Origin of the sequence: Amphibacillus sediminis NBRC 103570 (assembly GCF_001552275.1) — a bacterium.
In the GTDB taxonomy this organism is placed as follows: Bacteria; Bacillota; Bacilli; order Bacillales; family Amphibacillaceae; genus Amphibacillus_B; species Amphibacillus_B sediminis.
In genome coordinates, this window is the sequence record NZ_BCQW01000021.1 from 1 (window position 1) to 50,698 (window position 50,698).

Here is a 50,698-nt window from a genome sequence, read left to right on the forward strand (position 1 = left end):
TTTTTTGGATACATAATCGCGTACAGTACGATCTGACCCCGTAAAACTATGAAAATCCCTTAATTGTTCATACATTTTTTTAGCTGTTCTATGATACTTCTTTTTCTTCTTTAAATCCTCTTTAATCCACTTATCTATGATTGGTTTAACCGAGTCCATCACTCGTGCTTTCCGTTTTTGCTTTTTCTTTCTTTTGAATTCTTCCTGATTTGCGTACTTACTAACTGTGCGTGGGTCAACTTCCATTCTTCTTGCCACATCCGCATAGGTTTCACCTTTTTGATTTACCTCATGTCTGATATAATCAATTTGTGCCACTGCTAACATCTCCTAATATCCTCCTGTCGAACGTTGTTGGTCCAACGAGGAGTTTAAAGTTATTTGGGGGAGTTGGCAAGTGGCGCATTTAATTTATGTATGGTCCTACGGACCATACATAAATTAAATGCCAATCCCTACATTATTAGTTTGCCATAAACAGCTGGAAAGAATGGAAGAAAATCAAAGCGAGAAAGAGGAATCTTAATTCGTCTGGGTATTAATCCAGAACAAGCGTGGGAATGGGCGAACACAAGGAAAAGCTACTGGCGAACATCACATAGCCCGATATGAAGTCGAGCACTTGATAATAAATATTGGGCAAGTCTGGGGCTCAAGAGTCTATTGGGTAGATATCAAACGGTTAGTTTTTTAGGGAGTGGCATAATAAATAATTTCAACTACCATTTTTCCCTACCGATAAAGTTATGGGATTTGAGAGACCCCAGCCGCCGTTGAAGATATTGATATTAAGCCCTCAGATTATAAAGCTTCTATTCTTCCACTGAGAGATAGCAACCCCTATCCGTGTATCAGCGCACTTGGCCTCTTTGATTGACTCGAATCTTAAAATGAAGGCTTTACGTGGGATTAGTATCGAGATAAATGAATAACCCGATCACAGTGATTCATCACATAAGGATCGTGTGAAACAATCACGATTGTTTTCCCTGATTGATTCAATTGTATCAATATGTCTAAAACGCTATTCCTATTAGCCTCATCTAGTGATCCTGTAGGTTCATCGGCCAATATTAGATCACAATCTTTGGCTAAAAGGCGTGCAATAGCAAGTCTCTGTTGCTCACCGCCAGACAGCTGAAAAATCTTATCTTCTAACGTAACATCGAGTTGAAGTTCTTTTAGTAATTCAAGCTTTTTCTTTTTTTCTAATCTTCCTTTTTTAACAAATCCAATATCAAGATTATAACTAACAGATTTATCATCAATTAATGCAAAATTTTGAAAGAGAAAACCAATGTTATGTCTGAGTAATCTTTGTGATTGACGAGTGTTAGATTTCACATTTTTTTCTCCACATACATTGACAACCCCAGAATCTGCTTTTTCTAATAAGCCAATAATATGAATAAGAGTAGATTTTCCCGCCCCACTTTGTCCAGAAATACATACTAGTTCTCCTTTATTAATTACTAACGAAAAATCTTTTAAAATAAGTTTGTTATCAAAACTTTTATTTATGTTATGCAATTCGCAATAAGCCAAGGTTAGGCACCTTCCTTCAATATATTAACTACATTTTGTTTTTCAAAATAGTTGATCATGGCGATCATAATACCAAATTCGATAACTATTTTTAATATGAAGATATGATAAAAATCTGTCTGAATTATACTGAGGCAAAGTATATATTCAATAATGTTTAAAAGTAACGATAGTATTAGTAGCTTATGGTATTTGTTTAAAAAGGATTGGCCAAATGTCTTTCTAACGAAAAATTCATATCGGTGACGTTGAAATAATAAATAGACATATTGAATTAATGTAATCATAAGTAATACGGTTAGAGCTAACAAGATCGTAATAGTCAAATAAACTTCCTGCTTTAAGACATTTATTTCGTTCAAAATTAAATCATTAATTCGAATAAGGTGGGGGAAGTTGTCATCTAAACCATATTCTCTCAATATAGGTAACAGTTTTTCATACGTTAATTCGGGATCTGTTTCGATTAGCTTAATAAATAGCGTCTGATTACTTGTAGATGTATAGAATGTATCTGGGACTAATGCATTGCTCTCTGTCATTACCTGGATGATCGGATCAATGATGATATTATAATGATTAGGCATCACATTTGTATTTAATGAGAATACTTCTTGACCAGGCTTCATATAAACAAATATAACTTCAGTACTTTTTTGTTTATCATTTTGTTCATAGAGCTCTTGATGTAATTTATAAAACCCTTCACGAGCTGAGCTAAAATAGTCATCATTTAGCTCCTCTTTCTCTCTATACTGTTCAGGGATAAGGTAGACAGTTTCTTCCACATCTTCACTAATCTCAATTTGTTTCCCCTCCGAATCATATAATGGATAAGTTTTTAGATAATTCGGATTAACTGTGATTGACTTAATATAATCATTGCCTACATTAACCTCGATGCTTTCCGTTGTATAAAGGTCTGAATTAATATAGATGGCCTCAAATGTTTGATTAAGTTTCGGATACATTGAGTATGTTGGTATATCTAAGGGATACTCACCAGCCCGGATTAATTCAGTATCATCTCCTGATTTGACAGGATGAAAAACTCCAAGGTTAGAGGATTTTGCCCAATTGTTTAACGCTTCTTGTTTTTGTTGAATGTGTGTAAGGTCTGAAATTAAACTAATAACACAGACGATAATAATTGTTGACACAATCAATTTAAACAAGATGATTAAGAAAGCTATTGCACCAATTGGTTTTTTACCATTGATACAATAAGTCATTTTTATCCTACTTGTGTATACTTGGCAAATCAAAGTCAATAAACACAAAAGTGTAATAAATACAAAAAAATTAGTGAGAAAAATTCTGCAAATAAAATCAAAGTTGTTATCTTTTATAAAAAATAAAAAAGGAATTATTAAAACCTGACTTAATAAAAAATTTATGCTAAAAAACTTAATAAAAACTTGGTAGCATATATAATTTCGAGTGTGGCCATTTAATTTCATTACTGAAATAGCTTTGGTTTGAGAAATAAGGTCATACAAGAAAGTTAAAAACATAATAACCAGAAAGAAAAGAATAAAGATCAATATATCGAAGTCTGTTTGGCTATTTATTCGTTCCTCTTCTGTATTGTCTTGGTACATATCAGGTGTGAATGCTTCATGACTTGACTCGTTAATATAATTAACATAGTCTTGAATAAACTGATTAAATTGTTCAGGAGAATCTGCTTCAACTCGGTACCTTCCAGAATATCTATAGTTAGAAGTCAAGTGATCTAATATAGAAATTGAGTAATTTCCTCCTCCACCAAAATTAGCAATAACCCCCACCTGATTATTGCTATTTGTATGGTTAGTTGACATGAATTTTTCAGGATCTAACATATCATCGTGCGTTAACATTTCACCTTCACTCAGTCTTATTTGCTGAAATAGACGTGTATTTGTCGTTAACCATATGTATTCTTCTGTATAGGACTCATCCTTTTCATTATCATGGTAAGAAAAGGATCGACTGATATTAACATTATTTTTATTTGCTGCATCCTTTAACCAAACTATGTTTTTGGGGTCAGCGTTTATTATGTCTTCAGGAACTTTAAATCCAAATGTATACGTTTGAGAGGAATTAATCAGAGTTTGATAACTTTCAGTTTGATATGAAAAATAGTTAGCTGCGAATAACACAAAAAACATGATAATCATAAATAATTGAATAAAACGTTTCACATAAAAGCCTCCACTAGATTAGGATTATTAAAATAAATGAAGTAAGTATATTTTTATAAAAGAAGAGTCACTTAGCTCTTAAGTGACTCTAATCGCCATTCAGAGTTATTTGACATCCCAATTACAGTAAGCAACTGAATTGCGCGGGCCAACTGCACTAGATTTAGATGTTGTACGGGCTTTCACCCAACCACTATTATCATAATTCCCATCAATTTCTGAACTGGAACGATGCTCTTTCGTATTGTGATCAAGGTTAGACCAAACTTTCTTTTTTAACGTAACGGTAAGTCGGGTTCCATAATCCCAGCGTCCATTACCTCCATCGACGTCTTTAATCGTATAAGGAGTAATAGATGAAGGTTCTCCTTTTAATACCACTGTACCACCATTTGTTATATCCTCCTGTGCAAAAACAGGTATCGATATAAGTGATATAGCAGTAAAAATAACCATCACAAGTCCAAATTTCTTCATTTTAACAACCTCCCTTCATAAATAATATCATTTGTAATATATTACAAAATAATTGTAATATATGAAAAAATAATTTACAATAGTTTTCCATATATTTTTAAAATTTGTATGATTAAATGTATTAATCTTTCACTCTATCATTCTCTTTTTGCGTGCTAGCCTTTTAGCAAAGTCAGTTATTTTTAAAAATTTGATGGCTGAATTATATTACATTTAAAAGCGTTGCACAAAACGTTCAGAATTATGACTTGTGCAGTCATATAGTCAGATAAGTTAGAATTTAATGAGAGATAACATGGAGGAGAACAAAGGAGAATAAAAATATGAGTGTAGGCTAACATCTATAAAAGATGTTTGAATCTGAAAATGGACATGAGCAATAATTTTCTATTGCCAGAGCACACAGTTGTTAATCTTGATCATTTTAATGAAACAGTGTGGGATCTGACTAAAGAGGACCAAGATCGTATGCATTATGTTAACAAAATACTCTTTATAATACAGTTAGAATTCATGCCCATTGTGGAATGAAGTCACCTTATAATTTTGAGCATGCCTTAACAAGCTAACTCACTCAATGAATACGCAGGGCTCATCTAGCAAGCGAAAAGACCATTCAGAATAGGAATGTGAATGGTAGGTAGGAAACCAGACAGCGTTTATGCCGCGAAAGTCTCTTGATATGGGGGAGCACCTTCTGGTATGATCTTGAGGCGAAAAGCGCCTTTGCTAAAGGTTATTTTTTCCTGATATAAAGGAGTCCAGAGGGTTCAGGGGTCCCGTGTCAAGAAGAACGTGGAGTAGATGCGTGAATGTTATCAGACAACTGTTAAGCAAGAATAGGAATGATCCACTTATCCGAGAGAATAGCTCTCTCACCAGACATTTGGCTCATAATTAAGTAGTATTCAAAACTAGGATTTTTTCTACTTTTAACTTGTCCCGAAATCTTGACAGAGAACCAAGGAGATTGCGTATGATTTGTTGGAAATAATGGAGAAAATCAAAACGAGAAAGAGGAATCTTATCTGGGTATTAATCCAGAAAATAAGCGCGGAATGGGCGAACACAAGGAAAAGCTACTGGCGAACATCACATAGCCCGATATGAAGTCGAATACTTGATAATAAATATTGGGCAAGTCTGGGGCTCAAGAGTCTATTAGGTAGATATCAAACGGTACATTGGACTTAAATGAAACCGCCGTATACCGAACGGTATGTATGCGATGTGAGAGGACGGGAGTTAATCACTCCCTCCCTCCTACTCGATTACTGTCTAGGAAATGATCAATTTTTCGGAAGTGGATAACACGTAGGCAACCAGTTTAGCGACGTCCAGTTTCGAGCGCTAAAAACTAGGCGATTAAGTCATTATCGGTTCGCAAGCTCAACGTGATTCCTTTATCACAGTTGATTTGCTCCAGTTGCTATGTTTTAGCGAGAACTCTACGCTTTTGTTCGTCTGCTACTTTCCAATATTATTTTGGATAATAGGTATCAATAACCAAATTTAAATCCACTTGATTCTAATTTTTGCATGTATCGCAGTGTAACCGGCAAGACTCCTTCTTATAGAAATAAGAGAACACGTCACGTCTAAGTGTGAGATCCAACAGCCAGTTACGGCCCGATTGGTTCAACTAACGTTCAGTGGGGGATGGAGGAAGCTAACTAAGTTCGCGACGTCTTGTGACGTCTGCACGAGCACATTCGATGCGTCGAACCTCCCTGAACGAAATTTCACTTTGTCTATTTAGGATATCGTTATAAACTTTCAGATGATTATGCTATAATAAAAAAAGTGACTACTTAATTGAAATGGGATGGATTCTATGTTTAGAGGGATGTGTGGACATGCTAGGTGAGGGTTTTACACTTTTTAATCTGCTGAAGATAATTGTTGATATAGCCCTTGTTTGGTATGTATTATATAAATTAATTATGTTTATTAGAGGGACAAAAGCCATTCAACTTCTAAAAGGTATTTTTGTTGTTGTTATTATATATTTGATCAGTTATTTTTTAAACTTACAGACTGTTCAAGCGATTATCGAACAAGCTATCGTTTGGGGCCCCCTTGCTCTAATTATTCTGTTCCAGCCTGAACTCCGTCGGGCACTTGAACAAATTGGACGAGGTAGCTTCTTTAGTCGAAACAGAAGATCTAAAGAAGAACTTCTTAATCAAACGATCGAGGCAATTGTAAAATCATGTAATTATATGGCTAAGCGTAGGATAGGAGCGCTTATTACGATTGAGCGTGAAACAAACATGGGTGACTTTATTGAAACGGGGATACCTATACATGGTCAACTAACTAATCAATTGTTAACGAATATTTTTGTCCCCAACACGCCTTTACATGATGGTGCTGTTATTATTAAAGAAAATGAAATTGTAGCAGCCGCTTGTTACCTTCCATTGTCCGAAAGCCCTTTCATTTCAAAGGAGTTAGGAACACGGCATCGAGCGGCAATGGGAATTAGCGAAGTAAGTGATGCACTTACGATTATTGTTTCTGAAGAAACAGGAAGTATATCTTGTACAAAGAATGCTGAGCTTCATCGTGATATTACTGAAGAGAGATTGACTGAGATTCTAAGAAAAAATTTAGAAGCAAATTTCGGCAAAGCCCCGACATTAAAAAGCTGGAATTGGAGGGGAAAGAAAAGATGAATGACTGGCTGAATAAACCTTGGGTTATCCGTGTCATTTCATTGTTTCTTGCGATAATCGTCTTTATTGTGGTATCACTTGATAATCAAGATACTCGATCCGCAGACGTAGGTGGACTTGACGCTATCTTCAATAGTTCGCAAGAGACACAGGTTATAGAAGATGTACCGGTTAGCATTCAAATAGATGATGAACAATATGTTGTTAGTGGTGTACCACAAACAGTGACGATGACGATACAAGGTACAATCAGTGTTGTTCAATCCACTGTTACTCAGCGCAATTTTGATGTTTTTGTGGATTTAGAAGGATTGGAGCCTGGCACTCATACTGTCCCACTACAATATGAGGGTATTTCTAACCGTTTGTCTGTATCGATTGAACCCGAGGTGATAGAAGTATCCATTGAAGAAAGAGGCACAGGAGATTTTACTGTTGAAGTTGATTATACTAATGTTGAGCAGATGCAACCAGGTTTTGAGATAAGCTCCACTGTCGTATCTCCTTCGACCGTTACGGTTACAAGTTCTAAAAGTGTTATTGACCGTATTGCAATTGTCAAAGCTTTTATTGATGTGGAGGGTATTGGTGAGTCACTAACTATAACTGATGTGCCAGTGCGTGTCTATGATAGTGAGGGCAGTCAGTTAAATGTAAGGGTTGAACCGGAAACTGTAACGGTTGAGCTAAATGTACAAAGTCCTAATAAAACAGTTCCAATTCATGTTGAGACATCAGGTGATTTGCCAGATGATTTTCGTTTAGTTTCAGTGGAACCAGAGATTGATGAGGTTCAGGTTTTTGCAGCTGAGGAAGATTTAGAAGCTATAGATCAGATTCATACAAAACCAATTGATTTATCAGAAATAACCGAAACAACATCGCTAGACATAGAGCTTGATGTCCCTGACACAGCTAGGCTCATTTCTGAGGAGATAGTAACAGTAAACATTGAAGTCGAGGAACGAATAGAAGAGACGATTGAAGATGTGGAGATTAATATTGAGAATCTCCGAAATGGTTTAACGCCATCATTTCTTAATCCTGAAACTGGTGCTTTGGACATTAATGTCATTGGTTTTCAATCAGATTTAGCAAATCTAAATCGGGCTGATTTTCAGCTATTAATTGATCTTGCTGGATTAACTAGTGGTGAATACCGAGTCCCCATTGAAGTTGATGCTCCGAACGGCATAGAAGTTAACTTGGCCTTAGAAGAGGCAACAGTACAGGTAGAATAAAAGTGGAAAGTTGTAAATGGAAAAAGGAGAGGTACATTATGGGTAAATATTTTGGAACAGATGGAGTACGAGGGATTGCAAATGAGCAACTGACTCCGGAGCTAGCCTTTAAGCTAGGTCGCTGTGGTGGACATGTACTGACAAAGGATAAACAAAAACCAAAAATATTAATTGGAAAAGATACACGTATTTCTGGCGATATGTTAGAAGCTGCTTTAATTTCGGGATTATTATCAATTGGGGCAGAAGTGATGCGATTAGGTATTATTTCAACTCCAGGGGTAGCGTATTTAACAAAAGCGATGAGTGCAGAAGCGGGGGTCATGATTTCGGCGTCCCATAATCCTGTTGAGGATAACGGTATTAAATTTTTTGGTCCAGATGGGTTTAAGCTAACTGATGAGCAAGAGTTAGAGATTGAAGCTCTAATTGATGCTGGTGAAGATAAGCTTCCTCGTCCAATTGGTTCAGAGGTTGGTCAAGTTAATGATTATTTTGAAGGCGGACAAAAATATATTCAATACCTAAAACAGTCGGTGGATAATGACTTTGCTGGCTTACATATCGCATTAGATTGCGCAAATGGTGCAACTTCTTCATTAGCCACCCATTTATTTGCTGATCTAGAAGCTGATATTTCGACAATCGGCGTATCACCTGATGGTCTAAACATTAATGATGGGGTAGGTTCAACACATCCTGAGACGTTACAGGCCTTCGTTCAAGAGAAAGATGCTGACATTGGCCTAGCCTTTGATGGCGATGGTGACCGTTTAATTGCTGTGGATGAAAACGGAGAAATTGTTGATGGCGATCAGATTATGTATATTTGTGCGAAATACTTAAATGAACGTGGACTATTACGTCATTCAACCGTTGTATCGACAGTCATGAGTAACCTTGGTTTTTATAAAGCAATCGAAGCACAGGGGATGAAAAGTGATAAAACAGATGTTGGTGATCGATATGTCATGGAAGAAATGAGAAAAGGCGGCTACAATCTTGGTGGTGAACAGTCTGGGCATATCATTTTTCTCGACTACATCACGACAGGTGATGGAATGCTGACAGCATTACAATTAATTAATGTTATGCGAGAAACTGGGAAAAAGCTATCTGAGCTAGCAGCAGAGATGCAGAAATTCCCACAAGTTTTAAAGAATGTCAAAGTACTTGATAAGCATCAAACTTTGGTTGACCCTCGTATTCAAGAAGTCATTGCTAAAGTAGAAGAGCAAATGGGTGAAGACGGGCGTGTCTTAGTTCGACCATCTGGTACTGAGTCATTGGTCCGGGTTATGGTTGAAGCACCAACACTTGAACGTTGTAATGAAGCAGCAGATCAAGTTGTTGAGGTTGTCCAAACACTTTTTGGTTATAAGTAATAATATGGAAAGACTACTGATAAACAGATTGGTGAATCGATCTGTCACAGTAGTCTTTTTGTTTGCGGTTCAGTATACTATGGATGATAGATAATAAATTAAACGCAGAGAGGGAGGCGGATATGATGTATTCGATTAAGCCTATTGCAACTGTTCATAATAGTAGAAAAGAGCTTGTAGATGATCGTTGGGGAGATATTTTATCAACGATTCAGTTAGTTGATGGAATAAGCGATCATGCTTTAGCAGGAATTAATGAATTTTCACATTTGGAAATTTTATTTTATTTTAATAAAGTATCTGATCAGAAAATTCAATACAATTCCAGACATCCGAGGAACAACAAGGAATTTCCTAAAGTTGGTATATTTGCTCAAAGAGGAAAGAACAGACCAAATAAACTTGGAAGTACCATTGTTGAACTTATTGAACATAAACCTAGAAATTTAATTGTAAAAGGTTTAGACGCTATCGATGGAACACCGATTATTGACATTAAACCTGTTATGAAAGAATTTTTACCCTGTAAAAAAGTAAACCAGCCGAATTGGTCTGCAGAACTGATGAAAAACTATTGGCAGTAATGCATTTGGCATATTCTATGACGTTTTGAACCTGCTTTTGATAATGGTCGATAATAGGTTTGCTAGTTCTCTGTTAGTTCAGGCTAAAGTTGTTTGCCTTTCACTGTTCATATAGATTAAGGTTATCTTGTTATATTTTTATCAAATATTTTATTCAAAGTAGGGGATAAGAGAATGAATAATCAGAACGGAAATGCAATGACAGGCTTGTTAAGGCTATGTGAATGGCTTGCAAAACTCGCCTATATTAATCTGTTGTGGCTTCTGTTTACCTTAATTGGTCTTGTCATACTAGGATTGGGGCCAGCAACAGTAAGTGCTTTTATTGTTATACGAAGGATGCTACATGGTCAGCAAAATCAGACGATATGGAACAGTTTTACTAGTGCTTATCGAGAAAACTTTTGGTTGGCGAACGGCTTAATAGCTGTGATTGGATCTGTTTATTTATTTGTCTTGATTGATTTTGGTTTGATCAGAATATTGCCCGACCATCCAGTGCTAGATTATCTTGTATCACCAGTACTTATGATACTAATTTGTGTCTGGACAGCCCTGAGCGGTTATACGCTAGCTTTATTTTCTCAATACAAGCTTCGTTTTTGGTCATATTTTAGTGACAGCTTTTGGTTAATCGCTTTATTTCCTTTTTCATCGATAGGAATGATCTTTGCTCTATTTACTGTTACTTGGCTATTGACTGTTATTCCTGCAATGTTACCATTTTATCTTGTTTCAATCCCTATACTTATGATTCAATGGGTTGCCAAACGCTCCTTTAACCGATTAGAAGGAAAGAAGTTGTTACTTGAAAAAATGGAGTCAAATCATTAGAAGTGGTTGACAATGTATGGTTGACGTAATATATTATAATGGAAAGCGCTTTCGTTAGGAGTATGAGATGACAACGATATATGATATTGCGAAGAGATCCGGTTACTCAATTACAACCGTTTCAAAAGTATTAAACAATTATAAGAATGTAAGTGAAAAAGCCAAAAGAGCCGTATTAGAAGCTGTTGAGGAATTAGGCTATACCCCCAATTCTTCGGCAAGAACGCTTGCTACTAATAAGTCATGGATGATAGGTGTCGTATTTGCTGAGCATTTAGGTGTTGGTATTGCCCATCCTTTTTTCAGTGAGGTGATTGAAGGGTTTAAAAAGCATGTTGAACTCTACAATTATGACTTGTTGTTTGTATCAAGACATATGGGTATGCAAAGAGAAACATACAAGCATTTAAAACATCGAGGTGTCGATGGGGTTATTGTCGTTCAATCCTTTGGTGATGATTTTATTGGACAGGAAGAATCGCCAATTCCAGCCGTTTACATCGATTTACCACTAGAAACACCTGGGTCAGTCTATAGTGATAACCGTCATGGGGCTCAATTAGCTGTGGATTACCTTGTAGAGCTTGGGCATCGTAAAATTGCTCATATTATGGGTGAACAGACTAGCTTCGCTGGAATAGAAAGAGCAAAGGGTTTCAAAAAGGCTATGGCTAATCATGGACTAGATCTACCCGAACATTACCTTGTAAATGGTGGATTTTTCTCATATGAGGGTGGCCGTGAAGCGATGATTCGTTTGTTAGCCCTACAAGATCGTCCAACTGCAGTTGTCGTTGCAGGAGATAACATGGCATTAGGGGCGATGAAAGTGATCAAGGAAGCTGGCTTAAGTGTACCGGGAGACATCTCGCTTATTGGCTTTGATGATATAGCGATTGCCAAACATGTCGACCCGCCATTAACGACGATTAGACAAGACAAGGAACTTATAGGTAGACAAGCTGCTATCATGCTACTTAATCAAATTAACGGTGATGATAGTGGAATGACCAAGGTTGTTCCTGTACAGCTGATTAAGCGAGAATCTTGTCGTCCGATTTAGTCATCAAAAATGACTTTAGGACATAGTATAAAATAAAGATAAAGCGCTTTACTATATAAAAAGATTGGGGAAATAGGATATTAATGTGTTTTTTTACAAAAAATCAAAATGTAAGGGTTATCATTTCGTGTTTATGCTTTCAAGTGACTGTTTTGTAATAGTAAAGCGCTTTACTTATAAAAGTAAATGATTTTCTCAATGATTAAACAAATGGATATTCCGTTGAGGAGGGGAAAGTTGTGAAAAATTTCGTGTCAATTCTAACTTTGATTGGTGTTCTGTTTATCTTAAGTGCATGTTCAGAGGATGAACCGGATCTTATCGTCACATCTTTTACGGATGAACTGCAAGAGCCCATTGAATATTTTGAGCAATTACATGATGTGAAAGTTGATTTGCAAATCATTCCAACAGAAAATTATGTCAATACCTTGCGTCCGGCTTTAGAAAGTGGGAGTGGCGCCCCGGATGTTTTTACAGGTGAAATTGTTTATTTGAAGGATTGGATTGAGCAGGACTACTGGGAAAATTTATCTCAGGAACCGTATAACGTTGATGAGTGGCGTGATGACTATATGGAATATGTTTGGGATTTAGGGATTAATAGTAACGGTGAAGTTAGAGCGGTGTCATGGCAGACGACGCCAGGTGGGATTTATTATCGCAGAAGTATTGCTCAGGAAGTGCTTGGCACTGATGACCCAGAGCAAATTGGTCAAATGTTCTCAACAATGGAAGGGCTAATGGAAGTCGGTGAGAACATGAAGCAACATAATTATCGATTATTTCCTGACGAAGGATCAATCGCCCCCTATACGAACGGAGCTAACCCTCAGCCTTGGGTAAACGAGAATGATGAATTGGTCATGACTGAGGAACGACTTGCTTACTTTGATTACGCTAAAGAGCTTAGAGAAAAGCAATATACAGCTTTGGCGCCGGCGTGGTCGCCAGCTTGGTATGCCTCCTTTACGGGTCCGATTAGCTATAATGTCGGTTGGGATGAGATTGATGAAGATGCGGATCAATCGGATCAAACGGAAGTTTTTGCTGTTTCATTACCGACCTGGGGCTTACATTCTGTCTTAAAAGAAGAAGCACAAGAAACGGCAGGAGATTGGGCCGTAACAAATGGACCGACTCCATACTTTCAAGGTGGTACATGGATCGGGATGTATAAGGATTCGGAAAATAAAGATTTAGCCTTTGAATTTATTAAAATGCTCGTGAATGATCAGGAATTCTTGACAGAATGGGTAATGGAAACAGGCGATGTGCTTTCATATTATCCAGTTATGGAAGAGGTAGCGGCTGATTATGCCGATGAATTCTTAGGTGGTCAAAATCATTATGACTTCTTCATTGAACGTGCAGAGGAAATTGATGCAAGCACGGTAACACGATATGACCAGCAAATCGATGAGCTTTTTGGAACGCAAGTCGGTGCCTATGTTGAAGGAAATCTAACGAAGGAAGAGGCGATTGAGGAGTTTTATAGTCAAGTTGTTAATGCTTATCCAAATATTGTCGTGCCTGAGTAGATTTGCAGATGGAAAAGGGTGCGTGTAAGCAAGCACCCTTTTCCTATTGTCTGTTAGAGAAAGGAGCGAGAATTCGTGAAAAAAGGTAATCATCAGGCCTATCTCTTTATTGCACCATTTGTGATTGTATTTCTTATTTTTAATATTTATCCTATCTTCTTAACGTTTTACTACAGCTTAACCGATTATACGGGGATGGGTGGAATTGAAAATGCCCGCTTTATTGGCGTAGACAATTATATCCGTTTGTTTAGTGATCGTTATTTTTATCAAGCTTTCTTCAATACGATTCGAATATGGGGCTTTAATTTTATTGTCCAAATGTTAATTGCCCTTGGCTTAGCCCTGCTTTTTTCTGATATTCGCCTAAAGTTAAAGGGAGTCGGTTTGTTTCGGGCATTATTTTATTTGCCTAATATTATAACGATTGCTTCTGTAGCATTGCTATTTAGTATTTTGCTTGATTGGAACCACGGTGGACTAAATCAAATGCTGCTAAGCCTTGGCTTTATAGATCGTCCGATTAATTGGCTCAATTCACCGGCCTATGCCCAATCAGCAGTCGCGCTGATAGGAGCATGGATGTGGTTTGGTAATTCATTTATTGTCCTTTTAGCTGGTATCTCAGGTATATCAAAGGACTTTTATGAAGCAGCATTAATTGATGGGGCTAATTGGTGGCAATCGTTTAAATTTATCACCATACCACAGCTAAAACCGATTTTGCTCTATGTACTGATCACCTCCATTATCGGTGGATTGCAAATTTTTGATTTGCCAATGTTATTGACAGATGGTAATGGCTCACCGCAGGGTGCACTAAATACGATGGTGTTGTATTTGTATAATCAAGCCTTTAAATACAATAATTTCGGCTATGGAGCTACAATTGCATATGGTTTGTTCTTTATTACCGTTATATTCTCAGCGATAACTTTTAGGACAATGTACCGTAAGCAAGTTTAAGGGAAGGAGACAAAAGCGATGAATAAAATGAAGCTGGCTCGTTTCATTATTTATACATTTTTAATTCTGCTGGTTGTCATCTGTTTTATTCCATTTTATATGATGATTATCAATGCTACACGGTCAAATTCTGAGATATTAAGAGGTTTTTCGCTTATTCCGGGTGATGCATTAAAGGCGAACTATCAAACGTTGACGAGCTACATGGACGTTTGGGTAGGGTTTCGGAATAGCTTAATGGTAGCTGTATCGGTCACGATCCTTAATGCTTATTTCTCAGCGTTAACCGCATTTGCGTTAGTCGTCTATGATTTCAAATGGAAGAATGTCATTTTTATCACGTTTATTGTGATGATGATGGTTCCGGGACAGTTGGGTCTAATCGGCTTGTACGATCTTAGTGAAACATTAGGTATTTTGGATACTTATTGGCCATTGATTATTCCAGCGATCGCTGCACCATTTACCGTATTTTTCTTTAGACAGTTCTTAATTACCACAATGCCGATCTCGATTTTAGAGGCTGGCCGCATTGATGGTGCCTCAGAGATACACATGTTTCACCGAATTGTCTTACCTATACTACTTCCAGCAATTGCTACGATGGGGATTTTTACGTTTATTGGTTCATGGAATAACTACCTCGTTCCACTCGTTATTATTCGCTCACCAAGACTCTATACTCTTCCAGTGATGATGGGCGCACTTAGTGGTTCTCCAGTAGCGATGAATTTAGGGGCAATGTATTTAGGAATAGCTATTTCGGTCGTTCCGATTATGATTGCATTTCTCTTCCTATCAAAATACATCATTAGTAGTATAACAGCTGGTTCAATTAAAGGATAAATAAATAGAAATGAGGTGAATGGTTTATGAAATTTGAGCGTCACTTTACGTTCGGAACAGCAACGTCCTCATATCAGATTGAAGGAGCGACAAATCAAGATGGGCGAACACCATCGATTTGGGACACGTTTTCTCGGCAGCCAGGTAAAGTTTTGAATGGAGATACAGGTGATCAAGCGTGTGATCACTATAACCGTTATCGTGAGGATGTTCAGCTTATTAAACAGTTAGGGGTGGATAGCTATCGCTTTTCAATTGCTTGGCCCCGCATTTTCCCTGAGCAAGGCAGATATAACGATGCGGGGATGCAATTCTATCGTCATTTAATTAAAGAACTGAGGGAAAATGGAATTCAACCAGTGGTTACCTTGTATCATTGGGATTTACCTCAATGGGCCCACGAACAAGGTGGCTGGCTTAACAGAGAATCTATTACATGGTTTTATCACTACGCTGAGAAGGTTTTTACTGAACTAGACAGTGAGGTTACTAGTTGGATTACCATTAATGAACCGTGGTGTGCTGCTTTTCTCGGTTATCAGCTCGGTGTACATGCACCTGGTCATACGAATGTGGAGGAATCAATCATTGCTGCGCATCATATGCTGGTTGCTCATGGCAAGGCGGTTGATTTACTGAAAAATAAATTAAAGTCAAAGACACCTATTGGTATTACCTTAAATTTAAGTCCTGTCTACACAATTGATTCAAGTTTTAATAATGAAATTGCTCGTCGTAATGCGGATGGGTTTAAAAATAGATGGTTTTTAGATCCTATTTTTAAAGGGTGCTATCCGAATGATATGATTAATCTCTTCTCAAAGTATGTTCATGATTTCTCGTTTATTAAATCGGGAGACCTGGCAACGATTTCGGTGGCGTGTGATTTCTTTGGCATCAATTATTATAATCGCGATCTGGTCGAATTTAGTGCGCAAGATCCATTTATGTATCAAGAAGCTTATTCAGATTACCCGAAAACTGGAATGGGATGGGATATTTCACCGGAGGAATTCAAAATGCTGGTTCGCAGGTTGCGTGATCAGTATACGGATCTGCCTATCGTCATTACTGAAAATGGAGCGGCCTATCCCGATGAAGTGACTGATGATCATCACGTACATGATCTTGAGCGGGTCGACTACCTACGCCAGCATTTACAAGCCATTGCTCAGTTAAATGAAGAAGGAATGAACATATCCGGTTACTACCTTTGGTCGCTATTTGATAATTTCGAGTGGGCATTTGGATATGGTAAACGGTTTGGCATCATTTATGTTGATTTTAATTCACAAGAACGCATTTTAAAGGATAGCGCCAAATTTTATCAAAGGATTATTCAATCAAGGGAAATAGAAGGAGTTTAACATGACAAAAGCAATCAGAGTTATTCAATCTGCAAAGGAGAAGGGTCGCTTTTGGCAGTCTTCAGTCAGTCAATTAAATCGATCAGACTGTAAAACTAACGTTGATATTGAGATCAATACCGATAGAACCTTTCAAACTTGGCTTGGATTTGGGGGAGCAATTACCGAAGCAGCAGCTTATAACCTGAGCAAGCTCTCAGCAGAGCAAAGAACTAAGATATTACAGGCTTATTATCATCCTGACCAGGGGCTTGGCTACACGTATGGGCGTGTACATATCAATAGCTGTGACTTTGCCTTAGGTAATTACGATTACATTGAAAAGGAAGATCAGCACTTAACTAGTTTCTCTATTGATCATGAGGAGCGTTATCTGTTGCCGGTATTAAGGGAGATTAATACGATAACGGGTAAGCCGCTTCATTTACTCGCTTCGCCTTGGAGTCCACCAGGATGGATGAAAACGAATGGTGAGATGAATAATGGCGGTCGTCTAAAGAAAGAGTATTATGCTTTATGGGCTGATTATTTTGTCCATTATATTAAGGCAATGCAAGCAAAGGGAATGACTATTTGGGCAGTCTCCGTCCAAAACGAGCCTGCAGCAAAGCAAGTCTGGGACTCATGCTTATACAGTGGAGAAGAAGAATGTGCTTTTGTTAAATATTTAGGTCCAGCACTTGAAAAAGCTGAGCTCAATCATGTTCGAATTGTGATCTGGGACCATAATCGCGATCTACTTGTAGAGCGAGCGAAAGCAGTATTGGATGATCCTCAAGCTGCTCAATACGTTTGGGGGATTGGTAACCACTGGTACGTTTCAGAGCAATTTGAGAACCTATCAAAAGTACATGAGCTTTTTCCTGATTATCACTTAATTTTTACGGAAGGATGTATCGAGGGTGGCGTCCAGCTAGGGGCATGGCATACTGGAGAACGCTATGCTCGTCATATAATTGGTGACATGAACAACTGGTTGGAAGCTTTTATCGACTGGAATATCGTGCTTGATGTCCAAGGTGGGCCGAATCATGTTGGAAATTACTGTGATGCACCAATAATAGTTGACCCCGCTAGCGATAAGGTTTACTTCAATAGCTCCTATTATGCGATTGGCCATTTTAGCCAATATATCAAGCCCGGAGCAAAGCGGATTCAACTTAACCGAAATGGGGATGAGCTACAGGCTACCGCTTTTAAAAATGATGATGGCTCAGTTGCTAGTGTAATCTTAAATGAGACTAATGCTTCTAAGGAAATAAAGCTAGCTATTGATAACGACTTAGCATCAATAACAATTCCGGCCCATTCCATTACTACAGTTGTTACTGGTTAACTTCATTCAGCAGAAGCCTCCTACTTTTCTACATTCAGAGAAGTACCAACTCTTACTGAATAAAGTGAAACTTCGTTCGGAGGGGTTTTCGAGCTAGGATATGCGAGTGCAGACGTTGTCGCGAACTTAGTCAGCTACTCTCTCCTCCACTGAACGTGAGTTGAACCAATCAGGCCGAATCTGGCTGGTTGGATCTCCCACTTAGTAATGGTATGTTCCCTTATTTTTTTAAGTGGGAGGCTTACAAAAGCCCTTCGATGGGGCGAATAATCGTAGCCCCCAGCCAGTTACACTGCGATAAAGTTAAATTCTCCGGCGGATGCCAGAGATATTATCGAGCTAATCTTGGTGAAATCTATGTGTAGATACGCCAAGGGATATTTGAATAGAGGGTGAATAACATGTATTCATTATTAGATGATCAAAGTTATAAGATCGATCGCTACCAGACTACAAGTCCATTTGCTAGCTTTTTACCAGGTCTAGCAGGTGAGGATGGTATTCCGATGTGGGTATTTTATGTCAATCGAGGGCAGGCTATTGCTAGCTTTGGTGTTCAGGATAAAAACAACGCCATGACTGAATTTTATCCTGCTGATAAGGCGTACCAAATGGTACCAAGCCAAGGATTTCGTACGTTTATCAAAGGCAAGCGTGAAAATGAGACGTTTTATTATGAGGCCTTTAAAGAACAGGGAGATGGTATTCAAGATAGCATGATTATGTCTGATAACTTGCTTGAATTAAAGCATTATCATAATCATAATCAGCTCGGCCTTGATGTCGTCTACTATACGCTACCTCATCAAACAATACCTGCACTCGTCCGCGAACTGACTATCACTAATACGAGTTCAGCTGAACTAGAGCTAGAACTCCTTGATGGGATTGCAACGCTTTTTCCAGCAAGAGTGGAACAAATGGCTTATAAGTCAATTGGCAACACCTTAAAAAGCTGGTTTGATGTTGATTTGATTGATGATACGTTTGGTTATTATTATATGCGTGGGAGCACAGCTGATGAGGCAGCAGTCAATCAAGTTGAAGATGGAAATTTTTTTGCAGCACTACTTCAGACGGATAACAATGAAAGCTTGATTACCCCGATTTATGATCGAGAGTGTGTCTTTGGTCATGACTTGACTCTTCAGCAGGCTGAACACTTCAAGTCTAATCATGTTGAGCAGTTAACCAATGATCGTCAAGTTTCAACCAATAAGGTAGCGTGTGGGTTTGCCCCTGTCTCCTATCATTTTAAAGCAAACGAGACGATCAAGCTTATTTCAGTTATCGGTCAATCACCAAATCGGGAAAAAGCTAAAGCCTTTGTCAATAAAAAGCTAACAGGAGCAAACTTTACCCAATATCAGACGGAGGCACGTCAGTTAGCTAAGGCGTTAACCCAAACTGTAGAAACCAAAACGGCGCATCCTTATTTTGATGCCTATTTAAAACAAAGTTATTTGGATAATGGTCTGCGTGGCGGTTTTCCAGTCATATTTGAGAATAAGAAAAATCGACAGGTGTTTTACTTGTATTCACGTAAGCATGGTGATTTGGAACGAGATTACAACTTTTTCTCGATTAGCCCAACCTTTTATTCACAGGGGAATGGCAATTATCGTGATATGAATCAGAATCGCCGGCTAGATGTCTTGTTTGACCCGCGGATTGAAGATTATAATATTCGGCAATTTGTTAATTTGATTCAGCTTGATGGCTATAATCCCTTGGCCTTAAAATCAGTCACCTATACCCTTGCTGAACTTGATTTTGATTTCTCAAATTATGGTATATCCCAAGCTCTCCATGAACAGCTTAGAGAACAGTTAACAAAAAGGTTCACACCAGGTGACGTCAAGGCATTTCTTGATCGCCATGATCAGGAGCTAACCGTTCCATTTGAACAGTTTTTAACAGATGTATTAACAAGTAGTGATGAAGTATTTGAAGCGGAGCATGGAGAAGGATTCTGGATTGATCACTGGACTTATAACTTGGATTTAATTGATAGTTATTTAGCTGTCTATCCGGATAGAAGAGATCAGCTGTTATTTCGGGATGGCTACCGTTATTTTGATAGTCCAGCCACAGTCAATCCCCAGTATAAAAAATATGTTAAGCAGGATCAGTATATTAGACAATATGATGCGCTGTCGATTGATGAGGAAAAGCTTGCTAAGCAACGACAAGGGAAGGACCAATGGTTACGGACGAATCAAGACAAGGACAAATTATTTATGACTAACTTGTATTCAAAGCTATTCTTGTTAGCGGCGAATAAAATAGCGACAATTGCCCCGTTTGGGCTAGGGATAGAAATGGAGGCAGGTAAGCCAGGATGGAATGATGCACTTAATGGATTGCCAGGTATGTTAGGCTCGAGCACTTCAGAACTATATGAGCTGAAGCGTTTATTACAGCTGATAAAGCTGGAGGGTGAGACTGTGTCTGGCCAGGTTTCGTTACCGATTGAGGCAGGTCAATTTATTGAAGCTTTAGCCGAGCGGCTCACTCAAATCAGTCCTGTTCACCTTAATTTAAAACTTTGGCAGGAATTGACGCAGATCCGCGAGCAGTATCGGGCTACGATTAGACAGGGGATTACAGGGGTTCGGTTTAAGTGTGATCAAAAACAAGCTGATCATTATGTTACAATCTTTAGTCAATTTGCTGACTTAGCTCTATCTGCTGTAGAATCGTTCAAAGAAGGGCTAACACCAACTTATTTTTATTTTGATGCAACCGTTTCTGACGATAACCAAGACATTATCGTACTGAAGCCATATGCCGTGACACCATTCCTTGAAGGTATAGTTAAGCAGCTCAAGTTAACGTCTAATACTGAAACGGCAAAGGCATTATACCGTAGTGTTAAGCAGTCACCATTATATGATAAGAAACTGGGTATGTATAAAACGAGTGGATCCATTGAATCTGATCCAATCGAACTAGGAAGGGCAAAATTCTTTACCCCTGGGTGGCTGGAAAATGAGTCGATTTTTCTTCATATGTCTTATAAATATTTATTAGAGTTGTTAAAAAAGGGATTATATGATGAATTCTATCAAGAGCTCCAAACAGGCTTAGTTGCTTTTACCGAACCAGGGCAATACGGTAGAAGTATTCTAGAAAATGTTTCATTTATTGCAAGTAGTGCAAACCCTGATCCTAACCTCCATGGTAAAGGGTTTGTGGCTCGGCTGAGCGGGTCAACGGTTGAATTTTTGAATATGTGGTTTATTATGTTTGTTGGGCAAAAGCCGTTCAGTTATCGTGAAGAAAAGCAGTTGCTCGTCTTTCAACTAGCTCCAAGTTTGCCAGCCTGGCTGTTCGATCAGGAGGGTTATGTTCACTTTAAGCTTTTTGGTCAGATTGATGTTAGCTATAGCAACAGTAAACGAGCTGATACTTATGGGAAACATGCAGTTAAACCGGTTGAATATAAATGTCAATTAATCAATGGTGAGCAGGTTAATGTCAAAGGTTCAGCAATTAGTGGCAACTTAGCTGAGCAGATTCGTTCCAGACAGGTCAAATCTATTCACGTCAGATTAGATTAATGTAAGGATAAGTAAGAGATCGGCAGGATTATTTCTGTTCGATCTCTTTTTTCATGATAAAGCTTTCTCTTAACAATGGAAACGATCAAAATTTTAGCAATGAAAATGATCTTCAGCTTCGAGTTTTTGCATCAACAGGACAGATAAATGGCTGGCAATAAAGTCCCTAGTTTTGTCTTCGCTGTGAATGGACTTCTTTATTAAATGGTGTAATGTAGGTACAGGTGTAATCCAATGCAAGCACTTCACTGTACTCATAGCAAATGCCATCTTTAAGTAAGCAACGATTTTGAATCTTCATGGCAGGCAGCCCTTTTTTACAGCCCATAAGCTCGGCTTGTTCTTTATTAATTAATACAGGTGTATAAGAGGTAATATAGTGCGAAATCGTATATTTTTGTTTTAGGACGTAGGCCTGAATTGAGTGGGCAATGTCCTTTAGCTCTAAATTAGGGAAAAGCTTATAAGGTAATTTGGATCTCTCGATTTGAACAATTTGATAATTGACAATGCGAATGCGCTGGAACTCCCAAATATCTTCACCATTTTCTAACTCAAAGGTACGTTTGTCTGCCTCAGTAGCTTTTATTCGTTTTAAGTAGATGGGCTTTGAGGAAATGCGCTTATAGGGTGTGGCTGTAATTGAATTATAAATTAACGGATTTTGTTTAGCATTCCGGCGAACAAAGATCCCTGAGCCCTGAACAACCTTAATAATCCCAATATCGCGTAATTTACTGATTGCTTCTTGAATCGTATAGCGTGAGACTTGATAAGCACGAGCCAGTTCTCGTTGGGTGGGTAATTTACCATCAGGATAGTGACGTTGATAGATTTTACTAAGTAAATCTTGAATAATAAATTCTTTCTTATTCAATAGGCTCACTTCTTTCAAAGGATAATATTCTCTCGACTAGGTCATCAATAGAATAGCATTAGGCTGAGTGAAAACTCAACCTAATGCTGGCTTATCTGGCTATTGTGCTATTTTTATTGGCTAATAACTGTTCAATTTCTGGTAGCTCCATCAAACTGATATCACCACGAATGCTATGTTTAAGCACGGCGTGCATCGTAGCGAATTGGACAGTATCGTCTAGTGGCTGATTGGTTAATATGCCATGAAGTATCCCAGATGTATAGGCATCACCGGCCCCAACGCGATCTACTATGGGATAGATATCATGGTGATCAGAGTTATACAGTTGTCCATCAGACCAAAGCTGCCCTTGAAGATGATGATGAGAAGCTGAGATCACTTTACGATTAGTTGCATAGAACACCTTAATATTGGGGTAGGCCTGCTTCATGGCCGAATAATAATCGGTTGAATCATCTTTAATGTCGAAGAATGCTTTTGCGTCTAAAGCTCCAGCTGAACAGTAATCAATAAATGGTAGTACCCTCCGATAGGCTTGTTTCGCCTCTTCTAATGACCATAGGCTACTGCGGTAATTCATATCAAAGCTGATCGCAACTTGATTGGCTTTAGCCAGCTTTAAGATATCAACTACCTTACTTATCCATTTAGGCGATAATGCAAGCGTAATACCGGTTACGTGTAAGAGGTCGGCATTCTCAAATAAGGCAGACAGATCCCAGTCTGGCTCTTCTGTAGCAAAGCTAGAGTGGGCCCTGTCATAGACAACATGCGGTGGTTTAATATGGTTGCCGCTCTCTAAGTAATAAGTACCTAAACGATGCCCTTTTCGCTCGACAAATCGAGTATCGACACGGTGCCGTTCTAAATGCTCCACAGCTAAAGCTCCAATTGGATGATTCGGCACAATGGTGGCGACGGCTGTTTGATAACCCCATTTTGCAAGATTAATTGCCACATTGGCCTCTGCTCCTCCAATTTGAACCTGAAAAGCTTCAGCTTGATTAAAACGTTGTCCGGCCGTTGTTGATAAACGGAGGAGCATTTCGCCAAGTGTGACCACCTTTTTAGCCATTGTATACACCTCGTTTTGCCACTTGATAGGCTTGCTGATAGGATTTGGCTAATTCTGTTACTTGATTAAAATCACCTTGTTCTGCCGGTTTAGTCAAGTTACCACCGATCCCTACTGCAATAGCACCTGCCTTTACCCAGTCAGCAATGTTATTTAAATCAACACCACCTGAAGGCATGACGCTGACATGAGGTAGTGGGCCTTTAACCGCTCTAATAAAATTTGGCCCTAAGAGATTACCAGGGAATAGTTTGACAATATCGACCCCATAGATGAGAGCTTGTTGAATGTCATTGATTGTCTGACATCCAGGCAAATACGGAATCTGATAGAGATTACAAAGCTTAGCCGTTTCCTTATCAAAGCCGGGACTGACAATATATTCAGCTCCTGCTAGAATCGCAAGTCGAGCAGTCGTGCTATCTAGTACTGTTCCAGCTCCAATCACGACCTCTGGGTGATTGGCGTATGCTGATTTTAATTGTTGAATCAACTGTTCTGCTCCAGCTAAAGTAAATGTAATTTCTAGTGCGTTAATCTTTCCGGCAACAATAGCTCGGCAAGCCTTAGCAGCTTGATCAATCGAATCGCCTCTAATTATGGCAATGACGCCAGCGTCCGTTAAGCGATTTAATATGGTTAAACGTTGCATAATCCCTCTCCTTGCTTTTTTTATCAGTTAACTGGCTGGGGCTGCGATTACTCGCCCCATCTAAGGGGTTTTGTAAGGCTCCCACTTAAATAAGTGAACATGTCATTTCTAAGTGGGAGATCCAATAGCCAGTAGCTCGATTGGTTCAACTAACGTTCAGTGGAGGAGAGAGGAAGCTGACTAAGTTGGCGACGTCGTGTCGCAACGTCTGCACGAGTACCTCCTATGCATCGCCCCCCTACTGAACAAAGTTTCACTTTATCTTGCACTACTTGGCTGGCTTACTAAGGAAGGTGGCAGAAATAAAAGCAACAACGATAGCAATAACAATACCAAGGACGGCAAAGATAAAGTATTCACCGATATAAGCTGGTAAGCTAAAAATGCTTGATAAAATATAACCGTATAAACGGACCCCAAATGCACTAATAAAGGCTGATGCTACCGCACTACCAATGGTCGCAGCGATTAGACCACGTTTATACTTTGTTAATACCCCAAATAGTGCCGGTTCAGTAATACCTAAAAACCCAGATAGTGCTGATGAAATAATAACGGAGCGTTCTTGTTGATTTTTTGTCTTACGGTACATGGCTAGGGTAGCACCTGCAATCGCCATGTTGGTCATAAACATCATTGGCATTAACATGTCATAACCTTGATCGGCAAAGTTTTGTAAAGCGATTGGTGTCATGGCATGGTGTAAGCCTGTCAAAATAGAGATTGGTCGAATTAAACCAACAATAATTCCAGCTAAAATTGGTGAAATTTCAAATAATGCTGCGATAACACGAGCTAATCCATTACCTAAGTGAATCCCGATTGGGCCTATGATGACAAAAGCGATTAACCCTGTTACAAATAGCGATATGGTTGGCGTAAATACGGTTCTTAACGCTTTGGGTAGGACTTTATCTACCCAACGATAAATATAGCTTAGTACAAAGACGGTAATAATAATTGGTATAACCGTTCCGGAATAATTAAAAACAGGTATTGGAATAAAGCCAAAGACTCGGAAGGCATCAATTTCCCCAGCAGCAGCTGCGTCTACCATTGTTGGAAATTGCATCGCTGCCGCAATGGCAATCGCTAAATATTGATTGGTTTTAAAAATTCGAGCAGCCGATGCCGCGATAAAGAATGGCAAGAATGTAAACACACCACTTGCTAACATATCTAATACTTGGACTGTTTGGCTATCAGCTGAGATCCAATTTAATGCTTGGAACCCAGCAAGCAAACCTTTAATCATACCTGCCCCAGCGATCGCTGGTACAATTGGACCAAAGACACCTGATACGATATCCATAAACATGGCTGTCATACTTTTCTTTTCGTCAGAAGAGCTTTCTTGATTATCATTAATACCTAATTGCTGCGCTAATGGTTCAAAGTAAGAATTGACATCTGTTCCAATAATGATTTGGTACTGATCATTTTTATTTTGCACCCCCATTACGCTAGACATGGCTTTAATCGCCTCTTCATTGATAAGTGATTCATCTTTTATATCAAAACGTAATCTTGTCATACAATGCCAAGCATTATTAATATTCTGCTTGCCGCCCAAGCTTTCAATTATGGCTTGGGCAACTTGTTCGTGATTGTTTTTCCCCATGTTTACCCACCTTTTTTTATAATGATATAGAAACAAGTGCGCGCGCTTTCAAGTGCAAGTATAGCACATGACCTTCAAATCAAAAACCTATCAAAAACAGCTGCTTTTTTTAGTTTAAACATTGATATATCAAGGTTTTTAGCGATTTAAACATGAAATTGGACTGGTTTTTACTTGCTATTTGAGCAAATATCAATCCAAATTGACATGGCTGTGTCGAGAGTGTTTCAATAGACACTAGAATAAGAACTAGAAAAGAGGAAAAATATGACCCCAACATTAATCTCTGATATAAAATGTTATATTATTCGTCCAGACCGTCATAATTTGGTCATTGTTCAAGTTAATACCGATAAAGGTGTAACAGGTTATGGATGTGCTACATTCCAGCAACGCCCTCTCGCTGTTAAAACGATGGTCGACGAGTACTTAAAGCCATTATTAGTAGGGCGAGATGCTAATCATATCGAAGATCTTTGGCAAATGATGATGGTCAATGGGTATTGGCGTAATGGACCCGTCACGAATAATGCGATCTCTGGTATTGACATGGCACTTTGGGATATTAAAGGTAAGCTAGCGGAGATGCCACTCTATCAGTTATTTGGTGGCAAGGCTCGTGATGCGATTTCGGCTTATACCCATGCGGTTGCCGATGATCTTGACCAACTTTTTGAACAAATCGATCAGATTCGAGCGGAGGGTTATCAGCATATTCGTTGTCAGTTAGGCTTTTATGGTGGAGGGGCCGATGGACTTCATTCCACTGAAAATCCAACACAGGGCTCATATTTCGACCAAAATCAATACATGCAAACAACAGTTGAGATGTTTCGAGCGATTCGAGAAAAGTATGGCTTTAGCTTTGAAATTCTCCATGATGTTCATGAACGCTTCTTCCCAAATCAAGCGTTAAGCTTTGCCAAGCTGGTTGAACCCTATCGTCCTTATTATATTGAGGATATTTTGCCACCTGACCAAAACGAGTGGCTAAAACAGATTCGTTCACAGTCAGCGACACCTTTAGCAACGGGTGAATTATTTAATAATCCGATGGAGTGGAAAGACTTAGTTGTTAATCGGCAGGTTGACTTTATGCGCTGCCACGTATCACAAATTGGTGGTATAACCCCAGCCTTAAAGCTAGCGCATTTTTGCCAAGCAATGGGAATACGAATGGCTTGGCACACGCCATCTGATATTACACCAATTGGCATGGCAGTTAATACACACCTTAATATTCATCTGCATAATGCAGCGATTCAAGAGCATATTGAGGTTAAAGAAAATACAGCCTCGTTATTCAGCAAGATCCCACAGCCGAAAAAAGGCTACATCTATCCAATTGAAGCACCGGGTATTGGGGTTAATTTTGATGAAGCAAAAGCTGAGGATTACCCTGTTGTTTATCGTGCGCACGAGTGGACTCAAAGTCGATTGCCAGATGGATCAATCATGACGCCATAAGTCAGCAATCTCCCATTACTAAATCAAAAAAGATCAGGACGATCTAATCAAGTACTTCAAAGGCTGGGCGCAGGGCTTAACATAGCCATACGCCCAGTTTTTTGATGTCTTTGAAGGGGCTTGTCTCGATTAAACCTAGTGGACTGGAAAAAATAGAGCTGAAGCATGATGCCCTTTCTAGCATCGGATAATATAAGACTGATTTTCTATTTAAGAAGCAATCAGTCACAGATAGAATGATAGATCATATAATAAAGCGTAGGTGCTACCTTTTGCAAAAAAATGATTGCTCGAAATGTCATTTTCGGTTAAAATGGTAGCAGTCCATATGATGAGATATGGAATGATTTTGAAATGGAAAGGTGGATAGTGAATTTTAGCAATTAAAGCGCCTGAACTATTGTCTGAGCGAAATGACAATAGTTGACGAGGAGGAGGAGTATCGAAGTGTTCGGCGGATACCTCCCGGTTGTTTAACCTCCAGCCGTTATATTTTATTCGAAAACGAAGAGGCGACTCTTTGCACAAGAATGAATATAAGAGGTCACAACATTAAAAAAGCGAGAAAGGGGGCAAACGGACGCCCCTCTCTTTCCACTTGGGCAAAAATGGAGCATTTTAGTCAAATGGAAAGAAATTTAACAGACTAGGCTCGTTTTGTTTGCCTCCGCTCTCAGATTCAGGAGGAAACAAGATTATGTGTGGAATTGTTGGTTATATCGGACAAAATGATACAAAGGAAATCCTATTAAATGGTTTAGAAAAGCTCGAATATCGTGGCTATGACTCAGCTGGGATTGCGACTTTAAATGCAGAGGGCTTACATCTTTTTAAAGTAAAAGGGCGTATTGCGGCTTTGCGTGATAAAGTTGATCAATCAGTTCATGCAAATATGGGAATTGGCCATACCCGTTGGGCAACACATGGTGAGCCAAGTGAAGATAATGCGCACCCTCATCAAAGTGCATCAGGGCGGTTTACTCTTGTGCATAACGGGGTGATTGAGAATTACTATGAGCTGCGTGATGCCTATTTAGCGGATGTGAAATTGACGAGTGAAACGGATACAGAAATTGTTGTGCAATTAATTGAGGTGCTTTATCAAGATACAGATGATGTATTAGCGGCCTTTAGTAAAGCTATTAGTCTATTAAAGGGTTCATATGCGATTGCCTTAATTGATGCACAGGATACGGATGTTATTTATGTTGCCAAAAATAAAAGTCCATTATTAGTTGGCTTAGGTGATGGCTTTAATCTTGTTGCCAGTGACGCAATGGCGACATTAAAGGAAACCGACACTTATCTTGAAATTGAAGATAAAGAAATTGTTGTCGTGAAGCGTGACCATGTGCATATTCAAAAGCTTGATGGAACTGTTGTCACCCGACAACCCTATGTTGCTGAAATTGATGCAGCTGATACGGAAAAAGGCACCTATGACTACTTTATGTTAAAGGAAATTGATGAACAACCATTTGTCATGCGCAAAATCATCCAAGAATATCAGGATGAACATGGTCAAATTAAAGTGGATGCAGATATTCGTCATGCGATGCTTGCAGCTGATCGTATTTATATTATTGCTGCAGGTACTAGCTATAATGCTGGACTTGTTGGTAAGCAAATTATTGAAGAGCTTGTCCAGACACCAGTAGAAGTGCATATTGCTAGTGAGTTTTCATATAATATGCCACTTTTATCTGAAAAGCCGTTGTTTATTTTTATTTCACAAAGTGGTGAAACAGCAGATAGTCGAGCTGTGTTAGTTCAAACCAAATTAAAGGATTATCCATCGATTACTATTACCAATGTTCCAGGCTCTACCCTTTCGCGTGAAGCAGATTATACCTTGCACTTACATGCCGGCCCTGAAATTGCCGTTGCATCAACTAAAGCCTATACGGCTCAAATTGCTGTCCTAACAATTTTGGCTGTTGATACAGCAAGAGCCAAAGGTCTTGAGCTTGATTTTGACCCATTGCAGGAGCTCGCCATTGTTGCAAGTGTAATGGAATCGTTAACTGATCAAAAAGAATACTATGCTCAGCTTGCTAAAGAATACTTTACCGATACACGCAATGCCTTCTTTATTGGCCGTAGTGTCGACTATTATGTCGTTCAAGAGGCTTCGCTTAAATTAAAGGAGATCTCTTATATTCAAGCAGAGGGCTTTGCCGGCGGCGAATTAAAGCATGGTACGATTGCGTTAATTGAAGAAGGTACACCAGTGATTGCAATTTCAACTCAAGAAAACGTGAACTACTCGATTCGTGGTAACGTACAAGAGGTAGCGGCTCGTGGTGCCAAAACATGTATCGTTAGTCTTCAAGGTCTTGAGCAAGATAGTGACACAGTTGTGTTACCGCACGTTCATCCATTGTTGACGCCGTTAGTGAGTGTTGTGCCAATGCAGCTCCTTGCTTACTATGCCGCGCTTCACCGTGGTTGTGACGTTGATAAGCCACGTAACTTGGCGAAAAGTGTTACAGTGGAGTAAGAATTGTAGATTTTAAAAGTTGAGTGTAAGTTTAAAATAAAGTCGCGACGTTTGCAAAAAAGATGCGATGTTTAAAACAAAGTCACGATGTTTATAAAAAAGTTGCGAAGTTTCACCCCTTTGGATATGATTGTCTAAAGGGGTGTTTTTGTGGCGAAACGAAAAAGAACATCTAAAGTCGATAAGTGGATTAAAGAAGGTAGAGGAACTGGCAGTGGGGCAGATTATCAGCCTTGGCTAAAAGTTCAAGATGTTTCCTCATTAGGTCGGTCAACGAGATTAAAAGGTACAAAAGCCGGTAGACAACATGAGTTTTTATCGGATTTGGAACGAAATTACTTTTATTTGACTGAATTTTCCGATGTTGTCTTAGATATTCGTGAACAATTTCCTTTATTACCACAAGAAGAGACGATTGTCATTGCGGAAGCGCTTGGAATAAAACACCCAGCTGATCCAAAAACAGGCGATCCAATTGTTATGACAACGGACTTTTTATTAACAGTTGATAAGGGAGAAGGTGTATTTGAAGTCGCTCATACTATCAAAATGAAAGACAAGCTATTAGAAGAACGTGTGTTAGAGAAATTCGAAATTGAACGTGAATACTGGGAGCGTAAAGGCATTAGTTGGGGTATTGTAACAGAGGAAGAAATTGATAAGATCGTGGCTAGAAATATTAGTTATATCCATGATTATTTTGATATTCGGGGCTATGATGTATATCGAGAAATGGCTAACCAACATATAGAGGATTTATCAATGTCTCTTATGAATCGTTTGTTGAATAGTTCACGAAGTATCCGAGAAATCACTAGTGAGTTTGATGCAGATACACACTTGCCTTTTGGAAGTGGTGTCACGTTGTTTTATCATTTGCTTGCTAAAAAAATAATGGTTACAGATATGTACAAGGCAATTGATTTAGAGCAATCAATTGATATTAAGTATATTGATGAAAGTAAATTGGAGAAGGTGAAATACGGATGATTTATATTAATCAGGTATTTCAATATGTAACAGATTCAAAAAGAATTCGGGTAATAGATATGGAAGAACCGCATGTCTATATAGTAAATATTGACACGAGCAGTGCTATGCCACGTAAAGAGCTATACTCTAGTCTAACCACAGATATCAAGCAAGGTGAACTGTTAGCGATTAGTGATCCTTATGCAAAAGTGATTTCCGAAGCTGATTTAACAGAAGTGCAGATTCGTAAGCGCGAAGAAGATTGGGGAAATATACAAAAATACTGTGTCCCCAATATGCCAGATTTGCTCCAAAAACAAGGAAGAGAAAGCAAGATTCGTGAAATCGTTCAAGAGAGCAACTTGGGCAAGACAAAAGTTAAAAAGCTACTAACTCGCTATTGGCAGCGTGGCATGACCAAAAACGCCATGTTACCTGACTACTCTAGTTCAGGTGGTAAAGGGAGAGCAAAAGCTCTAACAAATGCAAAGGTTGGTCGTCCTAGAAGAATAAATATAAATAATGAATATCAAACCGGTATTAACATTACAGAAGAAGTAAAGGTTCAAATTGAACACGTTATCAATAAGTACTACAGGAAAAAGAATAACTACTCTTTAAAAGATGTTTATAATTTTATGCTACGTGACTTCTATTCTGATCGCTATAAGGAAAGCGGTGAGCTGAAATGCCGTCTTTGGGATGCTACCCGAACTCCCTCATATCATCAGTTTTACTATTGGTTTAAAAAGCTTGAAGACCCAAAAAAAGATATTCAGTTTCGTAAAAGTACGAAAGAGTATGAATTGAAGCATCGTCCGATTTTAAGTAATTCTAAATCAGAGACAAACGGTCCTGGAACTAGATTCCAGATTGACGCAACCATTGCAGACATTTATTTAGTTAGCTCGCTTGATGTAAATAAAGTAATTGGGCGACCGGTTATTTATGCAGTATTAGATGTGTATTCACGTATAATCACAGGTCTCTACGTTGGACTAGAAGGTCCATCATGGATTGGTGCAATGATGGCATTAGATAATATGGTTGCAGACAAAGTAGAATTTTGTAAGCAATATGGAATTGATATCACCCCTGAACAATGGCCAACACATCATTTGCCTGAAATTATTATTGCTGACCGAGGTGAGTTTGAAGGTTATTCGGTAGACAACTTAATTAACAATCTTAATATTAAAATTGAGAATACTACGGCTTACCGTGGAGATTTGAAAGGGATTGTTGAAAGGAAATTCCGTACGTTTAACGGGAAGATAAAGCAAAAAGCACCTGGAGCGATTCAAAAGGAATATCGGGAGCGTGGGGATCGAGATTATCGGCTGGATGCTACGTTGAATTTAAAGGAATTTACGGCTCTTATTATTACAATGGCGCTGCATCACAACCAAAAAGTCATTGAAAAATACCCAGTTGAAAAAGAAATGGTTGCAGAAGGATTAGTTCCAACGCCAATTAATTTATGGAATTGGGGGATTCAAAATCGCTCAGGGAGGCTAAGAACAATTGATAAAAATATTCTTCGTCTGAATGTGCTACCACGTGGTAAGGGAACAATTTCAAGAGCTGGCATCAAGTTTAAAAATCTCTTATATGGATCTCAAAGAGCGATGGAAGAAAATTGGTATTTGAAGTTGAAAAATAGAAGTGTAGAAGTTGTTTATGATCCACGAAACGTTGAAAAAATCTATATTCCCCACGATGACGGAATGGGCTTTGAAACGTGTATTTTGTTAGAACCAAGTCAGCAACATAAAGGAGATTTCTTGGAGGAAATTGTCTTTCAACAACAACTTCGGAATGAACTAGAAGAAATAGAAAGTACAAATCAAATTCAACTTACGGTAAATACAGATGCGGCAATGGAAGAGATTATTAAGAAAGCTGTAAAAAACAAAAAACAATCTTCCAATCAACCAACGAGTAAGAAAGCCAAAATAGCTTCTATTCGTGACAACAAGGATGTTGAAAAACTATTAAACCGTGAATCTGAAAAATTTGATTTATTACCTGATAAGGTTAGTGAATCAACTGAAGTAATTGATTTCGCTACAAAAGAGAAGATCGATGATAGCCCACCTAAGAAATCACCCTCACGCCTAATGCAAAAATTAAAGAAGAAGCGAGATGAGGAACTTGGGAAAAATAAATGACATGCTTGTCTTAAAGGGAGAATTTGAGAAAGGTGTCTATAAGGAACAGCTTTTAAGTGAATACACCAATAATCCTTTCATCGAAGCCCTTCCATCGATTTTCAGTGAGGATGAAGTGTTAGAGCGATTTATGGTGACCCCACGAATTAGTGAGCAAGATAAATTAAGTGAATCCAATATTCGTTATCACGTATTAAAACGTGTCAGGAACTTTATCCAGCCATTGCCGATTCATTTTGAGGTGGAACGTCGGTTGTCCACTTTGATTCGACGAGGTTATTTAGCACGAAATCCATTAGACACAACATTTCTAGAGCGTGTTCGAGTGTTACATGAGTTACGTGAAGAAGATGATCTTGCACATAAACATATCAAGGAGCGTTTAAATTATATTCGCTCTACAGCTGACAGCCTTTCAATTATAGGTATCTCTGGGATTGGTAAAACAACTGCAATTGAACGTTTACTGCTCATGTATCCACAAGTGATTAAACATGAAACTTATGAGGGACAACCTTTTAATCGAACACAAATTGTTTGGCTTAAAATCGATTGTCCATACGATGGAAGTTTATCGACGCTTTGTAAAAGCTTCTTTAAGGCGATTGATGATTTACTAGGTACGAGATATTTAGAAAAATACGGTTATTTGAATCGAGTCACATCGACAATGTTGTTGCACATGACATCACTGGCGAGTATGTATGGCATTGGTGTTTTAGTCATTGATGAAATCCAACACTTACTGCATTCAAAAAATGATCAGGAAGAAATGCTGAATTTTTTTGTAACACTGTCTAATACAGTGGGCATTCCCACGGTCTTAATTGGCACTTCTAAGGCACAAAAACTATTTAAGGGGAACTTCAGGCAGGCTAGACGGGCTGCAAGTGATGGAGCTATTATTTGGGATCGTATGGCGGGGGATAGTGAAGAATGGGAGTTCTTCCTTGAAACGCTTTGGGAATTACAGTGCTTAAAGTCCTATTCCGAGCTTACAGAGAATACGAAAAAGACATTTTACTATGAGTGCCAAGGAATTACTGCTGTCGCTGTCAATTTGTTTATTCTAGCGCAAGAACGAGCGTTATTTGATGAGAATAATCCGGATGAAATCATCACACCACAAGTATTAAAAAAGACTGCCCAAGAAGATATGCAAACTATTCAACCAATGATGAACGCTATTCGAACGAACAATTTGGCAGACATGATGAAATATGAAGATATCATGATCAATCTGGATGAAGTCATGCTGAATCATAAGCGAAACACGGAAATAGCAGGACGTATTCAGGAGGCGTTTAAAGAGCGCCAAAATACAATTGAGTATAAACGACAAGACACGATTGAAAACTTAAGTGTCGAAGTAGCAGCCCTAGGTATTTTTGATCGTTTGAAAGACAACGACATTAAAAAACTCGTACAAAAAATTATGGAGGAACATCCACTTGATACTGATTTTCACCAGCTTAAATCAGATGTGATTGAGCAGGCGATTGCATTAAATCAACAGAAGAAAGATCAAAAGGAAAAGGCAAATGTGAAAAAGGCAGAGGTTCTACCATTACTGAAGCTAAGAAAGCAAGCATTGGACAAAAAGCAACATCCTTATGAACTATTGAAGGTTAATGGATACATTAAAAATCCATTGGAGGAATTCTACTAGGAGGGAATCAAGTGCTGCCATTCTTTACTGATCCTTATCCAGATGAGTTGATTTATTCATCAATAGCACGTTATCACTTTTACAGTGGAAATATTGATTACAAAGATACGTTGGAAGAAGTATTTCAAAGTCGTTCTGTGATACCGAGTGTAGAGATTGGTAGTCATTTTCATTCCTTGGCTGGACAGATGGGAAATCATTTTTCAGTAGAGAATTTACTAGCGAAACATACCATTTACCCGTTTTATGCCCCGTTCCTTTCCAAGCATCGACAGCAAGATATTATGCATGATGTCCAAGGTGATGGAAAGGGTCTGTATACACGGCTGGGCATGGTTGCCGGAGGTATTTGCAAGAGAGACGGTTTATACTATTGTTCACGATGTGCTCAATCTGATATTGATACATACGGTGAACCATACATACATAGGGAACACCAACTACAAGGTATAGACATATGTGCGCATCATTATTTACAACTAAGAAAATATCCAGAGGATTTTAACGAGCAAAGTCGAATCAAATTTATTCGGCTTGAGGCAAAAAGAATGGATTTATCTACTTTACAGGAAGTGAAATCTTCTGATCATTTTGATATTCAAGTTAAGCTGGCACAAATGGCATATCAATTATTGAATGTTGATATTAAAGCGTTCTCACGTGAGAAGGTCTTTAATAGGTATCGATTACTCCTCAGAGAAAAGAATTTGCTTACTCCTTCAAATCGAATAAGGCAAAATGAGTTATTTGAAGCCTTCCAAGCAAAGTTCCCAAAAGAGTTTCTAGAAAAGCACGATTCGGGGCTAAATGAGGAAAATGAATACAATTGGTTAAAGGTATTAACCCGCAATGAAAAGCGCCATGTGCACCCTTTGCGCCATCTATTTTTTCTGTATTTTTTAGACAAAGATGTAGAGGAGTTTTTGCATGTTGAACAAGATGAAGGTCCTTTTGGGAACGGTCCATGGCCATGTTTAAATAAAGCTGCTGATCATTATAAGCAGCTCGTTATCCATCATGTAGAGATTACAAGGGATTTTAAATCAATTGCCCCCATTGGTACGTTTCAGTGTTCCTGTGGCTTCATTTATGCTAGAAAGGGTCTTGATAAATCGAACGAAGATAAATGCCGTATTGGACGTGTAAAAGCGTTTGGAGATGTCTGGATGGACAAATTACAAGTCCTAGCAAAAAACGGGGATCTTAGCATAAGAGCAATAGCTGAAATGCTTGGAGTTGATTCCAAGACTGTGAAGAAGTATTTATTATCCATGGATAGGCAAAAAAAAGAGGTTGAAAGCATAGTAATTCCTCCAATGTTACAGCAGTACCGACAAAAATTACTTGAAGGGATACAAATATATCCTTATGATTCAAGAACACAAATTAGAGAGCATTTTCAAAAGGAGTATGCCTATTTGTATCGCCACGATAAGGAATGGTTATTTAAACAGTTGCCCAACATTCGCACAAGGGAAAAACCAAAAGCAACTGTGGATTGGGAAGTTCGTGATCGTGAATACAGTTTCAAAGTCAAAAAGTTTTACAATGAACTCATCATGCTAGATAAGCCCGTTCGAATCACTATTTCGATTGTTGGAAAACGTCTTGGAATCTTATCGAACTTAGAGAAACATCTCGATAAACTGCCACAAACGAAAAAATTTCTAAATGAGGTTACAGAAACGATACAGCAGTTCCAAATTAGACGATGTTCTAAAATTATAGACCAAATGTTGCAGGAACAAGAATCTGTTAAGTTATGGAAAGTGCAACGCATTGGTGCGGTGAAATCCCATCATTTTCATGAAATCAAACCACATTTGGAAACATATTTGCAAGGAAAACAGGAAGTGGATAATGATGAGCACACGACAGGTTAAAATTAAATGGCCATTTAGGAAAGGTGAAGGAGCCAGACTGATTTGGATTGGTGATCCCTTTCGCTCTGAAAATAAAATGATGCTACATGCATACTTTATGGCACGTGGAATCACCGAAAAGGTACTGTTGGATTGGGGCACTTTACCTTGCTTAGCCATCCAGCATTTTTATAGTGATGGAGTGATTACTACTAGTCAGCCTCCTCAAGGTGCGAAGGAAGTAGATATTACGATATATCCTAACAGTGTTAAGTATTTTGAGAAGCCTTGGAAAATACTAAGAAGCAATGATCCTGCAACTTCTCGCAGTTTTATATTTCCCTTTGATAGCAAAAACGTTATTCTACCAGTCATTGAAGTGTTGCGCAGTATATTAGCACCGAACGGCTTTCTTTTATATCGCTTGTTTGAATCGAATTCATTTCCCCAGTTCTTCACAGAAACATACGGAGCAAATCAAATTCATCTTAGCTTTTCGTCACAATATGAATTGAAGTATACAAAGACAGCATTTGTTTATCAATTGGTGTGGCTGTTAACCAATCGTGATTTACGACAAGCATATGAAAATATTGCTTTCACGTGGTTACAGGAGCAGGCGTTGAAATTTGAATGGAGACTTACACAACCGATTACCATAACTGCTCGTGTAAAGGAAAATCGAAGCACATGGACAGTATTACAAATCGTTAATGTAAAAAATAAGCATATTCCATATGACAACATCTCCATTTCACACCCGGAAATACAAGATAAAGTGAAGTCGAAAGAGGCAAAGAAATATACATATCGTACTTTAAATAAAACCGACAAGGAAGAAGGTTTTACATTAGATGAAGAAGTGGATGGATCTACAGATGCCTTTGATCTTGTGCAAATGAATCGGTTGAGACACGAATATACTTCAGTCCCAAACGTCAAACGGATAAAACGTGGCTTTTCAAAGCAGCGTATGGAAGAGGATGAAAACACCAAAAGATACTATGGCGTCAACGATTCCATTCGTTCTACAGCAGATGTCGGTGGACAACAACTTGAAAGAGGCTTGGAACACCAAATGTTGCATGAGATCCAAGCTCAAGGGGAGCTGCAGGACTTTATAAATGTCTTAAAAATATTGGAGCAGTTCTCAGAAGTAAAAGCAATTCGGGCATTTATGGATGTGTTACCAGAGGGCTTAGGAGAGCGGAAGTTTACAAAGCTTAGTGACGGCGTTACAAAAAGACGTTATGTGATCGCCGAGGTATTTATGATGAATGGGGGGCGGTATAATATTATCGAGGTAGAACGTGAACATCGTTCCTTATCTACACTTATTTTATCATCGCCATCGAAACAAGATTGGAGCACAATCTATAATCAACTGCTTTCAAATGTTGTCAATGCTAGTGGCACTTGGGCTCGAAAGTCATTAGAATACTTTGAAGCCCAAGGCATTAACATAACAAAAGCAAAACATAGTCGTAAAGGGATTCAGCATTGGGCTAGGATTTTCTTAGGTAAGCTCTTGTAATATTTCGCAACCTTCTCTGGCTTAGGTGATAATATTCATCGGGTCACAATCTTGAATAACAAAAAGGATTCCAAGTAGAAACTTGTTAGTAAGGCATTTTTTATCACTCATTTTGTTTGAAAATGGGTGTTTTTTATGCTTATTACCAGTTTACTCTATTCATATTATTGAATTGCGATGGTGTTGAATGTTCGCTAATGGGGGTAGGCTTATATACATGCTTAATAGATTAGAGTCATCTAGTCCATCTGCTGTTTGTTAGAGAGTAGATGCTCAAGTCGTTCCTTGGTGAGTGAGCATGACTATTTGCTAATGTCTAAGGTTGTGTTGACGAGATATATGCAACCTACAAAATAAAACACCAAATGTCGGGTATTGCTTAGGGCAATTTGGTACTCTTAGTTCAGAAGGAAGGAATGAATGATGGATTTTTTAACAGCTTTTAATCATGCGATCGATTACATTGAGGAACATTTACAGGATAAAATCGATTATCATCAGGCGGCTCGACGTGCCGGATGCGCTGAACATCATTTCAAGCGCATGTTTTCCTCGATTGCCGGAATCTCACTATCCGAGTATATTCGCCGGAGAAGAATGTCATTGGCAGCGTTTGAGATCACGCACCGTGAATCCAGAATCATTGATATTTCGTTGAAGTTTGGATACCAGTCACCGGATGCTTTTTCCAGAGCATTTCAAATGGTTCACGGGATATTACCATCTGCAGCCAGAAAGGAGGGAGCAAAATTAAAAGCATATCCAAGAATTCGTTTTCAAATGGCCATTAAGGGAGATGCAGAGCTTCGCTATCGGATGGAGGAGAAAGCGTCATTTGAGATGGTAGGCATCAAAGAGCGGACCACGCATACAGACAAGAGTTTCCTGACCCGTTTGTGGGAGCAGGGAACGGATGAAATATATGCAGAATTGGCGCAATTGAGTGATACATTATTTCCGGGTGTTCTTCATGTGACGACCGATGTGACGGAAGAAACAATGGACTTCATGATTGCTGTCCAGACCAGCAAGGAAAACTTCCCGCCAAAATATGCCAATATTGTCGTACCAGCTTCTACCTGGGCAGTATTTGAAGTTCAGGAACCTGATCCGGAAGTGATGCTGCAGACATGGAACCGAATTTATACAGAGTGGTTTCCGATTGGAGAATACGAAGTATTGAATTTACCGGAATTTGTGCGTTGTCTGGAACAGGAATGGGAAATATGGATACCAGTACAAGAGAAGAGGAGGAACAATAAATGACGATTTTGGTAACAGGTGCTACGGGAAATGTAGGAAGGGAGATTGTCAATCAACTGCTCAGGAAAAATCAACAGGTTCGGGCATTAACCCGAGATCCATCCACTGCAAGATTGCCTAAAGAAGCAGAGGTTGTCAAGGGAGACCTTTCACACCCAGAAACATTGACATCCGTATTGGACGGAGTTACAGCCATGCACTGGATCTCTGTATATGAAGATGAAGCGCTTCATGCCGTAAATGAAGTCGCAACACTGGTGAAAAATGCAGGCGTGCAACGGGCAACCATTATGACAGGAGGAGGAGACGAGACGGTTGTCTAGGCAGCTAAACAGGCGAGGCTTCCGCATACACATCTGCAACCAGGAGAATTTATGACAAACACGTTGCTATGGGCAGAAGATATCCGAAACAATCGTATTGTACGAGCTCCATTTGGACATCAATTGAGTGCGATGATCCATGAAGCAGATATTGCTGCAGTTGCTGTGAAAGCTCTGTGTGAAAAAGGGCACGAAGATAAGACGTACCTGTTAACCAGCAATGAGGAATTAACGCGTAGAGACAGAATCCAGCAACTGGCAGCGGCCATTGGTACAGACATCCGTTTTGAAGAATTGACAACCGAAGAAGCGCGAGAGCAGTGGTTAAATGAAGGGTATTCTCAAGCAGATATTGACTGGCTGCTAGAGTTGGGAGAATGGGAATGTATATCACCTGCAACAGATTCGATCGAACAAATAACTGGACACCCTGCACGTACCTTTTATGAATGGGCGAAAGAACACGCAGACTATTTTCGTTAAAAAAATAGGAGTGGGGGTGCAAGTAAATGTGAAAAAGAACAAAAATATTAAAATGAAAGGACGAGATGATGAAAATGTCTGTTATAGAAAAGGGCGACACAAATGTTATTGAAGTTAACAATTTAAAGATGCGTTACGGGATGAAGAATGTATTAAAAGGTGTGACATTTTCCGTTAAAAAGGGAGAGGTGTTGGCGTTGCTTGGACCAAACGGTGCTGGAAAAACCACCACCATTGAAATAATGGAAGGCTTCAGGATTCCTTCAGAAGGAGATGTTCGAGTACTTGGCATACATCCGAAAAATGGGGACGAAGCATGGCGTGCACAATTGGGCATTGTCATGCAGTCATGGCGGGATCACCCTAAATGGAAGGTGCGTGAGCTTCTAGAGCATTTGGGCGACTATTATAAACCGTATGCCACCTCCACCAGGGTCAGACCTTTAGACGCTGAAGAATTGATTGGCAAGGTTGGTCTTAACGAACAGGCGGAGCAGAAGATTAGCAGCTTATCAGGTGGTCAACGCAGAAGGCTGGACGTTGCCATCGGACTGATCGGTAATCCAGAGATTTTGTTTCTGGATGAACCGACTGCAGGCTTTGACCCACAGGCACGCCGGGATTTTCATGAGGTGATCCGCAGGCTGTCTGAATTTGAAGACACGACCATTTTGTTGACAACCCATGATCTGCATGAGGCAGAGAAATTGTCCGATCGTATTTTGATTCTAGCCGGAGGACGTATCGGGGCCAACGGAAGCTCTGAACAGCTAGCAAGGCAGGTGATGGGAAAAGCGGAAGTCAGCTGGACCATTCACGATGACCATTTCAAGGAAGAAGTAGTGGAGCCCGTCCAGTTCGTACGCAACCTGTTTGAACAGCACGGCGATGCTATTACAGACCTGGAGGTCAGAAAGGCAAGCCTAGAGGATACGTATATTAAAATGGTACAACGAATTGAAAGTAACGGCCAGCTAGAGGAGACCCTGTCAACATTTGAGGAGGGAACACCATGAATCCTGTCATACACGCTGCAAAATTAGGTGCCAAGCGCGGCTGGATCGAATTTAAACAAATGCTAAAGAGTCCAATGGATCTCGGATTTAATATTGTCATGACTGTTATCTTTCTTATTGTTCTTTATGTCCAGCGTAATAGAATGATCGAAGGGACTGACTTGGCGCTATCCATGTTCACCTTACCTAGTCTGCTTGGCATGTTAGTTGTATTTGGAGGGTTTATGGGTGCGGCGGTCACCATGACGTATGAACGGGAGGACGGTACGCTCCTCAGGGCTAAAGCAACACCTAACGGCATGATCAGTTATTTGATAAGCCGGATTATCTCTGTAACGTCCAATTCATTGGTTACAGTAACGATGCTGCTAGTACCTGGATTGTTTCTTATACAAGGCCTGACTAATATTGGCTGGTCCGGGTGGGGCATGTTGCTTGTGATCTTTGTACTCGGAACGCTGGCAACACTTCCGTGGGGAGCTGTCATTGGGTCGCTAGTTAAAAGCACTACTGCGTCATTTAATATAACCTTTTTGCCGATCGGGGGATTAACAGCTATTTCCGGCATCTTTTATCCGATTACAAGTCTGCCTGACTGGGTACAGATCCTTGCTCAAATTTTCCCGATTTACTGGCTTGGTCTTGGCATGCGGTCTGCTCTAATGCCTGATGTAGCAGTTCTTTCTGAAATTGGAGAATCATGGCGTTATGTCGAAATGTTCGGCGTATTGGGCATTTGGACAATTGCTGGCTTTTTAGTCGTTCCGAGAATTTTACGAAGGATGGCACGTAAAGAATCAGGCTCCACTATGGAAAAGCGTAAACAGGAAATGATGTCGCGGGGGTACTAATTATTCTAGTTTCGGTACCATCACGGTAGAAAGCCTACTTAGTTTTCCCACTGTAACATACAGATTGCAATCAAGTATATTAACTCTATAAGGAGTGAGGTATTAAATGAAGAAAATATTACTGACAGTAACCCCCTTTGTGGATTATCCAGGGTCTATTCCCAATGAATTCGTATCTCGGCATCTTGCGAGGCAGCTTATTGAAGAAGGCTTCGATGTCCACATACTTGCAAATAAATCGCAAAGTAAAAACTGGCCAAAAGAAGCTAAGGTCATAAATGGAAGCATTACGAAACCTGACGATACTCCTCTGGCATTTGAAAATATAGATGCAGTATTTCTCGCAGGAGCTATTCCGGAAACTGTTTACGAAGCTGTAAATATGGCTAAAGAAGCTGGTGTAAAGAAAATAGTAACATTATCTTCACATGGTCCTGAAATAGAAATTCAATTTCCCCCCGACAGCTGGTATTGGTTAGCTATTGATGTGGTAGTTGAGCGTTCGGAGATTAAACATACGCGTATTGTTCCTTCAAATATTATGGCTTCTACTCTGGTTGGAGACCATTATTCAGCTGGTAAAAGTTGGGCAGAACATATAAGAGAAGATAGCCTAATTCAAGAGCCATACGTTCATACAAAAGTCCCTCTGATCCATGAAGAAGATTTAGCATTCGTAATTTCTAAAGAACTTCAACAAGTCAATTTATCTAATAAAACACTGCATGTTTATGGGCATTCTATAAGCCCTTTGGAGCGCAAAAAAATCCTAAGTGAAGTATTAAATAAAGAATTAAAATTCAAAGAATTAACCTCAGATGAGGCTTTTGAATACTTCCGCCAGGAAGGGCTTGATGAGTATGAAATCTCTCACAGATTAGGAGTACTTGAATCCATTTCAAATAACCCAGTTGAATTTAACTCTGAAATTACAAATATTATTAATAGACCTCTAAAAACATATTCTCAATGGGTTAAAGAGCATACTTCATTCTTGAATGGATAAACATAAAATAAATGGAAGGGTAATCGCATAACAGCACCTAATGCCCCACGAACGAGGCGCGATTGTTGAAGATCACATCAGAAAATGATCTAACTTTTTTATAAAAATTGAACACCGCAGCGTAAAGGAAGAATCCATTTTGATCAATCTTTTTTCAAAATGGTTTCTTCTTGTTTACGGTGATATAAGGGTTTGTGAGGAATTTCTGATCAAACTTTATTTTAAAGCTACATTGAGTTGTGGCTTTGAAAGAAAGTCGCGATGTTTATAAAAAAGATGCGATGTTTTGAAGAAAGTCACGAAACTTTACCCCTTTAGATATGATTATCTAAAGGGGTGTTTATATGTCTAAAAGAAAAAGAACATCTGAAATTGAAAAATGGATTAAAGAAGGTCGTGGTTCAGGTGCTGGTTAGAATATAAACCGTGGCTAAAGATCCAAGATGTATCTTCGCTAGGTAGGTCTACTCGCTTGAAAGGAATAAAGACAAATAGGCAGCATGAGTTTTTATCAGATTTAGAACGAAACTATTTTTATATAACTGAATTTTCGGATTTTGTTATTGATATTCGTGAGCCATTCCCTTTACTACTATTGGAAGAAACCATTGTCATTGCAAATGAGTTAGGTATTAAACATCCCGCTGATCCAAAAACGGGGGAACCGATTGTAATGACAACGGATTTTTTATTAACGATTTGTAATGGACAAGGTGTAATTGAAGTAGCTCATGCAATTAAAATGATAATCAATACTATGTAATCTAGCCTCTATACTCTAACTTTATAAGTTGGGCACCACGGTGTTTATCTCTTTAAAGAGTTTCCTTAGGTACTTCTTATAAAGTTGATTATCTTCTAAAATGAAATAACTTTATTATGAGATATCAATTTTGTAGAATTGAAATAAAGTTGCGAAATTTTAACCCCTTCGGATATGATTGTTTAAAGAGGTGTTTTTGTGGTGAAAAGAAAAGGAATATCTAAAGTTGAAAAATGGGTTAAAGAAGATAGAGGAATCGGCAGTCGGACAGATTATCAGCCATGGATAAAAATACAAGATGTTTCTTCACGAGGTTGGTCAAACGGGGGATTTTATGTATAGGATATTAATTGTGGAGGATGAAATAAGTATTGCTGATACATTAAAAAAACGTCTTAAAAAATACGGATATGAGTGTCACATAATAGAAGATTTTAAAAGAGTTCTGGATGTTTTTCAAGAAACAGAACCGCATTTAGTTATTATGGATATAAATCTTCCTTACTTTGATGGATATTACTGGTCAAGAAAAATAAGACGGATATCCACATGTCCAATTATGATTCTGTCTGCTCGAATGAGCGAACTAGATCAGATATATGGTATTGAAAATGGTGCAGATGATTTTATCACTAAGCCTTTTGTAATGGATGTAGTAATAGCAAAAATCAATGGGCAAATTCGACGTACATATGGAGAGTATGCAAAAAATGCGGAACGACGAATATTACAAAAGGGTAATACTATCTTAAATTTGGACACAGTACGTTTATCTACGCCTAGACAGGAGGAAGTATTGACGGTAAAAGAGCTCCAGCTTTGTAATATGTTTTTTGAGGCTTTTCCAAATGTTGTAACAAGACAACAGCTGCTTTCTGTTATATGGGATGAAGAAGGATTTGTAGAAGAAAATACACTCACAGTGAATATCAAAAGATTGCGAAAAAAATTAGAAAATGTCCAATCCTCCTTAGAACTAAAAACAATTCGGGGAATTGGCTATCAATTGATGGAGAAAGACAAATGAAGTTATTTATAAAGGATCATCTCAGCTTTATTCTTTTGTATCTGATAACTTTTATCTGCTTGCCTTTTATCATTGAGCAATTAGATGGTTTTGAAAATCATTATTACTATTTTAGTTTTTTAGCCATCACTTTATTAATTAATCTGCTAGTTATTCGCTATCTTCGTCGTAAAAAAATGTATACACATTTAAAGAAAGAAAATTTAGACCAAGCTGGTTTTCTTGTCTATCGTCCTCATGCTCCGATAGAAAAAGCATATGCCAATCAATTAAAGGGATTTTCTTCCTTACTCTTAAAAGAACAGGACACGTATCAAGACTTTCTACAGGAACAGCTGCTACTTATTTCACATGCGGTGCACCAGATGAAGACGCCTATTTCTGTCATGCAATTGCTTGTTCAATCGAATCAAATAAACGAGGCCAAATCGTTAGGAGAATGGCAGAAAGTAAAAGCCGAATGCGATAAAATAAGCTTTTCATTAAATCAGCTATTGTCTTATAGCCGCTCTACCCAATTATTATCTGATTTGAAAATTGAAGCGATGCCACTACAGAAAATAATAAAAGAGGTTATTAATGATTTAAAAGATTACTTTATTGAGGAAGAACTATTTCCTAAGGTGACAATAGCGGAGGAAGTTATTCTTTATTCAGACCGAAAGTGGATGAAAGTAGTCGTCTACCAACTGCTTAGTAATGCGATTAAATATGGTGAGAAGTACTCTAGTGTTCATATCTATTACAGGAATGGGCAGTTATCGATTCATAACAGAGGGGAAACCATTCCAAAAAGTGAGATCAATCGCTTATTCAATTTATTCTATACAGGTTCAAAAGGACGGAAAAGACGTGAAGCAACAGGAATAGGTTTATACTTAGTCAAAAGGATTTTGAATACGCTAGATCATCCGTTTGAGTTAACGTCTCATCGTCAAGAAACCATTTTCACCATTGAACTTTCGAAAAGTATTAGTACGGCTGCCGATTGAGGCAGCCGTTTTGAATGTGTCAATATTGTCACTTTGCCGTCATCTTTTTAAATGTTAAGGAATGGACGACTTCGGTATATTAAAGTCAATAATGAAAAAGACAGGAGTGGTATATATGTCAGATATGATTTTAAGTGTTCAACAACTCCATAAGGAGTATGTGGGAGAGGTGAACTATAAAGCATTAAAAGGAATTGATTTTCAACTGAAACGTAATGAATTTGTCTCTGTAATGGGCCCATCTGGAAGTGGGAAGACGACATTTTTAAATTGTATATCAACCATAGACCGTCTGACCAATGGTTCTATTACAATTAACCAAAACAATCCATATGAACTGAATGATGAAGGCCTTGCAAAGTTTCGACGTAGTGAATTGGGTTTTGTCTTTCAAGATTTTAACTTGGTTCACACATTAACCGTAGAAGAAAACATTTTATTACCATTGACACTCGATGTAGTGAATGCAAAGGAAATGAAATCCCGTTTAGCGGAAGTCGTTGAGTTTTTAGGAATTGAAGAAATAATGAAGAAGAGAACCTTTGAAATTTCAGGGGGACAGAAGCAACGTGTAGCCATTGCACGAGCAGTTATTCATCAGCCTAGTCTATTATTAGCAGATGAGCCGACTGGGAATCTGGACTCTAAAGCAGCAAATAGTGTGATGACGCTATTTCAATCCATTCATGAAACGTTTCAAACCTCTTTATTAATGGTCACACATGATCCGTATGTTGCCAGTTTTGCTGAGCGAGTGATTTTTATGCAAGACGGGATGCTCTACAATGAAATACAGAGAGGTGACCACAAGCAGCAATTCTATCAAGAAATTGTAGATACACTGACATTTCTGGGTGGTGGCTATCATGAGCTTTAATCATATTGTCATTCAAAATATATTACGGGATAAATGGACCTATATTTCCTATTTTCTGAGTAGCGTCTTTTCTATTTTAGTCTTTTTCTTTTTTTTGATTACTGCCTTTCATCCAATGATGGATGCAATCGATCCGCATAGCTCACTTGGAATCACCATGATTCTTTGTAGTATTATTATCTATACTTTTTCTTTTGTTTTTATTATTTATTCGATGCTGGCTTTTTTAAAGAAGAAAACCAAAAGCCTTGGAGTCTTTATCATTTCTGGAGCATCGACGAAGCAAGTGCAGAAAATGGTATTCCGAGAAAATATGTTGATTGCAATTGCTGCAATTATTACAGCAATTGTTGTTGGAGTAATCGTTTCTCCTCTGTTTTTAATGGTCGTTAAAAATGTCTTAGAGGCAGACAGCTTTGGAATGTATGTACCGGTACAAGCTATTGCAATGACATTCATTTTATTTAGTGTTTTATTTTTAATTGTTTCCAAAATAACGACACGATTTATCAAGAAAGAAAAAGCTGTACGACTGTTAAAAGCAGATGTTACACAGGAAAAATTAATACTTCCAACTCCATGGAGGTTACTTTTATCCATCTTAGTGAGTGCAGCTTTATTACTACCTTTCAAATTTAGCCCAGATATCATTGATAGCTTAGGAATTGTTTATTTTATTATTTTGTTTATCAGTCTGTTAATGACGATTTATATTGTATTAACCCAAGGAATCTGGTTTACGATTCGGATATTGCAAAAAAGCTCCGCGTATTACAGAAAAACCAATATGTTATTTGTATCGAATTTACAAGCCAAAGGCAATTCACATGCTCATGTCATTTATTTGCTCAGTATTTTACTGGTTGCCGTATTTGTTACGACGAGTGTTTTGTACAGCTCGTATTATAATGTCAAAGAAAATACAGAAGCTGTATATCCGTATAGCTTTCAATATATTTCACTTCCAGATAATCCTTTAGAAAAAGAACAGCAAGATATTGAATTTATGGAGACAACCCTTGAGCAAACAGTGGGAAACTTCGATGCGTATCAATCTGCTTTCAAAACAGATGAAGACCGCAGGATTGGCTTCATGTCGAATGCTAATTTCAATGCACTTGGTACACACCAAGCGATAACACTTAACGATAATGAATATTATGTTGTCGCAGGAAATGAGGGAATAATTCCAAACACGGATGCCATTCAGGATTATGTGGATGACACTCTTCAGTACGTAGGATTAGAAGAACGCATGATTCTTTCAACAGGCTTTCGGGCAGTATATTATATTATACCAGATGCGATTTATGAAGCAATCAATTATCCAGAATATCATGTGTTTGCCTATGAATTGGAGGACTGGACAGAGAAGCGGGATTTAGCAGAAAAAATAGAATCACAAATCATGACAGAACCAGGTGAGAGTTATGTCGCATCGAAAATATCATTATATGCTGACGAGTTATTTGTAAAGAGGATTTTGTTCTTTATTGGTTTTATGCTTAGTCTGATTTTTTTGAGTGCAGCCATGAGTATTCTTTATTTTTACTTGCAGACCTCTTTAGCGGGAGAAAAAGAAAAATATTTGGGCATTCGCAAGATCGGGCTATCTATGAAAGAAATTAGTGTTATTGTGACAAGAGAATTAGCAATACTGATTTTTGTCCCTTTTACAATTGCTACGATTTTATTATTTATCGTGTTATTCAGTATTCGTGATTCACTTTCCCCAGCGTTTTTTCAGATGACTACGGTGGGTGTAGGAATTATTTTGCTGTTGTTTACTCTGAGCTTTTTTATTATACGTAAAGCATATTTAATAAAATTGGTAGAGTAAGTGCTAGAACACGTTAAACTGGATTTCAAGATTATACTATCCATTACAATTTAAGTTGTAAGTTTAAAATAAAGTCGTCCCGTTTATAAAGAAGTTGCACCGTATTCCCCCTTTGGATATGATTATCTAAAGGGGTGTTTTTATGTCGAAAAGAAAAAGAACACCTAAAGTCGATAAATGGATTAAAGAGGATCGTGGAACCGGGAGTGGGGCTGATTACCAGCCATGGTTTAAAGTTCAAGACGTTTCTTCTTTAGGTCGGTCAATGAGATTAATAGGAATAAAAACCAACAGACAATATAATCGAACGTACGTTTTTTTGAAGCTATTTTATCCATACATTTCTATAGAGGGTGATTCATTTTATGTATACTATAGGGAGGTTCTCGAATCTCTGCAACGTACCAGTTAAAACCGTTCGCTATTATAGTGAAATTGGGTTGCTAAATCCTTCGTATGTGGATTCTGTGACAAGTTATCGCTATTATGACTACGATAAGATGAAAGAGTTGAAAACAATTCTAATCTTAAAAGAATGCGAGTTCTCATTAGAAGAAATTAAACAAGTTTTAAATGGACAAGATAGTAATAATTTGAGTTTAAGATTACAGAAAAAAACGGATGAGCTAAAGAATCAGCAAGAACAGATTACCACAAAAATTAAAAATATTGAGCAATTAAATAAGTTACTACAAAATGAAGAACCAATTATTTCTGTGCCTGTTCTTTCAAATTGTTACATAGAGAAGCGGAAAAGCTTACGGGCTGTGTCTCTTCGTAAAACGATCAATCTAATGGAAATTGATACGCTTGTTAAAGAGTTGTTTGAAAGAATCTATGCTTTTCAATTAACTGTTGATGGGAAGTTACTCGCTATCTTTCATCATAAAGATCAGAAGCAAAATAAAGCTGATGTTGAGTTGCTTTTACCAGTAAAAGCGGGTGAAAATGAGGAGTTTCTTACAACATTGCCTGAAGGAAATTATGCATGTGTCGATATGAAAGGTCCATATTCAGACCTTCATTATGCTTACAGATGTTTAAAAACTTGGTTAAAAGAACAATCACTTTCTATAACAGGCATGTATATGGAAGAGTATGTAAAAGGGCTTGTTCCACAAAATGTTATGAATCCTTTACATATTAAACCAAATGATGAATTGCATCCAAACGATTTTTTAACGAAAGTGTTTGTCAAGATAGGTTAACGTTCTATACTCGAATAAGGGTTAACTCTCCAGCTAGTGGAAGGTTTATTCTTTTTATAGCAAAGCATATGCCTTGCTAATAAAACGATGAATGGAGAGGTTTAAATGAGTGACTATACTGGAACTTTCATTTTTTTAGAAGGCAGCTCGTATGAAATTGGGGAAAAACAGGCATTAGAGTTTTGTGAGAACCCACACGCCAAAAAATTGTTTTTTAGTGAATCACCAGACTCTGATAAAACTTATCTTGAAATGAGAGCTCAGATCGAGGAATATTGCCCGGGCTTAAATGAAGAATTAGAGGGTTTTGCAACAGGATTTGGCTTTGAACCTGATCAATTAAACTTCTATAACGATGCCTGGCTCATACCTGGAGGGTGTAGTCTTGGTGTGATTTCCCCTCGGAAGATGGTTGATGGTAAAACTTATCTAGTCCGGAATTATGATCTCTCTCCTGAAATTTCCGACATGCGTCTTTGTAGTACTAAAGTGAGAGGACGTTACACGCATACTGGCTTCTCTGTTTCTACATTTGGTCGCAGCGAAGGGTTAAATGAGAAAGGGTTATGTGTAGCTTTTGCCTCATGTGGAATGCCAATAGGGAATCATCCTGGGATGAGAGAACCGGTATCAACAGGCTTGCAGTTTATGGTTATCGTAAGATCGCTTCTGGAGACATGTAAAAATACGGAAGAAGCTATTTATGCAATTAAAAACATGCCGGTTGGAACAAATATGAATTTACTCATAGCGGATGCGAGCGGAGAGTCAGCTTTAGTAGGTACATATGATGGAGCGAAATTGGTTAAAAAAACCGATATGGATTATTTAATGGCAACGAATCACGGGTTATTCCCTGAAATTCGAAATCTTGAACAAGGTCAGCTTGATCAATCTCTACAACGATATAAAGTTTTAGAAAATAACTTTAGTGCTAAAGGTAAGCTTTCTGTAAGTGAAATCAAAGAACTTCTTTTAAAAGAGTTTCCAGAAGGGGTAACTATTCATAACTACAAAGAGAACTTCGGAAC

At 38.4% G+C, this 50,698-nt stretch carries 40 protein-coding genes and 2 pseudogenes; 34 read left to right on the forward strand and 8 right to left on the reverse strand.

Annotation, left to right across the window (positions count from 1 at the left end):
• From ASE01S_RS11890 to ASE01S_RS11905, 4 genes and pseudogenes are all read right to left on the reverse strand, one after another.
• Positions 1-327 (reverse strand): annotated as a pseudogene (locus tag ASE01S_RS11890) (IS21 family transposase); the annotation flags it as partial.
• Positions 328-909: 582 nt separating this feature from the next.
• A complete protein-coding gene (locus ASE01S_RS11895) occupies positions 910-1,545 on the reverse strand; it encodes an ATP-binding cassette domain-containing protein (protein ID WP_067842584.1) in 636 nt (211 codons plus the stop codon).
• 2 nt (positions 1,546-1,547) lie between these two features.
• Positions 1,548-3,734 carry a DUF1430 domain-containing protein gene (locus ASE01S_RS11900; RefSeq protein ID WP_067842586.1) on the reverse strand — a complete coding sequence of 729 codons (2,187 nt, stop codon included), beginning with the start codon at positions 3,732-3,734 and terminating at the stop codon, positions 1,548-1,550.
• A 105-nt stretch (positions 3,735-3,839) separates the two neighbouring features.
• Positions 3,840-4,211: a lactococcin 972 family bacteriocin gene (locus tag ASE01S_RS11905; RefSeq protein ID WP_067842589.1), complete on the reverse strand. Its 372-nt coding sequence runs from the start codon at positions 4,209-4,211 to the stop codon at positions 3,840-3,842.
• A gap of 1,856 nt (positions 4,212-6,067) precedes the next feature.
• Between ASE01S_RS11905 and cdaA the strand changes: the two genes are divergently transcribed.
• The 12 genes from cdaA (at position 6,068) to ASE01S_RS11965 (ending at position 21,615) form a co-directional block, all read left to right on the forward strand.
• Positions 6,068-6,889, forward strand: coding sequence for a diadenylate cyclase CdaA (gene cdaA / locus ASE01S_RS11910; RefSeq protein ID WP_067842592.1), 822 nt, complete (start codon positions 6,068-6,070; stop codon positions 6,887-6,889).
• Positions 6,886-8,130: a CdaR family protein gene (locus tag ASE01S_RS11915; RefSeq protein ID WP_067842594.1), complete on the forward strand. Its 1,245-nt coding sequence runs from the start codon at positions 6,886-6,888 to the stop codon at positions 8,128-8,130. The genes cdaA and ASE01S_RS11915 overlap by 4 nt, the downstream gene beginning before the upstream one ends.
• 38 nt (positions 8,131-8,168) lie before the next feature.
• Positions 8,169-9,515, forward strand: a complete 1,347-nt coding sequence (gene glmM, locus ASE01S_RS11920; RefSeq protein WP_067842596.1) for a phosphoglucosamine mutase — start codon at positions 8,169-8,171, stop codon at positions 9,513-9,515.
• A gap of 122 nt (positions 9,516-9,637) precedes the next feature.
• The gene (locus tag ASE01S_RS11925; protein WP_067842598.1) at positions 9,638-10,099 is read left to right on the forward strand and encodes an SAM-dependent methyltransferase; all 462 of its coding nucleotides are present in this window, start codon (positions 9,638-9,640) and stop codon (positions 10,097-10,099) included.
• 174 nt (positions 10,100-10,273) lie between these two features.
• A complete protein-coding gene (locus ASE01S_RS11930; protein ID WP_067842600.1) occupies positions 10,274-10,933 on the forward strand; it encodes a YesL family protein in 660 nt (219 codons plus the stop codon).
• Positions 10,934-11,000: 67 nt separating this feature from the next.
• The gene (locus ASE01S_RS11935; RefSeq protein WP_067842602.1) at positions 11,001-11,996 is read left to right on the forward strand and encodes a LacI family DNA-binding transcriptional regulator; all 996 of its coding nucleotides are present in this window, start codon (positions 11,001-11,003) and stop codon (positions 11,994-11,996) included.
• 239 nt (positions 11,997-12,235) lie between these two features.
• The gene (locus ASE01S_RS11940) at positions 12,236-13,537 is read left to right on the forward strand and encodes an ABC transporter substrate-binding protein (RefSeq protein WP_067842605.1); all 1,302 of its coding nucleotides are present in this window, start codon (positions 12,236-12,238) and stop codon (positions 13,535-13,537) included.
• A 75-nt stretch (positions 13,538-13,612) separates the two neighbouring features.
• Entirely contained in the window at positions 13,613-14,503 is an 891-nt protein-coding gene (locus tag ASE01S_RS11945) for a carbohydrate ABC transporter permease (protein WP_067842608.1), read from the forward strand.
• 18 nt (positions 14,504-14,521) lie between these two features.
• Positions 14,522-15,349, forward strand: coding sequence for a carbohydrate ABC transporter permease (locus tag ASE01S_RS11950; protein WP_067842611.1), 828 nt, complete (start codon positions 14,522-14,524; stop codon positions 15,347-15,349).
• A 26-nt stretch (positions 15,350-15,375) separates the two neighbouring features.
• The gene (locus ASE01S_RS11955) at positions 15,376-16,716 is read left to right on the forward strand and encodes a GH1 family beta-glucosidase (RefSeq protein WP_067842614.1); all 1,341 of its coding nucleotides are present in this window, start codon (positions 15,376-15,378) and stop codon (positions 16,714-16,716) included.
• Between the two features lies 1 nt (position 16,717).
• Positions 16,718-18,052, forward strand: a complete 1,335-nt coding sequence (locus ASE01S_RS11960; RefSeq protein ID WP_067842617.1) for a glycoside hydrolase family 30 protein — start codon at positions 16,718-16,720, stop codon at positions 18,050-18,052.
• Positions 18,053-18,453: 401 nt separating this feature from the next.
• A complete protein-coding gene (locus ASE01S_RS11965) occupies positions 18,454-21,615 on the forward strand; it encodes a hypothetical protein (RefSeq protein WP_067842620.1) in 3,162 nt (1,053 codons plus the stop codon).
• Between the two features lie 166 nt (positions 21,616-21,781).
• Here the strand turns inward: ASE01S_RS11965 and ASE01S_RS11970 are convergent, their stop codons facing one another.
• The 4 genes from ASE01S_RS11970 to ASE01S_RS11985 form a co-directional block, all read right to left on the reverse strand.
• Entirely contained in the window at positions 21,782-22,501 is a 720-nt protein-coding gene (locus ASE01S_RS11970) for a GntR family transcriptional regulator (protein ID WP_373277952.1), read from the reverse strand.
• 82 nt (positions 22,502-22,583) lie between these two features.
• Complete coding sequence (locus tag ASE01S_RS11975; protein ID WP_067842626.1) at positions 22,584-23,570, reverse strand: sugar kinase; 987 nt, start codon at positions 23,568-23,570, stop codon at positions 22,584-22,586.
• Positions 23,563-24,222 carry a bifunctional 4-hydroxy-2-oxoglutarate aldolase/2-dehydro-3-deoxy-phosphogluconate aldolase gene (locus ASE01S_RS11980; protein ID WP_067842628.1) on the reverse strand — a complete coding sequence of 220 codons (660 nt, stop codon included), beginning with the start codon at positions 24,220-24,222 and terminating at the stop codon, positions 23,563-23,565. Before ASE01S_RS11980 ends, ASE01S_RS11975 begins: the two co-directional genes overlap by 8 nt.
• A 268-nt stretch (positions 24,223-24,490) precedes the next feature.
• Entirely contained in the window at positions 24,491-25,843 is a 1,353-nt protein-coding gene (locus ASE01S_RS11985; RefSeq protein ID WP_083512129.1) for a PTS transporter subunit EIIC, read from the reverse strand.
• A gap of 267 nt (positions 25,844-26,110) precedes the next feature.
• Here ASE01S_RS11985 and ASE01S_RS11990 point away from each other — a divergent pair, with 267 nt between their 5' ends.
• The 22 genes and pseudogenes from ASE01S_RS11990 to ASE01S_RS12090 all read left to right on the forward strand — a co-directional run.
• Positions 26,111-27,310: an enolase C-terminal domain-like protein gene (locus ASE01S_RS11990; RefSeq protein WP_067842631.1), complete on the forward strand. Its 1,200-nt coding sequence runs from the start codon at positions 26,111-26,113 to the stop codon at positions 27,308-27,310.
• A gap of 697 nt (positions 27,311-28,007) precedes the next feature.
• Positions 28,008-29,810, forward strand: a complete 1,803-nt coding sequence (gene glmS, locus ASE01S_RS11995; protein WP_067842634.1) for a glutamine--fructose-6-phosphate transaminase (isomerizing) — start codon at positions 28,008-28,010, stop codon at positions 29,808-29,810.
• Between the two features lie 150 nt (positions 29,811-29,960).
• On the forward strand, positions 29,961-30,800 hold the full coding sequence (locus ASE01S_RS12000; protein WP_067842637.1) for a heteromeric transposase endonuclease subunit TnsA: 840 nt from the start codon (positions 29,961-29,963) through the stop codon (positions 30,798-30,800).
• Positions 30,797-32,953 carry a TnsB C-terminal domain-containing protein gene (locus ASE01S_RS12005; protein ID WP_067842640.1) on the forward strand — a complete coding sequence of 719 codons (2,157 nt, stop codon included), beginning with the start codon at positions 30,797-30,799 and terminating at the stop codon, positions 32,951-32,953. The genes ASE01S_RS12000 and ASE01S_RS12005 overlap by 4 nt, the downstream gene beginning before the upstream one ends.
• Entirely contained in the window at positions 32,928-34,622 is a 1,695-nt protein-coding gene (locus tag ASE01S_RS12010; RefSeq protein WP_067842643.1) for an ATP-binding protein, read from the forward strand. The genes ASE01S_RS12005 and ASE01S_RS12010 overlap by 26 nt, the downstream gene beginning before the upstream one ends.
• Before the next feature lie 11 nt (positions 34,623-34,633).
• A complete protein-coding gene (locus ASE01S_RS12015) occupies positions 34,634-36,505 on the forward strand; it encodes a TnsD family Tn7-like transposition protein (protein ID WP_067842646.1) in 1,872 nt (623 codons plus the stop codon).
• Positions 36,486-38,018, forward strand: coding sequence for a Tn7-like element transposition protein TnsE (locus ASE01S_RS12020; RefSeq protein ID WP_067842685.1), 1,533 nt, complete (start codon positions 36,486-36,488; stop codon positions 38,016-38,018). The genes ASE01S_RS12015 and ASE01S_RS12020 overlap by 20 nt, the downstream gene beginning before the upstream one ends.
• A 423-nt stretch (positions 38,019-38,441) precedes the next feature.
• Positions 38,442-39,284 (forward strand): AraC family transcriptional regulator, encoded by an 843-nt coding sequence (locus ASE01S_RS12025; RefSeq protein WP_083512130.1) that lies wholly within the window; start codon positions 38,442-38,444, stop codon positions 39,282-39,284.
• Positions 39,281-39,604 carry an SDR family oxidoreductase gene (locus ASE01S_RS12030; RefSeq protein WP_067842653.1) on the forward strand — a complete coding sequence of 108 codons (324 nt, stop codon included), beginning with the start codon at positions 39,281-39,283 and terminating at the stop codon, positions 39,602-39,604. Before ASE01S_RS12025 ends, ASE01S_RS12030 begins: the two co-directional genes overlap by 4 nt.
• Positions 39,605-39,655: 51 nt before the next feature.
• A complete protein-coding gene (locus ASE01S_RS12035) occupies positions 39,656-40,087 on the forward strand; it encodes a Rossmann-fold NAD(P)-binding domain-containing protein (protein WP_067842656.1) in 432 nt (143 codons plus the stop codon).
• A gap of 68 nt (positions 40,088-40,155) precedes the next feature.
• On the forward strand, positions 40,156-41,103 hold the full coding sequence (locus ASE01S_RS12040; RefSeq protein WP_217995656.1) for an ABC transporter ATP-binding protein: 948 nt from the start codon (positions 40,156-40,158) through the stop codon (positions 41,101-41,103).
• Entirely contained in the window at positions 41,100-41,954 is an 855-nt protein-coding gene (locus ASE01S_RS12045; RefSeq protein ID WP_067842659.1) for an ABC transporter permease, read from the forward strand. The genes ASE01S_RS12040 and ASE01S_RS12045 overlap by 4 nt, the downstream gene beginning before the upstream one ends.
• 106 nt (positions 41,955-42,060) lie before the next feature.
• A complete protein-coding gene (locus tag ASE01S_RS12050) occupies positions 42,061-42,960 on the forward strand; it encodes an SDR family oxidoreductase (RefSeq protein ID WP_067842662.1) in 900 nt (299 codons plus the stop codon).
• A gap of 344 nt (positions 42,961-43,304) precedes the next feature.
• Positions 43,305-43,705, forward strand: a pseudogene (locus ASE01S_RS12055) (heteromeric transposase endonuclease subunit TnsA); the annotation flags it as partial.
• Between the two features lie 216 nt (positions 43,706-43,921).
• A complete protein-coding gene (locus ASE01S_RS15860; protein ID WP_174520238.1) occupies positions 43,922-44,065 on the forward strand; it encodes a hypothetical protein in 144 nt (47 codons plus the stop codon).
• Positions 44,058-44,750 (forward strand): response regulator transcription factor, encoded by a 693-nt coding sequence (locus ASE01S_RS12060; RefSeq protein ID WP_067842665.1) that lies wholly within the window; start codon positions 44,058-44,060, stop codon positions 44,748-44,750. The genes ASE01S_RS15860 and ASE01S_RS12060 overlap by 8 nt, the downstream gene beginning before the upstream one ends.
• Positions 44,747-45,742, forward strand: a complete 996-nt coding sequence (locus ASE01S_RS12065) for a sensor histidine kinase (protein ID WP_067842668.1) — start codon at positions 44,747-44,749, stop codon at positions 45,740-45,742. Before ASE01S_RS12060 ends, ASE01S_RS12065 begins: the two co-directional genes overlap by 4 nt.
• Positions 45,743-45,857: 115 nt before the next feature.
• The gene (locus ASE01S_RS12070) at positions 45,858-46,619 is read left to right on the forward strand and encodes an ABC transporter ATP-binding protein (protein WP_067842672.1); all 762 of its coding nucleotides are present in this window, start codon (positions 45,858-45,860) and stop codon (positions 46,617-46,619) included.
• A complete protein-coding gene (locus tag ASE01S_RS12075; RefSeq protein ID WP_067842675.1) occupies positions 46,609-48,459 on the forward strand; it encodes an FtsX-like permease family protein in 1,851 nt (616 codons plus the stop codon). Before ASE01S_RS12070 ends, ASE01S_RS12075 begins: the two co-directional genes overlap by 11 nt.
• Before the next feature lie 142 nt (positions 48,460-48,601).
• Positions 48,602-48,871: a transposase gene (locus tag ASE01S_RS16225; protein ID WP_245630371.1), complete on the forward strand. Its 270-nt coding sequence runs from the start codon at positions 48,602-48,604 to the stop codon at positions 48,869-48,871.
• Positions 48,825-49,667 carry a MerR family transcriptional regulator gene (locus ASE01S_RS12085; RefSeq protein WP_067842678.1) on the forward strand — a complete coding sequence of 281 codons (843 nt, stop codon included), beginning with the start codon at positions 48,825-48,827 and terminating at the stop codon, positions 49,665-49,667. Before ASE01S_RS16225 ends, ASE01S_RS12085 begins: the two co-directional genes overlap by 47 nt.
• A gap of 105 nt (positions 49,668-49,772) precedes the next feature.
• On the forward strand, positions 49,773-50,698 hold a 926-nt coding region (locus tag ASE01S_RS12090), incomplete at its 3' end, for a C45 family autoproteolytic acyltransferase/hydrolase (RefSeq protein WP_067842682.1).

Coding starts and splice junctions, on each gene's coding strand:
- ASE01S_RS11905 (WP_067842589.1), bottom strand. CDS start 4,211: ATGAAGAAATTTGGACTTGTGATGGTTATTTTTACTGCTATATCACTT.
- cdaA (WP_067842592.1), top strand. CDS start 6,068: ATGCTAGGTGAGGGTTTTACACTTTTTAATCTGCTGAAGATAATTGTT.
- ASE01S_RS11915 (WP_067842594.1), top strand. CDS start 6,886: ATGAATGACTGGCTGAATAAACCTTGGGTTATCCGTGTCATTTCATTG.
- glmM (WP_067842596.1), top strand. CDS start 8,169: ATGGGTAAATATTTTGGAACAGATGGAGTACGAGGGATTGCAAATGAG.
- ASE01S_RS11925 (WP_067842598.1), top strand. CDS start 9,638: ATGATGTATTCGATTAAGCCTATTGCAACTGTTCATAATAGTAGAAAA.
- ASE01S_RS11930 (WP_067842600.1), top strand. CDS start 10,274: ATGAATAATCAGAACGGAAATGCAATGACAGGCTTGTTAAGGCTATGT.
- ASE01S_RS11935 (WP_067842602.1), top strand. CDS start 11,001: ATGACAACGATATATGATATTGCGAAGAGATCCGGTTACTCAATTACA.
- ASE01S_RS11950 (WP_067842611.1), top strand. CDS start 14,522: ATGAATAAAATGAAGCTGGCTCGTTTCATTATTTATACATTTTTAATT.
- ASE01S_RS11955 (WP_067842614.1), top strand. CDS start 15,376: ATGAAATTTGAGCGTCACTTTACGTTCGGAACAGCAACGTCCTCATAT.
- ASE01S_RS11960 (WP_067842617.1), top strand. CDS start 16,718: ATGACAAAAGCAATCAGAGTTATTCAATCTGCAAAGGAGAAGGGTCGC.
- ASE01S_RS11965 (WP_067842620.1), top strand. CDS start 18,454: ATGTATTCATTATTAGATGATCAAAGTTATAAGATCGATCGCTACCAG.
- ASE01S_RS11975 (WP_067842626.1), bottom strand. CDS start 23,570: ATGGCTAAAAAGGTGGTCACACTTGGCGAAATGCTCCTCCGTTTATCA.
- ASE01S_RS11980 (WP_067842628.1), bottom strand. CDS start 24,222: ATGCAACGTTTAACCATATTAAATCGCTTAACGGACGCTGGCGTCATT.
- ASE01S_RS11985 (WP_083512129.1), bottom strand. CDS start 25,843: ATGGGGAAAAACAATCACGAACAAGTTGCCCAAGCCATAATTGAAAGC.
- ASE01S_RS11990 (WP_067842631.1), top strand. CDS start 26,111: ATGACCCCAACATTAATCTCTGATATAAAATGTTATATTATTCGTCCA.
- glmS (WP_067842634.1), top strand. CDS start 28,008: ATGTGTGGAATTGTTGGTTATATCGGACAAAATGATACAAAGGAAATC.
- ASE01S_RS12005 (WP_067842640.1), top strand. CDS start 30,797: ATGATTTATATTAATCAGGTATTTCAATATGTAACAGATTCAAAAAGA.
- ASE01S_RS12010 (WP_067842643.1), top strand. CDS start 32,928: ATGAGGAACTTGGGAAAAATAAATGACATGCTTGTCTTAAAGGGAGAA.
- ASE01S_RS12020 (WP_067842685.1), top strand. CDS start 36,486: ATGAGCACACGACAGGTTAAAATTAAATGGCCATTTAGGAAAGGTGAA.
- ASE01S_RS12025 (WP_083512130.1), top strand. CDS start 38,442: ATGGATTTTTTAACAGCTTTTAATCATGCGATCGATTACATTGAGGAA.
- ASE01S_RS12030 (WP_067842653.1), top strand. CDS start 39,281: ATGACGATTTTGGTAACAGGTGCTACGGGAAATGTAGGAAGGGAGATT.
- ASE01S_RS12035 (WP_067842656.1), top strand. CDS start 39,656: ATGACAAACACGTTGCTATGGGCAGAAGATATCCGAAACAATCGTATT.
- ASE01S_RS12040 (WP_217995656.1), top strand. CDS start 40,156: ATGAAAATGTCTGTTATAGAAAAGGGCGACACAAATGTTATTGAAGTT.
- ASE01S_RS12045 (WP_067842659.1), top strand. CDS start 41,100: ATGAATCCTGTCATACACGCTGCAAAATTAGGTGCCAAGCGCGGCTGG.
- ASE01S_RS12050 (WP_067842662.1), top strand. CDS start 42,061: ATGAAGAAAATATTACTGACAGTAACCCCCTTTGTGGATTATCCAGGG.
- ASE01S_RS12060 (WP_067842665.1), top strand. CDS start 44,058: ATGTATAGGATATTAATTGTGGAGGATGAAATAAGTATTGCTGATACA.
- ASE01S_RS12065 (WP_067842668.1), top strand. CDS start 44,747: ATGAAGTTATTTATAAAGGATCATCTCAGCTTTATTCTTTTGTATCTG.
- ASE01S_RS12070 (WP_067842672.1), top strand. CDS start 45,858: ATGTCAGATATGATTTTAAGTGTTCAACAACTCCATAAGGAGTATGTG.
- ASE01S_RS12075 (WP_067842675.1), top strand. CDS start 46,609: ATGAGCTTTAATCATATTGTCATTCAAAATATATTACGGGATAAATGG.
- ASE01S_RS16225 (WP_245630371.1), top strand. CDS start 48,602: ATGTCGAAAAGAAAAAGAACACCTAAAGTCGATAAATGGATTAAAGAG.
- ASE01S_RS12085 (WP_067842678.1), top strand. CDS start 48,825: ATGTATACTATAGGGAGGTTCTCGAATCTCTGCAACGTACCAGTTAAA.